This is a genomic window from Methylobacterium sp. Gmos1, assembly GCF_053764715.1.
Window position 1 is genome coordinate 1 of sequence record NZ_JBSNCC010000028.1, and the last position, 54,049, is coordinate 54,049.

Annotated in this window: 51 protein-coding genes and 1 pseudogene; 32 read left to right on the forward strand and 20 right to left on the reverse strand. The window is 72.0% G+C overall.

Features of this window, described 5'->3' with window-relative positions:
- Positions 1 to 375 precede the first annotated feature (375 nt).
- Complete coding sequence (locus ACS5PV_RS29810; RefSeq protein WP_455398953.1) at positions 376 to 1,074, reverse strand: SDR family NAD(P)-dependent oxidoreductase; 699 nt, start codon at positions 1,072 to 1,074, stop codon at positions 376 to 378.
- Positions 1,071 to 1,619, reverse strand: coding sequence for a PaaI family thioesterase (locus tag ACS5PV_RS29815; protein ID WP_455398954.1), 549 nt, complete (start codon positions 1,617 to 1,619; stop codon positions 1,071 to 1,073). The genes ACS5PV_RS29810 and ACS5PV_RS29815 overlap by 4 nt, the downstream gene beginning before the upstream one ends.
- Positions 1,620 to 1,707: 88 nt before the next feature.
- Between ACS5PV_RS29815 and ACS5PV_RS29820 the strand changes: the two genes are divergently transcribed.
- From ACS5PV_RS29820 to ACS5PV_RS29830, 3 genes are all read left to right on the forward strand, one after another.
- Positions 1,708 to 2,277, forward strand: a complete 570-nt coding sequence (locus ACS5PV_RS29820; RefSeq protein WP_455398955.1) for a TetR/AcrR family transcriptional regulator — start codon at positions 1,708 to 1,710, stop codon at positions 2,275 to 2,277.
- Between the two features lie 69 nt (positions 2,278 to 2,346).
- The gene (locus tag ACS5PV_RS29825) at positions 2,347 to 4,062 is read left to right on the forward strand and encodes a L,D-transpeptidase family protein (RefSeq protein WP_455398956.1); all 1,716 of its coding nucleotides are present in this window, start codon (positions 2,347 to 2,349) and stop codon (positions 4,060 to 4,062) included.
- A gap of 823 nt (positions 4,063 to 4,885) precedes the next feature.
- A complete protein-coding gene (locus ACS5PV_RS29830) occupies positions 4,886 to 6,280 on the forward strand; it encodes a TadE/TadG family type IV pilus assembly protein (protein ID WP_455398957.1) in 1,395 nt (464 codons plus the stop codon).
- A 347-nt stretch (positions 6,281 to 6,627) separates the two neighbouring features.
- Here ACS5PV_RS29830 and ACS5PV_RS29835 read toward each other — a convergent pair whose 3' ends face one another.
- Together ACS5PV_RS29835 and ACS5PV_RS29840 are read right to left on the reverse strand one after the other, a co-directional pair.
- On the reverse strand, positions 6,628 to 7,674 hold the full coding sequence (locus ACS5PV_RS29835; RefSeq protein WP_455398958.1) for a YeiH family protein: 1,047 nt from the start codon (positions 7,672 to 7,674) through the stop codon (positions 6,628 to 6,630).
- Positions 7,675 to 7,740: 66 nt separating this feature from the next.
- Positions 7,741 to 8,061, reverse strand: coding sequence for a PetM family of cytochrome b6f complex subunit 7 (locus ACS5PV_RS29840; protein ID WP_455398959.1), 321 nt, complete (start codon positions 8,059 to 8,061; stop codon positions 7,741 to 7,743).
- A 156-nt stretch (positions 8,062 to 8,217) separates the two neighbouring features.
- On the opposite strand from ACS5PV_RS29840, the gene ACS5PV_RS29845 reads away from it, so the two are divergent.
- Together ACS5PV_RS29845 and msuE are read left to right on the forward strand one after the other, a co-directional pair.
- The gene (locus ACS5PV_RS29845) at positions 8,218 to 8,913 is read left to right on the forward strand and encodes an HAD family hydrolase (protein WP_455398960.1); all 696 of its coding nucleotides are present in this window, start codon (positions 8,218 to 8,220) and stop codon (positions 8,911 to 8,913) included.
- A gap of 140 nt (positions 8,914 to 9,053) precedes the next feature.
- The gene (msuE, locus tag ACS5PV_RS29850) at positions 9,054 to 9,629 is read left to right on the forward strand and encodes an FMN reductase (protein ID WP_455398961.1); all 576 of its coding nucleotides are present in this window, start codon (positions 9,054 to 9,056) and stop codon (positions 9,627 to 9,629) included.
- On the opposite strand, the gene ACS5PV_RS29855 is transcribed toward msuE, so the two are convergent.
- Positions 9,626 to 10,651, reverse strand: coding sequence for a gamma carbonic anhydrase family protein (locus ACS5PV_RS29855; protein WP_455398962.1), 1,026 nt, complete (start codon positions 10,649 to 10,651; stop codon positions 9,626 to 9,628). The genes msuE and ACS5PV_RS29855 overlap by 4 nt on opposite strands.
- Before the next feature lie 159 nt (positions 10,652 to 10,810).
- Here ACS5PV_RS29855 and ACS5PV_RS29860 point away from each other — a divergent pair, with 159 nt between their 5' ends.
- From ACS5PV_RS29860 to ACS5PV_RS29870, 3 genes are all read left to right on the forward strand, one after another.
- Positions 10,811 to 11,266 carry a molybdenum cofactor biosynthesis protein MoaE gene (locus ACS5PV_RS29860; protein WP_455399001.1) on the forward strand — a complete coding sequence of 152 codons (456 nt, stop codon included), beginning with the start codon at positions 10,811 to 10,813 and terminating at the stop codon, positions 11,264 to 11,266.
- Positions 11,267 to 11,345: 79 nt separating this feature from the next.
- On the forward strand, positions 11,346 to 11,792 hold the full coding sequence (locus ACS5PV_RS29865; RefSeq protein WP_455398963.1) for a hypothetical protein: 447 nt from the start codon (positions 11,346 to 11,348) through the stop codon (positions 11,790 to 11,792).
- 87 nt (positions 11,793 to 11,879) lie between these two features.
- Complete coding sequence (locus ACS5PV_RS29870) at positions 11,880 to 13,049, forward strand: AI-2E family transporter (RefSeq protein WP_455398964.1); 1,170 nt, start codon at positions 11,880 to 11,882, stop codon at positions 13,047 to 13,049.
- 23 nt (positions 13,050 to 13,072) lie between these two features.
- Here ACS5PV_RS29870 and gshB read toward each other — a convergent pair whose 3' ends face one another.
- On the reverse strand, positions 13,073 to 14,029 hold the full coding sequence (gshB, locus tag ACS5PV_RS29875) for a glutathione synthase (RefSeq protein WP_455398965.1): 957 nt from the start codon (positions 14,027 to 14,029) through the stop codon (positions 13,073 to 13,075).
- A gap of 251 nt (positions 14,030 to 14,280) precedes the next feature.
- The gene (locus tag ACS5PV_RS29880; RefSeq protein ID WP_455398966.1) at positions 14,281 to 14,796 is read right to left on the reverse strand and encodes a YcgN family cysteine cluster protein; all 516 of its coding nucleotides are present in this window, start codon (positions 14,794 to 14,796) and stop codon (positions 14,281 to 14,283) included.
- A 307-nt stretch (positions 14,797 to 15,103) separates the two neighbouring features.
- On the opposite strand from ACS5PV_RS29880, the gene ACS5PV_RS29885 reads away from it, so the two are divergent.
- Positions 15,104 to 17,260: a transglycosylase domain-containing protein gene (locus tag ACS5PV_RS29885; protein ID WP_455399002.1), complete on the forward strand. Its 2,157-nt coding sequence runs from the start codon at positions 15,104 to 15,106 to the stop codon at positions 17,258 to 17,260.
- Between the two features lie 9 nt (positions 17,261 to 17,269).
- On the opposite strand, the gene ACS5PV_RS29890 is transcribed toward ACS5PV_RS29885, so the two are convergent.
- Positions 17,270 to 18,064, reverse strand: coding sequence for a hypothetical protein (locus ACS5PV_RS29890; RefSeq protein ID WP_455398967.1), 795 nt, complete (start codon positions 18,062 to 18,064; stop codon positions 17,270 to 17,272).
- A gap of 293 nt (positions 18,065 to 18,357) precedes the next feature.
- On the opposite strand from ACS5PV_RS29890, the gene ACS5PV_RS29895 reads away from it, so the two are divergent.
- The 4 genes from ACS5PV_RS29895 to ACS5PV_RS29910 all read left to right on the forward strand — a co-directional run bounded on the left by ACS5PV_RS29895 (position 18,358) and on the right by ACS5PV_RS29910 (position 21,995).
- Complete coding sequence (locus ACS5PV_RS29895; RefSeq protein WP_455398968.1) at positions 18,358 to 19,335, forward strand: glycosyltransferase family 2 protein; 978 nt, start codon at positions 18,358 to 18,360, stop codon at positions 19,333 to 19,335.
- Between the two features lie 149 nt (positions 19,336 to 19,484).
- Complete coding sequence (locus tag ACS5PV_RS29900) at positions 19,485 to 20,549, forward strand: glycosyltransferase family 2 protein (RefSeq protein ID WP_455398969.1); 1,065 nt, start codon at positions 19,485 to 19,487, stop codon at positions 20,547 to 20,549.
- Between the two features lie 118 nt (positions 20,550 to 20,667).
- Positions 20,668 to 21,417 carry a DUF1214 domain-containing protein gene (locus ACS5PV_RS29905; protein ID WP_455398970.1) on the forward strand — a complete coding sequence of 250 codons (750 nt, stop codon included), beginning with the start codon at positions 20,668 to 20,670 and terminating at the stop codon, positions 21,415 to 21,417.
- Entirely contained in the window at positions 21,414 to 21,995 is a 582-nt protein-coding gene (locus tag ACS5PV_RS29910; RefSeq protein WP_455398971.1) for a DUF1254 domain-containing protein, read from the forward strand. The genes ACS5PV_RS29905 and ACS5PV_RS29910 overlap by 4 nt, the downstream gene beginning before the upstream one ends.
- 27 nt (positions 21,996 to 22,022) lie before the next feature.
- On the opposite strand, the gene ACS5PV_RS29915 is transcribed toward ACS5PV_RS29910, so the two are convergent.
- Both ACS5PV_RS29915 and ACS5PV_RS29920 read right to left on the reverse strand, forming a co-directional pair.
- Entirely contained in the window at positions 22,023 to 22,826 is an 804-nt protein-coding gene (locus tag ACS5PV_RS29915; protein ID WP_455398972.1) for a hypothetical protein, read from the reverse strand.
- A gap of 16 nt (positions 22,827 to 22,842) precedes the next feature.
- Positions 22,843 to 23,055 (reverse strand): hypothetical protein, encoded by a 213-nt coding sequence (locus ACS5PV_RS29920; protein WP_455398973.1) that lies wholly within the window; start codon positions 23,053 to 23,055, stop codon positions 22,843 to 22,845.
- Positions 23,056 to 23,367: 312 nt separating this feature from the next.
- On the opposite strand from ACS5PV_RS29920, the gene ACS5PV_RS29925 reads away from it, so the two are divergent.
- The 4 genes from ACS5PV_RS29925 to ACS5PV_RS29940 all read left to right on the forward strand — a co-directional run bounded on the left by ACS5PV_RS29925 (position 23,368) and on the right by ACS5PV_RS29940 (position 27,909).
- Positions 23,368 to 24,480, forward strand: coding sequence for a DUF2336 domain-containing protein (locus ACS5PV_RS29925; protein ID WP_455398974.1), 1,113 nt, complete (start codon positions 23,368 to 23,370; stop codon positions 24,478 to 24,480).
- Positions 24,481 to 24,698: 218 nt separating this feature from the next.
- On the forward strand, positions 24,699 to 25,982 hold the full coding sequence (locus ACS5PV_RS29930) for a 2-oxo acid dehydrogenase subunit E2 (RefSeq protein ID WP_455398975.1): 1,284 nt from the start codon (positions 24,699 to 24,701) through the stop codon (positions 25,980 to 25,982).
- Positions 25,983 to 26,035: 53 nt separating this feature from the next.
- Positions 26,036 to 26,461, forward strand: a complete 426-nt coding sequence (locus tag ACS5PV_RS29935; RefSeq protein WP_455399003.1) for an N-acetyltransferase family protein — start codon at positions 26,036 to 26,038, stop codon at positions 26,459 to 26,461.
- A 35-nt stretch (positions 26,462 to 26,496) separates the two neighbouring features.
- On the forward strand, positions 26,497 to 27,909 hold the full coding sequence (locus ACS5PV_RS29940) for a DUF5939 domain-containing protein (RefSeq protein WP_455398976.1): 1,413 nt from the start codon (positions 26,497 to 26,499) through the stop codon (positions 27,907 to 27,909).
- Positions 27,910 to 27,915: 6 nt separating this feature from the next.
- Here the strand turns inward: ACS5PV_RS29940 and ACS5PV_RS29945 are convergent, their stop codons facing one another.
- From ACS5PV_RS29945 to ACS5PV_RS29965, 5 genes are all read right to left on the reverse strand, one after another.
- Complete coding sequence (locus ACS5PV_RS29945) at positions 27,916 to 28,539, reverse strand: LpxA family transferase (protein WP_455398977.1); 624 nt, start codon at positions 28,537 to 28,539, stop codon at positions 27,916 to 27,918.
- 62 nt (positions 28,540 to 28,601) lie between these two features.
- Positions 28,602 to 28,919 carry a hypothetical protein gene (locus ACS5PV_RS29950; RefSeq protein WP_455398978.1) on the reverse strand — a complete coding sequence of 106 codons (318 nt, stop codon included), beginning with the start codon at positions 28,917 to 28,919 and terminating at the stop codon, positions 28,602 to 28,604.
- Positions 28,920 to 29,080: 161 nt separating this feature from the next.
- Positions 29,081 to 30,496, reverse strand: a complete 1,416-nt coding sequence (locus ACS5PV_RS29955; protein WP_455398979.1) for a DHA2 family efflux MFS transporter permease subunit — start codon at positions 30,494 to 30,496, stop codon at positions 29,081 to 29,083.
- Positions 30,497 to 30,592: 96 nt separating this feature from the next.
- Positions 30,593 to 30,763: a BrnA antitoxin family protein gene (locus ACS5PV_RS29960; protein WP_455398980.1), complete on the reverse strand. Its 171-nt coding sequence runs from the start codon at positions 30,761 to 30,763 to the stop codon at positions 30,593 to 30,595.
- Between the two features lie 349 nt (positions 30,764 to 31,112).
- Complete coding sequence (locus ACS5PV_RS29965; RefSeq protein WP_455398981.1) at positions 31,113 to 31,367, reverse strand: hypothetical protein; 255 nt, start codon at positions 31,365 to 31,367, stop codon at positions 31,113 to 31,115.
- Positions 31,368 to 31,754: 387 nt separating this feature from the next.
- Here ACS5PV_RS29965 and ACS5PV_RS29970 point away from each other — a divergent pair, with 387 nt between their 5' ends.
- Together ACS5PV_RS29970 and ACS5PV_RS29975 are read left to right on the forward strand one after the other, a co-directional pair.
- On the forward strand, positions 31,755 to 34,469 hold the full coding sequence (locus ACS5PV_RS29970; RefSeq protein ID WP_455398982.1) for an ATP-binding cassette domain-containing protein: 2,715 nt from the start codon (positions 31,755 to 31,757) through the stop codon (positions 34,467 to 34,469).
- A 156-nt stretch (positions 34,470 to 34,625) separates the two neighbouring features.
- Entirely contained in the window at positions 34,626 to 35,534 is a 909-nt protein-coding gene (locus ACS5PV_RS29975; RefSeq protein ID WP_455398983.1) for an MBL fold metallo-hydrolase, read from the forward strand.
- Here the strand turns inward: ACS5PV_RS29975 and ACS5PV_RS29980 are convergent.
- A complete protein-coding gene (locus ACS5PV_RS29980; RefSeq protein ID WP_455398984.1) occupies positions 35,531 to 36,535 on the reverse strand; it encodes a nickel/cobalt transporter in 1,005 nt (334 codons plus the stop codon). The genes ACS5PV_RS29975 and ACS5PV_RS29980 overlap by 4 nt on opposite strands.
- The gene (locus tag ACS5PV_RS29985) at positions 36,529 to 37,173 is read right to left on the reverse strand and encodes a DUF1007 family protein (RefSeq protein ID WP_455398985.1); all 645 of its coding nucleotides are present in this window, start codon (positions 37,171 to 37,173) and stop codon (positions 36,529 to 36,531) included. Before ACS5PV_RS29985 ends, ACS5PV_RS29980 begins: the two co-directional genes overlap by 7 nt.
- A 183-nt stretch (positions 37,174 to 37,356) precedes the next feature.
- Here ACS5PV_RS29985 and ACS5PV_RS29990 point away from each other — a divergent pair, with 183 nt between their 5' ends.
- Positions 37,357 to 38,208 carry an urea carboxylase-associated family protein gene (locus tag ACS5PV_RS29990; protein WP_455398986.1) on the forward strand — a complete coding sequence of 284 codons (852 nt, stop codon included), beginning with the start codon at positions 37,357 to 37,359 and terminating at the stop codon, positions 38,206 to 38,208.
- Between the two features lie 496 nt (positions 38,209 to 38,704).
- Here the strand turns inward: ACS5PV_RS29990 and ACS5PV_RS29995 are convergent, their stop codons facing one another.
- Positions 38,705 to 39,460 carry a sulfite exporter TauE/SafE family protein gene (locus ACS5PV_RS29995; RefSeq protein WP_455398987.1) on the reverse strand — a complete coding sequence of 252 codons (756 nt, stop codon included), beginning with the start codon at positions 39,458 to 39,460 and terminating at the stop codon, positions 38,705 to 38,707.
- 184 nt (positions 39,461 to 39,644) lie between these two features.
- Here ACS5PV_RS29995 and ruvC point away from each other — a divergent pair, with 184 nt between their 5' ends.
- Positions 39,645 to 40,202, forward strand: a complete 558-nt coding sequence (gene ruvC, locus ACS5PV_RS30000) for a crossover junction endodeoxyribonuclease RuvC (protein ID WP_455398988.1) — start codon at positions 39,645 to 39,647, stop codon at positions 40,200 to 40,202.
- A gap of 12 nt (positions 40,203 to 40,214) precedes the next feature.
- On the opposite strand, the gene ACS5PV_RS30005 is transcribed toward ruvC, so the two are convergent.
- Positions 40,215 to 41,618, reverse strand: coding sequence for a methyl-accepting chemotaxis protein (locus tag ACS5PV_RS30005; protein WP_455398989.1), 1,404 nt, complete (start codon positions 41,616 to 41,618; stop codon positions 40,215 to 40,217).
- A 386-nt stretch (positions 41,619 to 42,004) separates the two neighbouring features.
- Between ACS5PV_RS30005 and ACS5PV_RS30010 the strand changes: the two genes are divergently transcribed.
- From ACS5PV_RS30010 to ACS5PV_RS30060, 11 genes are all read left to right on the forward strand, one after another.
- Entirely contained in the window at positions 42,005 to 43,177 is a 1,173-nt protein-coding gene (locus tag ACS5PV_RS30010) for an isovaleryl-CoA dehydrogenase (RefSeq protein ID WP_455398990.1), read from the forward strand.
- An 11-nt stretch (positions 43,178 to 43,188) separates the two neighbouring features.
- Complete coding sequence (locus ACS5PV_RS30015) at positions 43,189 to 44,796, forward strand: carboxyl transferase domain-containing protein (RefSeq protein WP_455398991.1); 1,608 nt, start codon at positions 43,189 to 43,191, stop codon at positions 44,794 to 44,796.
- Between the two features lie 19 nt (positions 44,797 to 44,815).
- Entirely contained in the window at positions 44,816 to 46,762 is a 1,947-nt protein-coding gene (locus ACS5PV_RS30020; protein WP_455398992.1) for an ATP-binding protein, read from the forward strand.
- Positions 46,759 to 47,253: a MaoC family dehydratase gene (locus tag ACS5PV_RS30025; RefSeq protein ID WP_455398993.1), complete on the forward strand. Its 495-nt coding sequence runs from the start codon at positions 46,759 to 46,761 to the stop codon at positions 47,251 to 47,253. Before ACS5PV_RS30020 ends, ACS5PV_RS30025 begins: the two co-directional genes overlap by 4 nt.
- Positions 47,254 to 47,257: 4 nt before the next feature.
- The gene (locus tag ACS5PV_RS30030) at positions 47,258 to 48,124 is read left to right on the forward strand and encodes an HpcH/HpaI aldolase/citrate lyase family protein (RefSeq protein WP_455398994.1); all 867 of its coding nucleotides are present in this window, start codon (positions 47,258 to 47,260) and stop codon (positions 48,122 to 48,124) included.
- Between the two features lie 84 nt (positions 48,125 to 48,208).
- Positions 48,209 to 48,466 carry a type II toxin-antitoxin system Phd/YefM family antitoxin gene (locus tag ACS5PV_RS30035; RefSeq protein WP_455398995.1) on the forward strand — a complete coding sequence of 86 codons (258 nt, stop codon included), beginning with the start codon at positions 48,209 to 48,211 and terminating at the stop codon, positions 48,464 to 48,466.
- Between the two features lie 6 nt (positions 48,467 to 48,472).
- Positions 48,473 to 48,886 (forward strand): PIN domain-containing protein, encoded by a 414-nt coding sequence (locus ACS5PV_RS30040; RefSeq protein ID WP_455398996.1) that lies wholly within the window; start codon positions 48,473 to 48,475, stop codon positions 48,884 to 48,886.
- A 51-nt stretch (positions 48,887 to 48,937) separates the two neighbouring features.
- Positions 48,938 to 50,140 carry a phenylacetate--CoA ligase family protein gene (locus ACS5PV_RS30045; protein ID WP_455398997.1) on the forward strand — a complete coding sequence of 401 codons (1,203 nt, stop codon included), beginning with the start codon at positions 48,938 to 48,940 and terminating at the stop codon, positions 50,138 to 50,140.
- A 254-nt stretch (positions 50,141 to 50,394) separates the two neighbouring features.
- Positions 50,395 to 51,210, forward strand: coding sequence for a hypothetical protein (locus tag ACS5PV_RS30050; protein ID WP_455398998.1), 816 nt, complete (start codon positions 50,395 to 50,397; stop codon positions 51,208 to 51,210).
- A 25-nt stretch (positions 51,211 to 51,235) separates the two neighbouring features.
- Positions 51,236 to 52,165 (forward strand): hypothetical protein, encoded by a 930-nt coding sequence (locus tag ACS5PV_RS30055; RefSeq protein ID WP_455398999.1) that lies wholly within the window; start codon positions 51,236 to 51,238, stop codon positions 52,163 to 52,165.
- A gap of 69 nt (positions 52,166 to 52,234) precedes the next feature.
- Positions 52,235 to 53,932: a Dyp-type peroxidase gene (locus ACS5PV_RS30060; protein ID WP_455399000.1), complete on the forward strand. Its 1,698-nt coding sequence runs from the start codon at positions 52,235 to 52,237 to the stop codon at positions 53,930 to 53,932.
- 6 nt (positions 53,933 to 53,938) lie between these two features.
- Here the strand turns inward: ACS5PV_RS30060 and ACS5PV_RS30065 are convergent.
- Positions 53,939 to 54,049, reverse strand: a pseudogene (locus ACS5PV_RS30065) (IS5/IS1182 family transposase); the annotation flags it as partial.

Genomic DNA, 54,049 nt, shown 5'->3' on the forward strand with positions numbered 1-54,049 from the left:
CTGCGCGAACGGGCCGGTCGCCTCGACGTCGCGACCGGCCGCATCACCTTCGTCGCCTGTCTGATGGCCCTCACCGCACTCGACAATCCAGCATAAGATCAAGCGCTCAAACAGGCTCTGAGGTGCCGAAGCGAAGCGGAGGCCTCGAAGGAGCCCTCCAGATTGCTCCGAGAGTTCTGGAGGCCTCCTTCGAGGCTCCCTCCGGTCGCACCTCAGGATGAGGTCATGGATGGGAGAGCCCGATGCCGAAGGGCCTCGCCGCAATTATCGCGAACCGTGACACCGCTGGCGGACGTCGCCGCTCCAGCTCGTTGCTCTGGCCGCCCTGCCTGCGACGACCCGGCATCCGCTTCGTCGCCGAACGCTCCGGGCCCTTCAGAACCGCTCCACCCACGGCCGCAGCTCGACCTCGAACGACCAGGCGTCTCGGGGCTGGCGCAGCACGTCGAGATAGGCCCGCGCCACGCCCTCCGGCGTCAGCGTGCTGTCGGGCTTGTCCGCCGGGTCGGGCCGGCGGGCGCTGCGCACCGCGCCGTCGACGACGAAGTGGGCGACGTGGATGCCCTTCGGGCCGAGCTCGCGCGCCGCGCTCTGGGCGAGGCCGCGCAGGGCGAACTTGCCCATCGCGAAGGCGGCCGAGAGCGGGAACCCCTTCACGCCGGCGGTGGCGCCGGTGAACAGGATCGCCCCGTGCCCGTGCGGCTCCATGCGCCGCGCCGCCTCGCGGGCGACCAGGAAGGCGCCGAAGGCCGTGACCTCCACCGCCCGCCGCACCGCTTCCGGATCGAGGGCGGCGAGGGGCCCGGGCGCCCGGGCGCTGGCGTTGTAGATCACCACGTCGGGCGCGCCGAGGCGGGCCTCGACCTCGCCGAACAGCGCGGCCACCGCCTGCGGGTCGGCGGCGTCGGCCGCGAAGGTCGCCGCCCCGGTCTCGGCCGCGAGGTCGGCGAGCTTACCCGCGTCGCGGGCGGCGAGGCCGACGCGCAGGCCCTCGGCGGCGAGGAGGCGAGCCAGCGCCGCGCTGATGCCGGCGCCGGCCCCGACGATGAGGGCGGTGCGATAGGGCAGGCTCATGGGCGCTCCTCCCGGGAGGGGGGCAGGTCGAAGACCAGGCAGGTGGTGCTGGCGGTGGCGCAGAGCCGGCCGGCCTCGTCGGTGAGGCTCGCCTCCGCCACCGCCTGGCGGCGTCCGGCATGGACCACCCGGCCCACAGCCGTGACGCGGCCCGACCCCTCCGTCACGGCCCGCAGGTAGTTCACCTTGATCTCCAGCGTGGTGTAGCCGCGCCCCGCCGGCAGGGTGGTGTGGATGGCGCAGCCCATCACGCTGTCGAGCAGCGTCGCCAGCGCCCCGCCATGGACGCTGCCGATCGGGTTGTAGAGGTACTCGCCCGCCGGCATCCGCATCGTCACCCGGCCCGGCTCGGCCTCGTCGAGCGTGATGCCCATCAGGGCGACGATCGGCGGCGGCGGCACCTCGCCGGCGATCAGCGCGCGCAGGAAATCGAGTCCGGCGAGGCCCTGGCCGGCCCGGGCCAGCGCCCGCGGATCGGCCCAGGTGATGCGGCGCTCCCGCACGGGGGCGTCCTGCGGCGCCCCCGGCACCAACGTGGCGGCCATGCTCCCTCCTTTTCACCTTCTTACATGACGTCAGTCATGATACGATATTGATGATCGTCGTCCTCAATCATGTCAACGGGATCGTCGGATGCGGGTGACGCGCGAGCAGTTCCAGGAGAACCGGCGCCGGATCCTCGAGGCGGCCGGCCGTCTCTTTCGCGAGAAGGGGTTCTCCGCCGTCACGGTGGCCGAGGTGATGGAGGCGGCCGGGCTGACCCATGGCGGCTTCTACGGCCACTTCGCCTCGAAGGAGGACCTCGCCGCCCAGGCGCTGGCGCAGGCGCTGGCGCCGTCGCCGCGGGAGGCCGGGACGGGACCCGACGGACATAGGCCCGATCTGGCCGGCTTCGTCGCCGCCTACCTGTCGGCGGCCCATCGCGACCGGCCGGGCAGCGGCTGCGCGCTCGCGGCGCTGGGGGGCGAGGCGGCGCGCCAGCCGGCGCCCGTGCGGCGCGCCTTCACCGAGGGGCTGGAGGCGCGCCTCGCCCGGATGCAGGAGGCCCTGCCCGACGGCGACCGGGCGGCGGCGCTGGCGGCGGTCTCGCACCTCGTCGGCGCCCTGGTGCTCGCCCGGGCGGTGGACGATCCGGCCCTGTCCGACGAGATCCTGGCGGCGGCACGCGGCGCGCTCGGCGATCCGGGACCCGGCGGCCCTTGAGTCAGGCCGGCAGGTTTTTGGTAACCCTCGCGTGACCATGCTGGGGGGCGTCCTTGCCCGAGGCCGGTGATGGTGTTGCGTGTTGCGTTTCCGTACCTGCCCTCGGCGGCGGCCATCGCCTGGGTGCTCGGCACCGGCCTGGCCGCCGCGGTCGAGCCCGCCGCGCCGCTGCCCCCCGCCCCGGTGCCGGGCGCCCAGGCGCCCCAGACCCCGATGCCCGCCGCACAGGCTGCTCCCGGCGCGCCGGTCGAGCCGGTGCGGCGCGAGGTGACAGCCTCGCCCGAGCCCGTGCCGGGCGGCGCGACGCCGCTGCCGGTCGGGCCGATCAAGCCCGGCGCCGCCCCGAAACCGGGCGAGCCCAAGCCCGCTGAAGCCAAATCCGCCGAAGCCAAATCCGCAGAGAGCAAGCCGGCCCCCAAAAAAGTCTCGCGCGAGATGCCGCCGCTGGTGGTGGCGCGGATGTCGCAGGACACCACCCCGACCCTGACACCCGCGACCTTCCTCGACACCCTGCGGGCGGCCGAGCGCTACCAGGCCCTGGTCGAGGCCGGGGGCTGGCCGGCCCTGCCGGCCGACCTCGCGGTGAAGCCCGGCGAGCGCAACCCGGCGATCCCGCTATTGCGCCGCCACCTCGTGCTGACCGAGGATCTGGCCGCCGGCGGCCCGGAGGGCGACGTCCTCGATCCCGGCCTCGTCGCAGGCCTCAAGCGCTACCAGGCCCGGCACAACCTGCCCGAGACGGGGCTCCTCGGCCGCCAGACCGTGGCCGCCCTCAACGTGCCCGCAGGCGTGCGCCAGCGCCAGCTCGCGGCATCGGCCAACCGGCTGATCGGGTCGAGCTTCCCGTTCGGCGAGCGCTACGTCGTGGTCAACATCCCGTCGGCCGCCGTCGAGGCGGTGGACCACGGCGCCGTGGCGCGCCGCTACGTCGCGGTGGTGGGCAAGCCGGAGCGCGCCTCGCCCTCGGTCGAGACGAAGATCACCAACATCAACTTCAACCCGACCTGGACCGTGCCGGTGTCCCTCATCAAGAAGGACATCATCCCGCACATGCGCAAGGATCCGGGCTACCTCGCCAAGATGCACATCCGCATGCTCGACGGGCAGGGCCAGGAGGTGCAGCCGACCGCCGTCGACTGGTCGACCGAGCGGGCGGTGAACTACACGTTGCGCCAGGACCCGGGCTTCGACAACTCGCTCGGCCAGGTGCGGATCGACATGCCGAACCGGCACGCGGTCTACATGCACGACACGCCCTCGAAGTCGCTGTTCACCCGCGACGTGCGCTTCCACTCCTCGGGCTGCGTGCGCGTCGCCGACGTCAAGGCGCTGGTCGGCTGGCTGCTCGAGGGCACGCCGGGCCCCAACGGCCCCGGCTCGGCCTGGGGGCCGATGGAGATCGAGACCGGCATCGCCACCGGCGAGCGCCGCGACATCAAGCTGGCGAAGCCCATCCCGGTGACCTTCGTCTACCTCACCGGCTACGCCACCCCGGACGGCCGGGTGCATTTTCGCGACGACGTCTACGGCCTCGATACGGGCAAGGATCCGGGCAAGGATCCGACCAAGCCGGCGTCGGACGTCGCGGTGACCGGGGCTCTCGCCAAGCCGGAGAATGCCAAGCCGGGGCCGGCGAAGCCCGCAGCCAGGCCGGCGCCGGCGGGGATAGCGGCCGAGCCCAGGCCGGCCGCCAAGCCGGGTGTCGCCAAACCTGTCGCTGCCAAGCCTGTCGTTGCCAAGCCTGCTGCCGCCAAGGCGCCCCCCGCCGAGAAGCCAGCGCCGTAGAGCATTGTCCGACGAAGCGGATGCCGGTTCGTCGATGGCATACGGCGCAGTCAAAGACCCAGAGCCGCGTCCGACTGCAGCGCCACGGTACACGACACTGCCATAGGCGGTGCCGGTGGGCCGACGATCCCTCGCACGTCACACGCTTTCCCGGACGATTGAAACGACGTGGAAGGAGATCCGGGATCCGGCGCGAGAAGTCGCGAAGCGTCCGATTGTCCGCAACGGCGCACCACAGAGAGCCGCTTCGCGGCATATCTTACGTTTGGATCCCGGATCCCTTTCCCTTGACGCTCGGTCGTGTAGGCCCGTTCCGGGCCCGGAAAGGGGCGGCAGCTTGCGGTGGAACGGTGGCCTGTCGGCGTCGGAGCCTCCGGTGTCGCGTACCGTGATGCTACGATCGGACGCTGCTCCGGCCGAGCCGATATCCGCCGCCAGGGCGACCACCGGCGAGACGCCCGCGCCCGAGCGGCAGACCTCCGTCACGCTGACGCGCTCGCCGCGTCGCTCGCGACGCTGCCGGGCGTCGTCTGGGACTAAAGTCCGGTTGTCGGCGAGGTACGCGCGGCGCAATCGCAGAATGACAACCGCCACTGCCGCAAAGTCAGGGTTCACCGTTACCGTAACCTTAGCCATGGTATCGGCAATACGACGCGACCGCGCGGCCGTGTTCATGGTTCCTTAGAATCTTTCTTCCTCAAACTGGTACCACCAAGTCGGGATATCGCCGTCGGAGCGGGATCCGGGCTTGGTCGACAGTCACCCGGCGGAGCGTGCGCAAGCGCCGCGCCCTTCGCCGAGACCCCATCGCGGTGCGGATTTCGTGCAGAACCCAGTCCTCGCAGATCGCGCGCACCGCGCCGCCCGGCTGCTCCGGCGCTTCGCCCGGGATCGCCGCGGCGCCGTCCTGGTCGCCTTCGCGATCGCCGTGCCGGTCGTGATGGCCGCGGTCAGCGCCGGCGTCGAGTACAGCCGGCTGCTCTACCGCCGCGCCCAGTTGCAGAGCGCCGCCGATGCCGGGGTGCTCGCCGGCGCCAACATGCTCAAGCTCGCCAATGCCGACGACGCCTCGGTGGCGAGCGTCACCCGCCAGACGATCCAGGCGCAGGCGCGCACGCCGGCCGACCGGCGCAGCAGCGTCACCGCCGAGGTCGGCGACAATCGCAGCGCCGTGTCGACGGTGATCGAGGAGACGGTGCCCTCGTTGATGGGCAAGCTGCTCAGCCTGCCCTCCACCACCCTGATCGTCAGCGCGAAGGCCCAGCTCGTCGGCTCGATCCGCCTGTGCCTGCTCGCCCTCGATTCCTCGGTCAAGGGGGCGTTCAACATGGAGAAAAACGCGAAGATCACCGCCGACGGGTGCTCGCTCTACTCGAACTCCACCAGCCCGAGCGGCATCAAGGGCAAGGACAGCGCGACCGCGCGGGCGATGTCGATCTGCTCGGCGGGCGGCTTCGACGGCGCCAAGGCCCTGTTCACCCCGGCGCCGATCACCGACTGCACGCCGATCGGCGACCCGCTCAAGAGCCGCCCGCTGCCGAGCCCGGACCCGAGCTGCATCGTCCTGGGCGCCTGGGTCAATCCGCTCGGGAAGAACCCCGCCGGTCCCAGCAACGTCGTCACGGGGTTCGTCAGCCTCGATCCCGGCACCTATTGCGGCGGCCTGCGCATCACCGAGACCGCCATCGTCACGCTTCGCCCCGGCACCTACGTGATGAAGGACGGTCCGCTGATCGTCGACAAGAAGGCGACGATGTCGGGCGAGGGCGTCGGGTTCTTCTTCACCGGCGACAAGGGCGGGCTCCTGTTCGACAAGGACACGACGATCATCCTCACCGCGCCGACGAGCGGCCTGATGGCCGGCCTGCTGATGGCCGAGCAGCGGACCGTCCTCGACCCCGTGCCGGTCCCGATCGACACCTACGTCACGCCCCCGCCCCCTCCCCCGCCGGGCCCGGCGCCGCCGATGCGCCAGTACCGCATCATCAGCGACAACGCCCGCACGATGCTCGGCACGATCTACCTGCCGGCGGGCCGGCTCATCGTCGACAGCAGCCGCCCGGTCGCCGACCAGTCGGCCTACACGGTGGTCGTCGCCCGGCAGATCAACCTCTACGAGGGGCCGAACCTCACCCTCAACGCGAATTACGGCGCGACCTCGGTGCCGGTCCCGGACGGGGTAGGGCCGAGGGTGGGGACGGCGGCGCTGCGGAACTGACCTTCTCGCGCCGGGTCCCCTGCTTCGATCGAACGCCGCGAGATCCGCCCGTTCGCTTCAGGCGATCCTGCCGGATCGCGTTCGCAATGCGAATTGCAGCTTCGCTCGGAGCCTGCCCGACCGATTGCGTCGGTTGGTTCGGCACATGTACCGCACGACCATCCATGTCGTCCCGAGGCTCGACGAAGTTGAGAACCCGGGATCCATAACCGCCGACGCTCCAGCATGAAGCGGGACGTACTCCGCTTCATTCTCAACCGTCAGCGATTATGGATCCCAGGCTCCGCTACGCGGCCCCAGGATGATCAGGAGGGTGTCAACTCTGCGGGATCCCATCAAACAGCCGCTCAGGAAACCCCCAGTCCCCGCACCAGCGCGATGCTGACGAGGAGCAGCACGGCCAGGGAGGCGATGACCGCGAGCGTCACCCGCCCGCCGACCCGGGCCACCACCCGCACGTCGACGCCGAGGCCCAAAGCCGCCATGGCGATCACCGTCAGGATGCCGGCGGTGCGGGTGAGCGGCGCGAGCGCGGCATCGGGCACGAGACCGAGCGAGCGGGCGGTGGCGAGGACGAGGAAGCCGAGGATGAACCACGGCACCAGCTTGAAGAAGCCGAGCTTCCTGCGCGCCCCGGCCGGAGCGCCGGGCTCCTCGCGCAGGCGCGGAGCGAGCAGCGACAGGCCGAGCACGACGGGGCCGAGCATCAGCACCCGCACGAGCTTGACCAGCGTCCCGACCTGGGTGCTGACGAGGCTCACCGGCACGGTGGCGGCGAGCACCTGCGGCACCGCGTAGACCGTGAGGCCGGCGAGCACCCCGTACTCGGTCGGGTTGGTGCCGAGCAAGGGGATGAGGAGCGGCAGGCCGAGCACCACCAGCACGCCGAGGATCGCCGTGAAGGCGATCGAGGAGGCGACGTCGTCGCCGCTCGCGCCGATCACCGGGGCGACCGCCGCGATGGCCGAGTTGCCGCAGATGGCGTTGCCGCAGGCGATCAGGATCGACATCCGGGCCGGCAGCCCGAGTAGCCGCCCGATGGCGTAGCTGGCCAGAAGCGCGATCACCACCGTGGCGACGATGCCGGCAAGCAGCGCCGGACCCGAGGCGACGAGCGCCGCGAGGCTGATCGAGGCCCCGAGCAGCATCACGGCGACCTCGAGCAGCTGCTTGGCGCTGAAGGCGATGCCGATGCGCCAGCGCGGCCCCGGCTCCCAGACCGAGCGGATCGCGATGCCGGCGAGGATCGCGATCACCAGGGCCTCGACGTAGGGGTGGTGGACGAGGCGCTCCTCCGCCGCCTGGACCAGGCTCGCCGCCGCCGTGACGGCGACGCAGAGGGAGAGGCCGGGCAGGACCGCGAGCGCGGTCCGCCCCATCGCGTCAGGCCGCATCGCCGGGCATGCTCGTGAGGGTGGACTTTTTGGAAGCGAGGCTCTCGCCGCAGGGACGCCCGGCGCTCACGCGCGAAAGCTCGTGCCGATTCCGCCCCGGGCCGGCTGGCCGAGCCAGAGCAGCCCCAGGCCGAGGGCCAGGGCGATCGGGGCCGCCGGCGAGAGGGTGAAGGGGAGGCCGAGGAGCTTCCACAGCGCCGGCTGCCCGCCCTCGGCCATCGCCTGGAGGCTCGCCGCCCGGTCCTTCATCAGCGCCACGGCGACGTCGCTGACCGAGGTGACGAGCACCGCGTTGTTGGCGATCGAGCGGGCGCCGTCATAGACGATCCCGACGAATCCGGCAGCGAGGAGCAGAAGGCCGAGGCAGCGGCACAGGAAACGGATCATCCAGGGCTCCGGACCGCGCGCCTGAAGCGGGGCGCGCGGCACCTTGAGTAGAGAGAGGGCCCTGCGGGCGCAAGCTTGAGCGCGGCACCGTGGCGGGTTGATCCGGGCCGCGCCGGCGTGCCACGGCGCTCTCCGACCGACAGCAAGGGACGCGGCATGAACGGCAGGACGGGCGCACGGCCGCAACTGGTGATCTTCGACTGCGACGGGGTCCTGGTCGACAGCGAGCCGATCAGCCTGGCGCGGCTGACCGAGAATCTGCAGCGCATCGGCGTGCCGATCGACCTCGGCACGGTGGCGCGCCGCTTCACCGGCACCAGCATGACCTCGATCATGGCGCACATCGCCGCCGATTACGGCGTGCCGACCCCGGACGGCTTCGTCGACGCGGTGCGGGCCGACACCCTGCGGGCCTTCGACGCCGAGCTCCAGGCGATCAGGGGTGCCGGCGCGGTGCTGGGGGCGATGCCGGACCGGCGATGCGTCGCCTCGAGCAGCGATCCCCAGCGCCTGCGCCACGCGCTCTCGCTCACCGGCCTCCTGGATCACTTCGACGGCCACGTCTTCAGCGCCACCATGGTGGCCCGCGGCAAGCCGTTCCCGGACCTCTTCCTCTACGCCGCGGGGCAGATGGGGGTGGCGCCCGAGCGTTGCGTGGTGATCGAGGACAGCGTGCCGGGCGTCACCGCGGCGCGGGCCGCCGGCATGCCGGTGCTGGGCTTCTGCGGCGGCGGCCACTGGTCGCACGACCGGGCCGGGGCGGATCTTTTGGCCGCAGGGGCGCTTCGCGTTTTCGACGAATTCACCGACCTGCCCCATCTTCTGGAGACCTGGGACGCCTCGTCCCGTTAACGGACGGGGAGCCCTGGCACCGGATTCGCATTGACCTGCGGCGCGCACCCGCCACATTCGGGAATGGCGCCAAGGCCACGAGACCGGTCCGGCCTCCCCTTCGTCCGATCCCCGCGCCGTCAAGCCAACCGGAGCCCGCCGTGAGACCAGCCCGCATCGTCGCCTTCTCGGGCAACGTCCGCCGCCCCTCCCGGACCCGCGCGCTGGTGGAGGCCGTGGCGGCCGAGATCGGGCGCCGCCGCCCGATCGACCTGAAGGTCTTCGACCTCGCCGAGGTCGGCACCGGGCTCGGCGCCACCACCCGGCAAGCCCTGCCGCTGCCGATCGCCCACATGATCGAGGCGATCGAGGGCGCTGACGCGCTGATCGTCGGCTCGCCGGTGCATAACGGCTCCTATTCGGGCCTGTTCAAGCACGTGATCGACTTCCTCGACCCGGCGGCGCTGGCCGGCAAGCCGGTGGCGCTGACCGCGACCGGCGGCGGTCCGCGCCACGCCCTGATGGTCGAGCACCAGCTGCGCCCGCTCTTCGGCTTCTTCACCGCCCACGTCGCGCCGACCGCGGTCTATGCCGGCGAGGCGGAGATCGAGGACGGGATCGTCACCGACGAGCGCGTCGCCGAGCGGGTCGCGGCGGCGGCGGCCGAGCTCGCCCACCTCCTCGACGTGGCGGAGGCCGCCCGCCGCGGGGCGGGGCGGGCGGTGGCGGGGCTCTAATCGCCGCAGCTGGTCACCTGAAGCTTGCGATACGCCCGCCCATAAGCCGCGTAGCTCGCGACGGTGCGGGCCATCATCGCGCGGCGGTTCGCATCGAGGCGCGACAGGGCCTTGGCCGGGCGCCCGCCCCAGAGCCAGCCCGAGTCCAGCACCTGGCCCGGATCGGTGGCGCTGCCGGCGGCGAGCAGCACGTCGCCCTCCACCACCGTGCCGGGGCCGAGCCGCGCGCCCATGCCGATGAGGCAGCCCGGGCCGATGCGCCCGTCGCCGGCGGTGACGTTGTGGCCGAGCGTGGTGTCGCGCTCGATCACCAGGCCGCCGGCCTGGGTGTGGATCGCGCAATTGTCCTGCACGTTCACGTTCGGTCCGATCACGATCGGGCTCAGCGGCGCGTCGAGGAGGCAGGAGAAGAACACGCTCGCCCCCGGCGCGAGGGCGACCCGGCCGCGCAGCCGGGCGGTGCGGGCGACGAACACCGCCGGATCGGGCGCGAAATCGTCGCCCGCGGCCGGGGCCGGCTCGCTCGCGGCCGCCTCGCGCAGGCGCTCGGCCCGCTCGGCGAGCTCGCCCGGGGCGAGGGCGCGCAGGGGCCGGGCCGGGCTCCCGCCGCAGACGAAGCCCGAGGGCAGGGTGGTGCGCGGAAACACCGTGCTGCCGGCCTCCAGCAGCACGCGATCCTCGATCAGCGACCCGTCGAGGACCACGCAGGCATCCTCGATCACGCAGTCGTCGCCGACCGTGCAGGCATGCACCACCGCGTCGCGCCCGACCGTGACCCGGTCGCCGACGATGCAGGGATACATCTCGGCCGCGATGTGCAGGGTCGAGCGGGCGCCGAGCCAGAACCGGTCGCCGACGATCACGTCGTGCCCGTCGGCGCGGATCACCGATTCGTCGCCGAGCCAGGCTTGCGCCCCGAGGCTCGCCCGCCCGATCACCGCGCTGCCGCGGCCGCACCAGACCGGCCGGGCCTCGAAGGTGGGGGTGGTGTCGTCGAAGGGGAGGAGGAGGTCGGGGGTCACGGGGCTGTCCTCCGTCCGGCCGGCCGCGCGGCCGGTCTTGTTGCCGCTCCACATCTACGCCGTTCCGCGCCCGCCGCCAGCCCCGGGTCCCGTGGCGGCCGGTTCGTGCTAGAGCACCGTCCTGCCCCTCCGCCCGGACCCGCCATGACCCCGCGCCTCATGACCCCGCGCCTCTCGATCCAGCCCGAGCCCTTCGACGTCGCGGCGGAGATCGCCGCCCTCACGGCGGAGCTCGGCGGGCGGGCGGGCGCCATCGTGAGCTTCACCGGCCTGTGCCGCGACGAGGACGGGCGGCTCTCCGCCCTCGAGCTGGAGCATTATCCCGGCATGGCCGAGGCCGAGATCGGCCGCGTGCTCGACGAGGCCGCGTCTCGCTGGCCACTCCAGGGCGCCGTCGCGATCCACCGCCACGGCCTGATCCGCCCGGGCGAGGGCATCGTGCTGGTGCTCGCGGCCTCCGCCCACCGCACCGCCGCCTTCGAGGCCGCGAGCTTCCTGATGGACTACCTCAAGACCCGGGCGCCGTTCTGGAAGCGCGAGCACCGCGCCGACGGCACGTCGGGCGGCTGGGTCGAGGCGACGGAGCACGACGCGGCGGCGGCGGCGCGGTGGTGAGGGTGTGAAACGGGGATTACGGCGAATTCGAGCGATCGAATCGAGGAATCGCTGACCGGCCTGCGGCAGGATAACGGTCATGTTCCACGATCACCAACACCCCGAGCCAAGATACCCCGAGCCAAGATACCCCGACCCGGGGCGACCCGAGTCCCTGGCGTTCGACCCGCTGAGCGCGCGCAGCCTCGCGGTGGCCTGCGCCCTCGTCGGGCTCGTCACCCTCCTCCTCTCCGAGCGGCCGACGCCCGGGGGGGTGCTCCTCGCCTGGGCCGGCCTCGTCGGCTGGGCCCTGCTGCGCGTCTTCGGCCGGCGCCGCGCGGCGCCGGCGCGCCGGAGGATCCGCCCGCGGCCGGAGCCGATCATCGAGGTCGTCGAGGTCAAGGACTGGGCGCCCCGGCGCGAGGCCCCGGTGCTGGCGCTGCCCAAACCCTTCACGGCCGTCCAGCCGGAGGGGGCGGAGGCCTGGAAGACCTCGGCGCATCCCGCCGTGCTCGCCGGCGTCCGGCGCCGGCGCGAGCAGGGGTAGGGGAGCCTTTCGGGTCGCCGAACGACCGCGCGCGGCTATCTGTCCAGCACGGCGGCCCTGAAGCCGCCGGCGGAGAGATCATCGGACATGGCCGTTTTCCCATCCCAGGACGCCGCTCACCAGGAGGCCATCCGCGCGGCATCGGCGAGCCCCCGCTCCGCGGCCTGGGCCAGCACCCGCTCCCTCGTGCTGGCGGGCATCGGGGTTGTGTCGTTCACCGCGATCCTGCTGCTGGCCTGGCACTCGGCCGACACGCTGCTGCTGATCTTCGCCGGCATCCTGTGCGCGGTCTTCCTCGACGGGCTCACCCACTACCTCGGCCGCGTCGTCCCGCTCGGGCACGGGGCGCGGCTCGCGATCGTGAGCGTGCTGCTGGCCCTCCTCGTGCTCGGCATGGTCGGGCTCGGCGGCGCGACCGTGGCGGGGCAGGCGCAGCGCCTGGGGCAAACGCTGCAGCAGCAATCCGGCACGGTGAAGTCCTGGCTCGACGCCCGCGGAATCGACACCCGCTTCCTCGATTTCGGCAAGCTGAAGGAGGCCTCGGCCCAGGCCGGCACCAGCGAGGAATCGCGCCCGAAGGGGCCCAGCGGCCTGCCGAGCCCCGGCACGCTCCTGTCGGGCGCCGGCAGCGTTCTCGGCCAGGCCTCGACGGTGGCGCTGGCGGTGTTCGGCGCCATCGGCAACGTGTTCATCGTCGTGGTGCTCGGGCTGTTCGTCGCGGCCGATCCGCGGACCTACCGCGACGGGCTCCTGCGCTTCGTGCCCTCGCGCCAGCGCACCCACGCCGCCTCCGTCGCCGACGACATCGGCATCACGCTCCGCCACTGGCTGTTCGGCCAGCTCGTCGTCATGGCGGCGATCTTCGTCTGCGTCTGGCTCGGCTTGAGCCTCGTCGGCATCGACGGCGCCCTGGTGCTCGGGCTCCAGGCAGGGCTCCTCTGCTTCATCCCGACCATCGGGGCGCTGGTCGCCGGCATCATCATCGTGCTGGCCTCCCTCGCCTCGGGGTTGCAGGGGGTGATCGCGGGCCTGTGCGTCTACCTCCTGGTCCAGACGCTGGAGAGCTACGTGCTGACGCCGTTCGTGCAGAAGCGGGCGCTCGACATCCCGCCCGCCACCCTGTTCGCCGGCCAGATCCTGCTCGGCGTGCTGTTCGGCCTGTGGGGCGTCGCCCTGGCGCTGCCGCTGATGGCGGTCGCCAAGGTGCTGCTCGACCGGCTCTACATCGAGGACACGCTGGGGGAGAGCGCGGGCTGAACCCCCTCCCCCATCGATGCGCGTCAGGCGCTCTGCGGCTTCGTCACCTTGGCCTCGATCGCGTCCCAGACCGCGACCGCGAGATCGGGGCCGCCGAGGCGCTTGATCGCCCGGATGCCGGTCGGCGAGGTGACGTTGATCTCGGTCAGGTTGCCGTCGATCACGTCGATGCCGACGAGGATCAGGCCGCGGCGGCGCAGCTCCGGGCCGATCGCCGCGCAGATCTCCCGCTCGCGCGGGGTCAGCGCCGTCGCGCCGCCGGTGCCGCCGCGCACCATGTTGGAGCGGATGTCGTTGGCCGCCGGCACCCGGTTGACGGCGCCTAACGGCTCGCCGTCGACCAGGATGATGCGCTTGTCGCCCTCCGTGATCCGCGGCAGGAAGCGCTGCACCACCCAGGGCTCGCGGAAGGTGACCGAGAACAGGTCGAACATCGAGCCGAAATTCGGGTCGTCGGGCAGCACCCGCAGCACCGCCGCGCCGCCGTGGCCGTGCAGCGGCTTCATCACCACGGCGCCGTGCTCGGCCCGGAACGCCTCGATCTCGCGCTTGTCGCGGGTGATGAGGGTCGGGGGCATCAGCTCCGGATAGGCGGTGACGAACAGCTTCTCGGGGGCGTTGCGCACCTCGAACGGGTTGTTGACCACCAGCGTGTGCGGGTGGATCCGCTCCAGCATGTGCGTCGCCGTGATGTAGGCGAGGTCGAAGGGCGGGTCCTGGCGCATCAGCACCACGTCGACCTCCGCCAGATCGACCCGCTCCTGCGCGCCGAGGGCCGCGTGATCGCCCTCGACGTCCTGCACCCGCAGGGGCTCGGCCCAGGCGGTGACGCGCCCGTCGCGCATCGACAGCCGGTCGGGGGTGTAGTGCAGGAGCGTGTGGCCGCGAGCCTGCGCTTCCAGCAGCAGCGAGAAGGTGGTGTCGCCGGCGATGCGGATCGCCTGGATCGGGTCCATCTGGACCGCGACGGTGAGGGCCATGTCGGGGGTATCTCCGGTCGCCCGGGTTATCGGGCGGCCCGCGCCCGATGGCAACGGCCGTGACGGAAAGGAGGCCCCGCGCGAGGATCGCGGCGGGGCCTCAAGTCAGGGAGGAAACGCCCATGAGCGTCTGCCGAAACATTTAGCAAGCCTCGTGCCAGCGCCGGGGCGCGCGGCTCCGGCGCCCTGGCGGGCGAGGTCGGCGTCGCGTCGATCGATGTCCCGTATGTCTCGACGCCTCGAGGCGATCCTTACCCGGCCCCTGCCTCCGGATCCTGCCCCGGCCAGTCGACGATGCGGTCCGGCAGTTCCTCGGTCTCGAACTCCTCCTCGGTGCCGCTGACCCGGCCGCGGACCGAGATGCCGGCCTCGTGCACGGTGCGGCGGGTGCCGGAGACCAGGGGGTGCCACCAGGGCAGGTCGCGCCCGTCGCGCACCAGGCGGTAGCCGCAGGTCGGCGGCAGCCACGGCAGGGTGCGCACCGCCTCGGGCGTCAGCCGGACGCAGTCCGGCACCTTGCGCTGGCGCCGGGCGTAGTCGCGGCAGCGGCAGGTGTCGGCATCGAGCAGCGTGCAACCGACATCGGTGTAGTGGATCTCGCCCGAATCCTCGTCCTCGAGCTTGAGCAGGCAGCAGCGGCCGCAGCCGTCGCACAGGCTCTCCCACTCCTCCGGGCTCATCGCCTCCAGGCTCTTCTCGCGCCAGAACGGCGTCGCGGCCTTCAGCGAGGCGGGCGGGCGCGGGGGCTTGCTGCGGGCTTCGGCCACTCTGTTCACGGCTTTCGAGGCGCCCGACGGCGCGGATGCGGGGGTGGCGGGGACGGGAGGCCCCTCCTCTGCCGCGCCCGGGGCCCGCGGGCAAGCACGGCCGGACCGGGTTACGCAATCCTGCGACGTCGTGTCGGCGAGGAAGCGCCCCATATAGGCCTTGGAAGCCTGCGAACGGCTTACCGTCTCGCGCTAGGATGCGAGGCTTGCTAGACCGTCGAATTGCGCCATCCCGAGGACCGCTGCCGTGCCCGAGAACCAGCCCACCGACCGGCTGACCAAGCTCCGGACCCGCCTGTCGCACGGGATGCTCGGCTTCGACGCCTGGCTCAACGACGGCCTCTACAATGGCGGCCGCTCGTTCGGCGAGGCCTACGGGCGCTATGCCGAGCGGATCCAGCGCCGCTTCCGGGTGCGGGGCGTCAAGCGCGTGGTGCTCGACCTCGCGAGCGAGGGCGTGACGCTCGGTCTCGGCGGCGCCCTGGTGATGCTGACGCTGGCCCAGTCGGCCTTCAACCAGACCAGCGAGAACTGGCTGAAGGCCCCCGACCTCGCCGTGACCTTCCTCGACCGCTACGGCACCGAGGTCGGGCGGCGCGGCATCAAGCACGACGACTCGCTGCGCATCGACGAGTTTCCCGACATCCTGGTCAAGGCGCTGATCTCGACCGAGGACCGGCGCTTCTACGAGCACTGGGGCATCGACCCGATCGGGACGTTGCGCGCCGTGACGGTGAACGCGCGCGGCGGCGGCCACGTCCAGGGCGGCTCGTCGCTCACCCAGCAGCTCGCCAAGAACCTCTTCCTGTCGAACGAGCGCTCGCTCGAGCGCAAGATCAACGAGGCGTTCCTGGCGCTGTGGCTCGAGTGCCACCTGACCAAGAACGAGATCCTGAAGCTCTACCTCGACCGGGCCTACATGGGCGGCGGCACCTTCGGGGCGGCGGCCGCGGCGGACTACTACTTCGGCAAGAACCTCAAGGACATCACCCTGCCGGAAGCGGCCATGCTGGCCGGCCTGTTCAAGGCGCCGACGAAGTACGCGCCCCACGTCAACCTGCCGGCGGCGCGCGCCCGCGCGGCGGACGTGCTGCACAACATGGTCGAGGCCGGATACCTGACGGAGGGCCAGATCCAGTCGGCCCTGCGCAACCCGGCGACCCCCGTGACCCGCTCGCGCGACATCAGCGCCGACTACTACCTCGACTGGGCGTTCAACGAGATCAAGAAGCTCGTCGACGAGGGCAAGCTGAAGAAGGAGCGGGTGCTGGTCGTGAAGACCCCGCTCGACCTCGCGATCCAGAAGCGGGCCGATCAGGCGGTGGAGAACGTGCTGCGCCAGTTCGGCGACGCCTTCGACGTCGAGCAGGCGGCCCTCGTCACCATGGACCCCGACGGCGCCGTCCGGGCGATGGTCGGCGGGGCCGATTACGGCCAGAGCCAGTTCAACCGCGCCACCGACGCGCTACGCCAGCCCGGCTCGTCCTTCAAGCCCTACGTCTACGCCGCGGCCCTCGCCACCGGGCAGTGGCGGCCCGAGAGCAAGGTCGTGGACCGTCCGGTCTGCATCGGCAACTGGTGCCCGGCGAATTACGGCCGCTCCTTCGCCGGCACGGTGCCGCTCTGGGTCGCGGTGGCGAAATCGATCAACACCATCCCGGTGCAGTTCTCGATCGCCATGGGCAAGCAGCTCGGCGAGACCCACGATGCCCGCGCGGCCAAGCTCGGCCGGGCGAAGATCATCGAGCTCGCCCACAAGATGGGCATCACCTCGAACCTGGTCGACTCGGTCTCGCTGCCGATCGGCTCGGCCGAGGTCACGGTGCTCGACCAGGCCGCCGGCTACTCGGTCTTCGCCAACGGGGGCCGGCGGGCCAAGCCCTACGCGGCGACCGAGATCCGCACCGGCGCCGGAGAGGTGATCTACCGCCACGACACCAGCGAGGCGCCCCCCGAGCAGGTCCTGTCGACCCGGGTCGTCGCCGACATGAACTTCATGCTCAACAAGGTCGTCGACGAGGGCACCGGCCGCAAGGCGGCGGTCGAGGGCGTGCGCACCGCCGGCAAGTCCGGCACCACCAACGCCTACCGCGACGCCTGGTTCGTCGGCTTCACCGGCAACCTCGTGACCGCGGTCTGGTACGGCAACGACGACCATTCCTCGACCAAGAACCTGACCGGCGGCTCGCTGCCGGCGATCACCTTCCACGAGGTGATGGCGCCGGCCCACCAGGGCATCGAGATCAAGCCGATGCCGGGCTTCGAGACCGACAAGGCCGGCGCCCGCACGGCGCAAGGGCCGGCCCCGACCGCCCCGCCCCCCGGGGCCCCGGCCGGCGCCCTGTCGCGGCGCTCCTTCGAGGTGCTGGGGGGCCTGGGCACGCTGTTCCGCTCGGTCGAGAGCCCGACCCCGGGGCGAGCGGCGTTCAACATGGTGGGCGAGGACCGGCCGATCCCGCGGTGACCCGCGGGGTCACCGCCGCCGGAGGTCCCGGACGTCGACCGGGTGCCACTGCCCCTTCATCCGGGCATGGGCCTCCAGGAGCTCGTGCAGCGGCACCGCCGGCTGCGCCGGCAGGCGGTGGAAGCGGTAGCGCGCGTCGCCGAGCGGCAGCAGGTCGTGGGCCGGGTAGAGATCGGGATCGAACATGCCGTAGACCGGCAGCACGATGGTGCGCGCCTCGGACAGCCAGGCGGCGAGCCAGGCGAAGGTGCTGACCGACAGGATCACCTGCGCCGCCGAGCGGATGATCGAGAAATCCTCCAGGATCCCGCGATGCGGCACGATCTCGGCGCGGGGAAACCGATCCTTCAGCGCGCGCATGTAGAGCGTGTCGTCGGTCTGGCCGGTGAAGACCGGGCGCCACCCCATCTCCTCGATCACGTCGGCGTAGAAGTCGACCGGCACGATCGTGTAGCCCGGATGGCGCGCATCGAGGATCTCGCCGCCCCGCACCGGGCAGACCACCGCGTCGCCGTCGTAGACCGGGGCCACGACGTCCGGACGCTGGAAGAGCTGGCGGGCCTCCGCCAGCGGGGGGAAATACTCGAGCCTCTGGCCGTATCCGCGCCAGTGGAACCGATCGAAGATGCGGTTGCCGGCGAGGTACGACACACGGCTGACGTCGACGTGCTGCTCGTCGTCGAGCACGCAGACGGCGTCGGACGTGGCCGCGTCGATGAGCGGATGCGCGATGTTCCAGTACGGCATCATGAAATTCGACAACCGCAAGTGCGGCACGAGAGCCTTCAACCTCACGGCCACCATGTATTGCATCATCAGGTTGGCATAATGCGTAGGTATATCTTTATGGAGAACGGGATCCGCACTCATCCAGGCTCGACCTCTCGTGCGCCCGGGCGATGGACGCGACGGCCCCGTCCCGATGGCCGGGCACGCCGGACAATACAGGTGCCGAGCTGGCGATCGTCTTTCGCGCGGGCTGCGGTGACATGCTTTGCGCAGTGCGGGGCGGCGGCCTCCGGGGCAGATCTTCCATCGGCCAACGGAACCTGATATGACGCCGTGCCGCGCACGAGCCGCACGGTCGAGGACGGTATATGAGAATTGTCGCCGCAACAAGAGTCCTCGACGAAGCTGATATCATCGAAGCCTTCGTCAGGCATACGGCGTCCTTCGTCTCGCATCACGTCTTCATGGACAACGGCAGCAACGACGGCACCGTCGAGATCTTGCGCAAGCTTGCCGAGGAAGGATTCGGGATTACCGTATTCCAGAACAGGTCGGTGCACTACAACGAGATCTCGTTCAATACCTTCCTGTACGAACAAGCGGTCAGGGTCCACGGGGCAGACTGGGTCCTGTTCGTCGATGCCGACGAGTTCCTCGACGACCGCAAGATCCCCGCGGGCCTGCAGGCCTATCTCGGCAGCCTCCAGCGGGACCCGCACTGCGTTAAGATCCCGATGGTCAATTACGAGTATACGCGGCAGGACGACTACAACGAGATCGTCGTGCCGCGGCGCACCACGCACCGCAACGCGCCGACGCAGAACTACAAGGTGATTGCCAACGGGCGGATCCCGGGCAAGACAGTCGCCATCGCGAACGGCTCGCACGATGTGCTGATCGACGGCGCGGTGACCACCTCCTGCGTGGTGGAGAACGATCTCTGGCTGGCGCATTTCTCCGAGCGCCACGCGCTGCAGACCGCCGCGAAGTTCCTCAAGGGCTGGTCGAAGGTCCTGGCCGCCGGCTCGGAGGTGATCGCGTCCGGATCCAGCTACCACTACAAGGCGCCGTACTACGTTATCAAGGATCGCCCCGAGGACCTGCTGCGCAGCGAATGGTTCATGACGCGTAAGAACGAGAGCCCCGATCTCGTCCACGATCCGATGCGGTACATGGGCGGCGACCTGCGCTACACCCCGCCGATCGACCGGGAGATGCAGGTCGTCCGGAGCCTGATGGGGTATCTCAACGATCTCGCCGTCCAGCACGGCCGCCTGCTCGACCACGACCCGGTCGCTCGGAAACTCGTCGCCGAGTGGTCGGCGGCGCACGAGAAGATCATATGAGCCGCGCCCGCCTATCCCGGCTCCGGCGCGGCGTCCGATCGCGTGAGGCGCGCATCCTGCTCTAGATCGTTGATTCCGATGCATCCTTCGTGACGAGGCAGTCCCCAGTTCGCTGGAGGATGCTTGGGGACCGACACCCTTCACGAGGCTTGCCCGGACCGCCGCAGGTCGCCGCGATCGATATCCGGCGTGCCTCCCTCCTTCCTGGTGCAGTGGCTTTGGAACCGACGAAACAGCGCGAGCGTGAACGGTGGCTGGGCCGCCTCCTCGGCACGCGCCTGGCACGCACGATCCAGGACACCCCCCTCGCCCGGGCTCTGGCCACGGCCTCGCCGCGTGCGGTGCGCGAGCAACTCGCAGCGGTCCTGAACTCGGCCAATCCGAACCCCGGCAAGCAGCCACCGGACATGTCGACGGTCGCGGCGATCGCCAAGGACGAGGGCCGCTACGTCGCGGAGTGGATCGCCCACAACCTCGCGGTCGGGTTCGACCGCATCCTGGTCTTCTCGAACGACAGCACCGACGACACCGACCGCATCGTCGCGGGGATCGCCCGGCGGGAGCCCCGGGTGTCGCTGATCCCGTGGCCCTCCGTGCCGGATTCCTCACCGCAGATCACCGCCTACCGGCACGCCCTCGGCGTCGTGAGGACGCCCTGGATCATCTTCCTCGACATCGACGAGTTCCTGCTGCCCTTCGGCGACGGCAGCGTCCGGAATTTCCTCGGCCGCGTCCCGGACGACGTCGCGAGCGTCCACGTCAACTGGCGTAACTTCGGCTCCGGCGGGCGCACCTCGGCGGATTACCGGTTCGTGACCAAGACCTTCTTCCAGGGCGCCGAGCTGCCCTGGAGCAACCATTACCATTTCAAGACATTTGCCAGAACGCATCTGGCCGTCGACCCGCAGATTCACGACATCGGCACCTTGGAAGGCCGCAAGGTGCTGTCCGATTTCGAAGACTTCGAGATGTACGGTCGCGGGCACGGCAACCGGGTCGTCCACGACACGATCCAGATTAACCACTATCAATGCAAGACTTACGAGGAATTCATCCAGCGGATGAGGCGGGGCGATGCCAATTTCGCCGGCAGCGGGCCACGCGACCACTCGCGGGAGCGGTTCGACATCCTCGACCGCAACGAGGTCGAGGATCTGAAGATCCGCATGTTCGAAGCCGCCTTCGACGCCGAGTACCGGCGCCTGACGCGGTGACCGCCGCGACGGGACCCGGCCCGGGGGCATCCCTCCCGCCGCGGCCGGCGCGAAAAAACCCGTTGCGGCGAGAATACCGTTCGGGCCCGGCCCGACCTGGGCTAGATACGGGCCCACGATGCTGATCGAGAAAGCCGTCCCTCCGGCCTCCGGGCGCGCCGCGTCCCCGAGGCCCCGATCCCCGTCCCGGCTGCTGCCGCGGGCGTTGCGCCGGCGCGGGTTCGGCACCGTCGGGCTGGTGCTCTACGCCCTCGCGCTCGGCGTGATCCTGGGCCTCGCCTCCGCCAACTGGGCGACGCGGGGGCGCTACCCGTTCGGCGGCGTCGCGCTCAACGCCTGGACCGCCTGGCCGAAGATCGGCTCGCGCGACGCCGACCCCTACGTGCGGGCGATCCATGCCCGCACCGGCGAGGTGCCGCTGGCGCTGGGTGAAGGCCTGCTCCTCACCGCGCTCACCGACGATGCCGGGCGCAGGCTCGATCCGTCCTGCCGCTACCGCATCGCCGGCGCCACGCCGCCGGCCCGGGCCTGGACCCTGACGGTGGAGCGGCGCGGGCACGCCCCGGATGCGACGGCCAAGGAGGCGCCCATGGAGGCGCCCAAGGACGCGGCCGCCCGCCCGGCGCAAGGAGGCGGCGTGCCGCTCCCGCGCACCGGCTTCACCTCGACGGAGGTCCTGCGTGACCGCGACGGGCGCTTCGCCGTCGTCGTGAGCCCGGCCGTGCAGCCAGGTAACTGGCTGCCGATGCCCGAGGGCGAGGGCTCGATCCGGCTGGTGCTGCGCCTCTACGACACGCCGGTGGCGGCGAGCACCGGCGTGCTCGAACGCGAGGGCGTGCCCTCGATCACCCGGGAGGATTGCCCGTGACGCCCGTCGGCCGCTTCGTCCTCGCCACCCTGTGCGGCCTCGTGCTCGCCGGGCTCGTGCACGTCGCGACGGTGCTGGCGATCCCCTACCTCGCCGACGGCGACGCCCTGGCGCGCTCGCGCGCGACGCTGGCCAACGACACCTCGGTGCTGGTCCACGCCGCCGAGACCGGGGGACCGGCGGAGGCGGCGGAGGGCTGGCTGCCGCAGCAGGACCCGGCGGTGGCGGTGGGCGTCTGCGCCTACGACCTCGACGACGGCCCGGTGCGGATCACCGCCGAGACCGGCCCGCTCATCGAGACGATCGCGCTGCACGGGCGCGGCGGCGCCTACTACGCCATCACCGACCAGGCGGCGGTCCGCGGCACGGTCGAGCTCGTCATCATGACCCGGCGCCAGTTCGACGAGGCGCTCGCCACCGCCGACGAGGACGAACGCAACCGCGACGTGCGCATCGTGGCGCCGAGCCGGCAGGGCTTCGTCAGCGTGCGGGTGCTCGCCGCCCTGCCGAGCCAGCAGGCCCAGGCCAACGAGGCCGCCCGCTCGGTCTCCTGCACCATCGACGGGCCGGACGAGTAGGGCACCCCGCGGATCGCGTCCCGTTCGCTATCCCTTGCGCACCAGCACCGCCTCGCCGGGCTCCGGCGGCACGAGGCCGCAGCGCGCCTCGGCGTCGGCCGGCAGCAGCGGGTCGAGCAGGGTCCGGCGCGCATCCAGGAAGGCCAGTGCCCGCTCGGCCGCCACCGCCTCGTCCTCGGGAGCGGCAATCAGCAGGTATTCGAGGGTGTAGCGGTAGGAGGCGGAGCGCGCCGCCGTCTCGCGCCGCACCCAGGCGATGAGGCAGCGGTTCTCGGCCACCCGCATCGCGGCGCTGCGCACGTCGCGGTCGTCGAGGGTGGTGATGAAGGGCAGGCTCTGGAGCCGCGTCAGGTCGGCCCGCACCACCCGGGAGGCCGTCTCGGCGAAGGCCGGGACGAGGCGGCCATCCGCCACCAGATCGTCGGAGAGGCGCCGGTAGCGCGAGACGACCGAGCGGAACGGCCCGCCGGTGATCGCCTCGAGATAGGCCGCCGGGTCGGCCGGGCGCCAGCCCACCGGCAGCACCCGGGCGCGAGTCAGGTTGTTGAGGGCGGCGTCGAAGAGGCTGCGCTCGCGCGCCGGCATCAGGAAGCGCCAGGCGCGGTCGCGCAACGCGCGCTCGTCCTCGGTGAAGGGAAACGGCGAGGCCGGCTCGCCGCGCTCGTGCGCCGCAAGCGTGCCGGCGGCGTCGATCAGGCTGTTCCAGGCGGTGGGCGCCGGGCGGCCGAAATCGCCCTGCTGCACGCAGGCCGCCAGCAGCGGCACGGCGAGGAGCGCGAGAGGCACGGCACGGCGCGGCGCCGGGCAGCGCGAGGGGGAGCGGCGCGGCATCGCGCGGCGCGGGGCCTCAGCGCCGGCAGCGCCGCTCGGAGGCGGGCAGGCCGGGCTCGGCGGGATCGGGCAGCCTCTCATAGCGCACTCCCGTGAACAGCAGAATCGTGCCGCGGACCGCGTCCGCCGGATGGGAATCGGCCGAGCCGCCGGCGACCGCGCCCGGGCGCGCCGCGGGGCGCGGGAACGGGATGATGTCCGCCGAGGGACGCCGCTGTGGGCCGATCATGTGTGCTCTCCCGCCTCTCGTGTCCCTCCGGGACCGCCGCTCATCGCGACCTCACGCGGCAGACGAAAGCACCACATGGTTAACGGAGCGTTGCCGAACGTGTCCGGCCGCGCGGGGCCTCGAGACGTGTCCGGGCGCAAGGCGCCTCGAGGGGCTGGCCGCTCCGCGACGTAAACCGTCGGTGACCGGGCGGACGCACGATCCCCGCTGTCCCCAGGCCCGGGCCCGGCCCCTCTCGGCAGCCTTAAGCGTCGCTTTACGCAAGCCCCGGCATTCTGCGGGTCGTTTCCAGTCCTGCGTACCCGATCGCCCATGGCCCGCTCCGCCGCCGACGCTCCGCCGGACCTCTCCGGCCTCCTCGACCTCGCGCGAGACCGGCGTCTCGACATGAAACCGGTCCTGCTGCGGGTGCAGACGGACCTGTTCCGCGCCGCGCCCGTGCGGGACGTGGCGACGATCCGGGCCTTCGAGTCGCTCGCCTGCGGGCTGATCCCGACCGTCGATTCCGCCACCGCCGAGATCGTCGCCCAGAAGCTGGCGCCGCTTCCCGACACGCCCCAGAGCGTGCTGACGCTGCTCGCCGCCCATGGCGGCGGCGCCCGCGACGCGGTGCTGGCCTTGAGCCCCGTCCTGTCGACGGCGCTGCTCGACGCCGCCGGCAACGGGCCGGAACTCGACGCGGTCATCGCCCTGCGGCAGGATCTCGGCCGGGCTCTCGTCGACGACCTCAGCCAGCGCGACGAGCCGGACGTCGACCTGGCGCTCGCCCGCAACGCGACGGCGCCGCTCGCCGGCCCGGCCCTGGAGCGGCTGGTGGAGCGGGCGCGGCGGCGGCCGGAGCTCGCAGCCCTGCTCGTCGCCCGCGACGACCTGCCGGCGGTCGACCTCGCGCCGCTCTACCTCAAGGCCGACGCCGCGCGCCGGGCGGCGATCCGCGACGGGGTGGCCGCCCGCGCGGCCCTGCGGCCGCAGGGGCGGGCCGGCACGCGCGCCGCCGTCGCGGCGCTCACCGCCTTCGCCGCCCGCGGCGAGCCGGAGCGGTTCGAGGTGGCGCTCGGCGAGGCGCTCGGCATGCCGGGGGCGGGCTTGCGCGCCTCCGAGCCGGAACGGCGCGACCTCCTGGCGCTGGCGCTGCGCGCCGCCGACCTCGCCGAGGAGGAGGCGGTGGTCATGTTCCGGCACCTCGATCCCGCCATCGCCCGCTCGGCCGAGGCGGCGTCCGGCCTGACCGACCTGTTCCGCACCATGGACGCCGCCACCGCCCGCGACCTCGTCGCCTCGATCCTCGGCAGCGACGGGACCCTGCGCGGCGCGGCGCCGGAGCAGCACCGCCCGGCCCACGGCCCGGCCTCGCCGCGCCTGCGCCCGGCCGCCGCCCCCTCTCTGCGTCCGGCCCTGCCGGAACGGACCCGCAAGGTCCGCTAAGCAGATTTCGCCGAAGTGGTTGCCGGTTCGGCGCCAAAAATATGCGGCAAGACAAGAACCTGAGCGGACGAAGCGTTGGCCTGCCAACGCAAGTCCGCTTAGGAGGCCCCCGCAGGACGGTTTCCCCCCGGTCGCGAAATGGTCTAGGCGTGGCGCTCCGGACGCCGCGCCGGGATGGCGCGCGACGGGACAACGAGAAACGTCTCGGGGAGAGCCTCGTGAGTGCCAGCCTGCCGGTCGCCCTGCCCGATATCGGCGACTTCAAGGACGTTCCGGTGGTCGAGATCCTGGTCAAGCCCGGGGACCGGATCGCTGTCGACGATCTCCTGATCAGCATCGAATCCGACAAGGCCACCATGGAGGTGCCCTCGCCGGTGGCGGGAGTGGTGGCGGAGATCCTGGTGGCGCCGGGCACCCGGGTGTCGCAGGGCACTCCGATCCTGATGGTCGACACCTCCGGCGAGGCCGCCGCGCCGCCGCCCGCTGCCACTCCCGAGCCGGCACCGGCGCCGGGCCTGGCCGCAGCGGATCCGGTCCCGGCGGCCCCCGCGACCCCCGACTCGTCCGACGCCCACGCCACGCCCTCGGTGCGCGCCTACGCGCGCGAGCTCGGCGTCGACCTCGCGGGCATTCCCGGCACCGGCCCGCAGGGGCGCATCCTGCGCGAGGACGTGCTGGCCTTCGTGCGCGGCCAGATGGCGGCCCCCTCCCCCGCTCCCGCCGCCCCGCCGGCCGCGAGTGCGCCGCCCGCTCCGGCCTCGGGGATCGGCGCCGGCCTGCCGGCCTGGCCGCAGGTCGACCACGCCAAGTTCGGCCCGGTGCGGCGGGAATCCCTGTCGCGCATCCAGCAGATCTCCGGTCAGGCCCTCACCCGCAACTGGCTCACCATCCCGCACGTCACCAATTTCGACCACGCCGACGTCACCGAGACCGAGGCGCTGCGGCGCGAGCTGAACGGCGCCGGCCGGCCGGGCGCCCACAAGGTCACGATGGTGGCGATCCTGATGAAGGCCGCCGCCGCCGCGCTCCGGGCCTATCCGCGCTTCAACGCGGCCCTCGACGGCGACGCCTTGATCCTGAAGGACTACGTCCATGTCGGCTTCGCGGTCGACACGCCGCGGGGCCTGCTGGTGCCGGTGGTGCGCGACTGCGACCGCAAGGGCCTCGTCGAGATCGCCCAGGAGATGGGGGAACTCGCCGAGCAGGCCCGCTCCGGCACGCTTCCCCCCTCGGCCATGCAGGGCGGCGGCTTCTCGGTCTCCTCGCTCGGCGGTATCGGCGGCGACGGCTTCACGCCGATCATCAACGCGCCCGAGGTGGCGATCCTGGGGGCGGCACGCTCGCGCATCGAGCCGGTCTGGGACGGCGCTGCCTTCCAGCCGCGGCTGATCCTGCCGCTCAGCCTGTCCTGGGACCACCGGGCGGTGGACGGTGCCTTGGCGGCGCGCTTCCTCTCCCACCTCGCCGCGGTGCTCGCCGACCTGCGCCGGGGCGCCCTGTGATCCGGGCGGCCGCCGCGGCCGACCACCCGGCCCTGGCGCGGCTGTTTGCCGAGATGCAGGCCTACTACGCCGTGCCGTGCCCGCCTCGCGAAGACATCGAGGCGGCGCTCGCCGGGCGCCCGGCCGGCACCGAGATCCTGGTGGCGGAGCCTGACGGAACGCTCGCGGGCTTTGCGGCCTTCTCGGCGATCTATCCCGGTCCGGGCCTCGCCGGCGGCCTGTTCCTCAAGGAGCTGTTCGTCACCGCCGCCCATCGCGGCGCCGGCCACGGGCGCGCCCTGGTGCGGGCGGTGGCGGGAGTGGCCGTGGCGCGCGGGCTGAGGCGCGTCGACTGGACCGCGGATGCCGGCAAGCCCGAACTCCTCGCGTTCTACGAAGGGCTCGGCGCGGCGAAGAAGCCCGAGAAGGTGTTCTTCCGGCTCGACGGGGAGGCGCTGGCGGCGCTCGGCCGGCCCGAGCGAGGCGCGGACATTCCATAGGTGCGCCCGTCCTCGCCCGGGTCTATGATCGGCCCATGGACGAGAGCGATGCCCTCCTCGCCGCACTCCACCGGACGGCCGAGCCCGCGGCCGCGAGGGCCGTGGAGCACCTGCTCCGGCACGGATCCGATGCGGAACTGGCGCGGATCAACGCCGTGCACCTCGCGGCGGAAGCGGGCCTCGACGACGAGCCGGTGATCGCCGCGCTCCTCCACGGGGCGCGGCTCGGCCTCGTCGAGATGGCCTGGAACGTGCTGTGCCCGAGCTGCGGCGGCGTGATCGAGGCGCCGGCGAGCCTGCGCGGCGTCAGGTCGTCGGGCTATCACTGCGCCTTCTGCGCCCTCGACAGCGAGCCGGTCCTCGACGACACGGTCGAGGTGACGTTCACAGTGAGCCCCCGGATCCGGCGCATCGCCGCGCACCAGCCCGACGAGCTCCCCTTCTGGGATTACCAGCGCCAGGTCTTCTTCGGCTCCGGCGTCGCCTTTCCGGAACCGTCGGACTTCGCCGCGCTGGCGCAGCGGGCAACCGTCGAGTCGGTCGAGTTGCGCGCCGGCGAGCGGATGATCCTGGCGCTCCAGCTCGGGCCCGAGCCGCTGATCGTGCTCGATCCGGTCACCCACGCCGCCCACAGCCTCCTGGTGGAAGGCGAGCCGACGCAGGAGCGCCAGGATCTCGCCCTGGTCTTCGACACGGCCCGGACGACGGCCGGTCGCGGCACGTTCCGGCCCGGTCCCCTGCGCCTCTCCCTCGACAACCGCAGCAGCGGGCGGGTGCTGCCCACGATCTTCCGCGTCGGGCCGGAACTCGACGCGCTGCTGGGCGGCCGGCGGTCGTTCCTCACCGCCAAGCGCCTCCTCAGCAACCAGACCTTTCGCGATCTCTACCGCACCGACACGCTCGACATCGACCAGCGGCTCAAGATCCTGAGCCTGACCTTCCTGTTCACCGACCTGAAGGGCTCGACCGAGCTCTACGCCCGGGTCGGCGACCTCGTCGCCTACGACCTGGTGCGGGCGCATTTCCGGATCCTGCACGAGATCGTCGCCGCCGAGGGCGGAGCGGTGGTCAAGACGATCGGCGATGCGGTGATGGCGACCTTTCCGGCGCCGCACCGGGCGGTGGCGGCGGCGCTGCGCATGCGGGCGGCGATGCAAGCCCTGAACCTCGAGCGCGGGGCGGACGACCTCGTGCTCAAGATCGGGCTGCACGAGGGGCCGTGCCTCGCGGTGAGCCTCAACGACCGCCAGGATTATTTCGGGCAGACCGTGAACGTGGCGGCGCGGGTGCAGCAACTCGCGAGCGCCGGCGGCATCTTCGCCACCGACGCGGTCCTGCGCCACGCGGAGGCGGCGCGCTGCCTGACCGAGAACGGGATCACCGCCCGGGCCGAGCTGCGGTCGTTGCGCGGCATCGGCGAGCCGGTGCCGGTGCAGGAACTGATCTGAGGCGACTCACCGGAGGCCCGGCGGGACGCCGTGATCGACGAGGCCGAGGCGCGGCACCACCGTGCCGGGGGCGAGGATCGCGCCGGGCGCCACGACGGCATTCGCCCCGAGCCGTGCCCCGTCGCCGACGAGGGCGCCGAATTTGCGCAGACCGGTCTCGATCACGGCGCCGTCGTGCCGGAACGCCACCGTGGCGCCGGGCCACTCGTTGCGGTGGTTGGCGATGACGGCGCCGGCCTCGAGGTTGACGTCGCGGCCGACCACGCTCTCGCCGACGAAGTTGAGATGGGCGAGCGCCGTCCCGGCGAACAGGAACGAGGCCTTGAGTTCGGCGCCCGGCCCGATCGTGCAGGATTCCTCCAGCCAGGCGCCGCCCCGCAGGGTCGCGCCGTGGCCGACGAAGCAGCGCGGCCCGACGACGAGCGGGCCCTTGAGCACCGCGCCGGGCTCGATGCGGGCGCTGCGATGCACGGCGACCTCGTCGGCGACCGTGAAATCCGCGCCGAGCCGGTCGAGGAGCCGGCGGACGATCGCCGGCGCCGCCGCGGTGAGCGCCCAGGGCGTCTCGTCGGCGAGATCGGCGAGGACGGAGGCGGGAAAGGCCGGGATGTGGCGAACGAGCAGGCTCATGACGATCCCGGCCAAGTCAGATCACGTCGAGTCAGATCACGTCGAGTCAGGTCAAATATGGTTCAGTCGCAGACGCGGACCCGGCGGATGTAGACGTCGCCGAACTCGTCGACCATCCGGCGGCGGACTATGGTGCAATCCGGGCCGTAGGCCGGGGCGTAGCCGCCATAGACCGGTGTATAGCCGTAGGCCGGGGCGGGCGCGTAGCCGTAGGCCGGGCGCGCCCCGGCGGCGAGCGCGCTGCCGAGGGCGAGGCCGCCGACCGCCCCGAGGGCGAAGGCCGGCCCAGCCCGCCAGCCGGCCTCTGCCGGCGCGGCGCCGGCCAGGGTCACGCTCGCCAGGGCCGCAGCGGCCACGCAGACGGATGCGATGCGCTTCATGGCAGATCCCCATGAGATATGAGAGTGAAGCAAGACGTCGCGAGCACCCGGCGCCGAGATCGTGCGCCGTCCGTGCTCGATGTCTTCAGGTTCGCACCGTCACGCTGAATGGTCGCTGAAGCGTGAGCGTGGGATTCCTTCAGGGTGGCTCGCGGTCAGGCTCAGGTCGCGTCGGCGGCGGGCTTTGCCTGGACGATGCGGTGGCCCGACACCTCGGCGCCGGCCTCCGGGGCGAGGCGGCGGAACGAGAAGGTCGAGAGACCCGAGAGGACCGCCACCGCCAGGAAGGCCGGCCAGAAATCCTCCGCCCGGATCTCGGTGCGGCCGTGCCACTCGGCGGCCGACTGGAGCGCGAAAGCCCCGAAGGCGACCCCGATGCTCAAGGAGAGCTGCTGGGCGACGCTGGCGAGGCTCGTCGCCGCGCTCATGTCGCGCGGATCGACGTCGGCATAGGCGATGGCGTTGACGGCGGTGAATTGCAGCGAGCGGAAGCAGCCGCCGATCAGCAGCACCGCGATGATGATGGCGTGCGGCGTGCCCGCGGTGAACAGGCCGTTGACCGCGAGCAGGCCCGCGGCCACCACCGCGTTGAGGGTCAGCACCGCCCGGAAGCCGAAGGCGCGCAGGATGCGGGCGGCGATGGTCTTCATGAACAGCGCGCCGGCGGCGGCCGCGAAGGTGATGAGGCCCGAATGCAGCGGGTCGAGCCCGAAGCCGAGCTGCAGCATCAGCGGCAGCAGGAAGGGAATCGCCCCGGTGCCGATGCGAAACAGGCTGCCGCCGAGCACCGCCGCCCGGAAGGTCGGATACGCTAAGAGATCGAGCCGGATCACCGGATGCGCAACCCGGCGGCTGTGGGCGAGGTAGAGCCCGCACAGCACGACGCCCGCGCCGGTGCAGGCCCAGGACACGGCCTCCGGCAGGAGGTGGCGCCCGCTGGACGCGAGGCCCAGCATCAGGCTCGCGAGCCCGGTGCCGGAGAGGACGAAGCCGACGAGGTCGAGGGGCGGGCGCGCCTCCTCCTTAATGTCCTGGAAGTAGCGGGTGGCGAGCAGGATGCCGGCGAGCCCGATCGGCAGGTTGATGAAGAAGATCCAGCGCCAGTGCAGCGTCGTGGTGATGAGGCCGCCGAGCGGCGGGCCGATCACCGGGCCGACCAGCGCCGGGATGGTCAGCGTCGCCAGCGCCTGGACCAGCTCGCCCTTCGGCACGCTGCGCAAGAGCACGAGGCGCCCGACCGGCACCATCATCGCCCCGCCCATGCCCTGGAGGAAGCGGGCGGCGACGAACCAGCCGAGCGAGTTCGAGGCCGCGCAGGCGATCGAGCCGGCCATGAACACCGCCAGCGCCCAGCGGAACACCGTGCGGGCGCCGTAGCGGTCGGCGGCCCAGCCGCTGATCGGGATGAAGATCGCCAGGCTGACGAGGTAGGAGGTGAGCGCCAGCTTCAGGGCGATCGGGTCCTCGCCCATATCCGCGGCGATCGCCGGCAGCGAGGTCGCGAGCACGGTCGAGTCCGTGTTCTCCATGAACAGGGCCGTGGCGACGACGAGGGGGACGATCCGGGCGGTGCGCATGGCGCCGTATCTCACGCTCGGGCAGCATACCGGAAGCGCGAATCGTCGGGGGCTCGCCCGCGCGGCGCGCGGGGATGAGCGACAGTCCGGAAACGGTCACCTGGGTAAGGTCGGTAGTGAGCGTGCTCGGTTTGGGAGCCTCACGTCGAGCATTCCGATCCGCCAGGGCGCGTCCCACCCCGCCGGCAGGGTCTCGGCGACCTGTCGCAACGCCTCGTTGATGCGGGTTTGCCAGCCGGGATCGGTGGCCCTGGACCGTTCGATCACGTCCTAATCGAGCCGCAGGCTCACCATCTGCTTCTTCGGCGCCTTCTGAGGCCCACGCGACCGGCGGACAGGCGCCCCGGCTCGGGGAACGCCTCGGCGAAGGGCCGCGCCTGCGCAAACCGCTCCTGCGTGGTCTTCGGGTTGTCCGGATCGGCAGCGATCCCACCCCGACGTCTCGTCGAATCGCGCCAGCCCGCCTCTCCCCGGACAGCCCTGCGCCGACCGGGGAGAGAAGAGTTGGCGCCTAGAGAGCTTCACGATCGCGCTGCAATCGCGAAGCTCTCTAGGCCTTTATTCTCGCGACGCGATTTTCTGCAACGAACCGGCATCCACTTCATCGGAAGATGCTCTAGCGGCCGATGGCCCAGCGGCCCCCGCGCGTGACGCCGTCGCCCCGCTCCGCCACCATCGGCTGGCCCTGGATCTGGCCGGTGCCCGCCCGCTGCGACACCCGCGAGCGTGGGTCGTGGTAGGGATCGGCGACGTAGCTGCTCATGAACCCGCCGCCGGCGGCCTGGCGGCTGCCCTCCCCGCCTCCGGCCTGCGCGGCAGCCGGCAGCGCCAGGGCGGCGGCCAGGCCGGCCATGGTCACGATCACCTTCATCAGATTACCCTCGCTCGAATTTCTGTATTGATAGACCGATACGACCCGGTCCGTCGATGAAAACGACGATGGCGAAAGAAGCAAACCCGCGATGTGCGGCTACGCACCCGAAGGTAAAGCAAATATTAATCCCTCACGCGCTGCGGCCGCGTGCGATTCCGCACCTCTATGCTGGGTAAAGGCGCCTGGCGACGGATGATCCGTGGCGCCCCGATCCGCCCGCCCGGCTTGACCGCTCCGGCCCGCGCGGCCCATACCTCGCGCAACATCAAGGAGGCCCATGGTCACCATCGCGAGACGGCCCCCGGGCCCGCGCACCGGACCGGCGCGGACCACCGGCGCCCCTCCCTCCGGCGCCCCCTCCCCCCGGTCCCGTCGCCCGCGCTGATGGACCGCGATCCGATCGTCTTCGCCTGGCGCGCCGCCAAGCGCCGGCACGCCGCGGCCATCGCGGTCGCCCTCGGGCTCGGCGGCCCGCTGGTCGGGCTCGGGCTGCTCGCCCTGCGCGACCTCGTCGACGAGCTGCTGGCGCTCGCCGAGCCCGGGCGCGGCCCGATCCACTTCCTCCACCTCGTGGTGCCGCTCCCGGAGCGGTTCGGCGGCCACGGCCTGGTGCTGGTACGCGGCTGGCCGCTGCCGGAGAGCGCGCTCACCCTGTGGGCCCTGGGCGCCCTGATCGGGGTCGCGCTGGCGCTCGCGCTCCTCGGCTGGGGCGTGGCGCGGCTCTGCGTGAGCGCGCAAGGAGAGGCGGTGCGCCGCCTGCGCGAACTCGCCGAGGACGCGATCCTGCGCTCGGGACCGGCCGCCCGCGACGACGCCCGGGCGCTCGCGGGCCAGGTCGGGGCGGCGATCCGCGCCGCGGACGGATTGCTCGCCGTCGGCATCCTGGTCCCGGCGCTGGCGGCCGGCGCCGTGCTGGTGGCGCTCGCGGTCGCGGCGGCGGTGGCGCCGCGCCTCGTCGCGGTGGCGGGCATCAGCCTGGTGGCGGCGGCACTCGCGCGCCAGCTCATCATCGCCCGCACCGAGCGGCGAGACGACCAGCGCCGCCTGGAGGGCGCGGCGCTGGAGCGCGGCCTCACCGACCTGGTGCGGCGCCTGCCGGCGGTGCGCGCCCACGGCACCACCGCCTTCGAGCATGCCCGCCTCGGCCACGTCGCCGAGCGCGCCCGCCGGGCGCTGACGGCGACCGAGGACGAGCTCTCCCGCGCCCGCGCACCCGCACTCGCCCTCACCGTGCTGGTGCCGACGCTCGTGCTCGCCGCCGCCCTCTGGCAAGGGCCGAATCCGGCAGCCCCCGTGAGCGCCGGCGGCCTGTCGGCGGTGCTCGGCGCGCTCGCGGTGGCGTCGAGCGCGGTCGCCGCCTTCCTGCGCCAGAACAGGCGGCGGCGCGCCGCCCTGCCGGCCTTCCGCGAGATCGCCCGCGCCACCGCCTCGCTCGAGGCCCGCGCCCGGGCGCCGCGCCGGCTGCGCAGCCAGACCGAGACGCTGCCCGATGCCGGGCCGATCGTGCTCGCCAACGTCGCCGCCTACGATCCGGCCTCGGGCGAGCGGCTGATCGGCCTCGACCTCACCGTGCCGATGCCGGGCCACGTCGCGATCCTGGGCGACCGCGGTAGCGGCGGGCGCGTGCTGGCGGCGCTGATCGCCGGCCAGCTCGAACCCACCGCCGGCGCGGTCACCTACGCGGGCATCGACCTGCGCTCGGTCGAGCCGGCGGAGCGGGCCCGGCGCATCGCCTATGCGGGCGCCGAGCCGGTGCTGATGAGCGGCACGCTGCTGCAGAACCTGCTCTACGGCGATCCCGCCTTCGCCGACGGATCGAGCCCGGACGCCAGCACGCCGAACGCCCGCGAACTGGAGGAGCGGCTGGTCGAGGCGCTGTCGGTCACCGGGCTCGACCGGCTGGTCTACGGCCGGGGCCTGGCCAGCGTGCTGCCGCGCCGGCTCGACGCGAGGACCGCGACGGCGATCGTCGAGACGCGGGAGGCCTTGCGCGCCGCCCTGGCGGCGGACCACGCCGCCCACCTCATCGAGCCGTTCGACCCCGCCCGCTACAACCGCCAGGCGACGGTGGGCGAGAACATCCTGTTCGGGGCACCGGTCGGCTCGGCCTTCTCGGAGGCCCGGCTCGCCGGCCATCCCTTCACCCGGGCGGTGCTGGAGGCCGAAGGCCTGACCCGGCCGATGATCGAGATGGGGCTCGCCATCGCGCGCGCCACCGTCGAGATCTTCTCCGACCTGCCGGACGACCACCCGCTCTTCGACGCCTTCTCGCTGTTTCCGGCCCGGGAGCGCGGCTTCTTCGAGGACCTGGTGGCGCGCCAGCCAGAGGCCTCCGGCTGGCGCCGCGGCCCCGCCGGCCAGCGTGACCGCGCCCGCCTGATCGGCCTGTGCCTGCGCTACAGCGAGACGAGGCACCGCTTCGGCCTGATCGACGAGGCGATGGAGGCGCGTCTCGTCGCGGCCCGGCGCACCTTCGCGGCGCTCCTGCCGGCCTCGCTCCAGGGCTCGGTGGAGTTCTACGACCCCGGCAAGGTCACCGCCGCGGCGAGCCTGGAGGAGAACCTGCTGTTCGGCCGCATCGCCGGCGCCGAGGCGGGGGCGGGCGCGCGGGTGCGCAGCCTGATGCAGGCGGTCCTGCGCGAGCGCGGCCTGGAGCGGAGCGTCTACCGCTTCGGGCTCGCGAGCCAGGTCGATCCGCGGGCGGCCGACAGCGGCCTAGGGGGGCGCGACGGCTTCACGCCCTCCGAGCGCATGGCGATCGACCTCGCCCGCTGCCTGGTGCGCCGGCCCGACATCCTGGTGGTCGGGCTCGCCCTCGACGACCGCGGCGCGCCCGAGATCATGGCGGGAATCGCGCGGCTGCGGGCGGCCCGGGCCGGGCGCGGCCTCGTGGTCTGCCTGCCGGACGAGTGCCGGCCGGACCCGGCCGCCCCCTTCGACCTGATGCTCAGGGCCGAGCGCAACACGGTGGTGCCGACCGGCGGCGATCCCGCGGCGAGTGCCCCCGAAGTGGGACTTCCCGCGACCGCCGCGCTCGGGCAGGATGCTGCGCCATCCACAGGGCCGGTGCGCGAGCACACCCGCTTAACGGCAGATTAGGCCGTCCGAGGGAACCTTCGTCTTGCGCTCATCGTTCGTGAGGCACATCTCTCGTGCACAGCCCACCATAGTGTCTTGCCGGACCGTCCGGCCGGAGCATCCGCCATGTGCGTCATCGCACATCCAACCCCCACAACCCCCATCACGGTTGCCGGCATGACAACGAGGGGTCCTCTCATGGAAGCCGGCCTGACGCTCCGGTTCTGGGGCGTCAGGGGGTCGACCTGTGCCTCCGGTCCGGAATTCGTGGAATTCGGCGGGCACACCCCCTGCGTCGAGGTCCGCTGCGGCGAGCGGTTGTTCGTGATCGATGCCGGCACCGGCATCAACGCGTTCGGCGCCCATCACCGCGACCGGCTGCCCCAGCGCGTCGACCTGCTCCTGAGCCACCTCCACCTCGACCATGTCGGCGGCCTGCCGTTCATGAAGCCGGCGGTGCTCGACCCCGCGCGCGAGATCCATACCTGGTGCGGCAACCTCGACGGCGCGAGCGCCGCCGAGCCGCTTAACCGGCTGTTTTCGCCGCCGCTCTTCCCGATCACCCTCGACGTCTTTCCCGCCCGCTTCGTCCATCATGGCTTCAAGGCCGGCGAGAGCCTGACCTTCCCGGACGGCGCCGTCGTCGACACCATCCCGCTCGAGCATCCCCAGGGCGCCACCGGCTACCGCTTCCGCCACGGCGGCCGCACCGCCTGCTACATCAGCGACCTGGAGCATTCCGAGCCCTGGCCCGACCCGGCGCTGCTGGACTTCGTGCGCGGCGCGGACCTGGTGATCTACGACGGCATGTTCACGCAGGGCGAGTACCCGGCCTGCCGCGGCTGGGGCCACTCGACCTGGCAGAAGGGCGTCGAGCTGTGCCGCGCCGGCGATGTCGGGCGGCTCGCCATCGTGCACCTCTATCCCCAGCACACCGACGCGCTGCTGCGCGAGCTGGAGGTCCAGATGCAGGCCGACATGCCCGGCGCCTTCGTCGCCCGCGAGCGCCAGGAGATCACCTTCGCGGCGGTAGCAGTGGAGAGCCCGCGGCGCCGGCGCGTCGCGCGGGTCGCGGCGGTGGCCTAGAAGGCCGCGGCGGCCCAGCCCGAGAGCAGCCCGGCACCCAGCACCAGCACGAAGGCCGCCGCCCACAATTCGAGCACGCCGACCGCGATCGCCCCGCCCTGGCCGCGGCCGCCGGCGAGCCTGAGCGCCAGGGCCTTGGCGAAGACCGCCAGCGCCGCCAGCGCCCCGGTGGTGAGCGCGGTGCCGAGCGCCATCGCGAGCGTCGCGGCCACGCCCGCCCACAGGATGCCCTGCGACAGGGCGAAGACCAGCACCAGTACCGCCCCGGCGCAGGGCCGGGTACCGGCGGCCAGCACCACGCCGGCCTGCTCGCGCCAGCCCGTCAGGCGCTCCACCCGGCTCCCGTCGGCAAGGCCCGCATGGCCGCATTCGGGCCCGCAGGCCGGGCCGGCCTCGCGATTGAGGAGCCGGGCGAGCTGCCCGGCCTTGCGCCAGGTCACCGCCGCCCCGAGCAGCGCCACGCAGGCAAAGCCCGCCGTCTCGATCACCGTGCCGGCCTGGTTCAGCCCGGCGGCGGTCAGGCGCAGCACCACCGCGCCGCCCCCGACCAGCGCCAGGGCGACGACGGCCTGGAGGAGTGCGGCGAGCAGGCTCAAGGCGAAGCCGCGACGCAGGGCGCGCTCGCCCGCCATCAGGTAGCCGGCGATCACCGCCTTGCCGTGGCCGGGTCCGGCGGCGTGCAGCACGCCGTACGTGAAGCCGAGGCCTATCAGCGTCAGGGTGCCGTCCCGCCCGGCCTTGACCGCCGACACCGCCGCCTGGAGCGCCCGGGAGAAGCCGGCCTGCATCGCGAGGAGCCAGGCGCCGAGGCTGGTGGCGCCGGTGGGCGCCGCCTCGCGAAAGCCGATGCCGAAGGGCGAGCGCGGCGGCGCCCTGAAGCCCGGCGCCAGGAGCCCGAGCAGCGCCGCCAGGACGGCGCCGGCGGCGAGCACCGCGAGCGCCGCGAGCGCGAGGCGCTGCACCCCGCGGGAGGGGGGATTGAGGCTGAGCGCGCTCAGCATGCGACGACGATCCGGTTGGCGAACTGCACCCCGTAGGTCGAGGCGGCGGTCATCGCCTCGAAGAACGCCTCCGACATGCCAGTGGCGGCGGGCGCGGGCGCGGCGCCCTTCGGCCGGTGGGCGGTGGCGCGGCAGGCGGCCGGCGCGCCCTTGAGCGTCGCGACGCCGTCGCCCTCGGCGAGGCTGAAGGCGACGAAGTAGGTCGGGTCGAAGACCTCGAGCGAGGCGGTGCCGGCGGCCGGCGCCTTGAGCGGCAGGGTGAAGCGCAAGGTGAGCTGACCGTCGGTGAAGGTCATCGCCGGATCGGCCGCGGTGCCGAGATCCTGCTTGCGGCCGTTGACCTTCAGGAGCGTGAAGTAGCCCTGCTCGGCGAGGTTGTCGGCGTTGTCGCGGGCGAGCGCTGCCAGCGCCGCCGGGTTCACCGGCCCGGTCGGCGACTGGCCGAGGCCCTGGACCGCGAAGGCGGAGTAGGTCGGGTCGAAGGTCCAGGCGTGGCGCACCGCCCGCAACGCCCCGTCCGGCCCGTAATCGAGCTCGGCCGTCGTGGTGATCCAGACATGCGGATGCGCAAGCGCCGGCGTCGCCCCGGCGAGCGCGGCGCCGGCGAGGAGGAGCGGAAGGCGGTACGGGCGCGGCATGACGCTGGTCCTTCGGCGGTGCTCGCCCCACGTGGTGAACCGACGGTGACGTAAACGGCGCCGTCCGGGGCGCACTGGTCCCGCCGCATTGCGGCGGGAGCGGGGCGGGTTTGCCCCTCGCCCGCATCTCTGCCACTCCAAGTATCTTCACACGGCGACGCCACGCACGCGGGAGCACCCGGCATGAAGGATTTTCCGGCCGCCTACCAGGTCAGCGAGGGCTCGGCCCTGTCGGTCGACCGGCCGTTCTACGAGCGGATCGCCGCCGAGACCGGCGGGCGCGAACTGGTCGACAGCTTCACCATCCCGATCCGTACGGGCCGAGCCTGGAGCGTGCCGGCCGGCCACGTCTTCCGCGTCGTGGCGCCCGAGGGGCCGCAGGTCGGCGACCTCAACATCTGGAACCGGCACGACCCGCGCGAGCGGCTGTGGGCGGCGCGCACCCGCCAGCTCCAGGGCGCCCACGTCACGACCTTCGACCGGCTGTGGTCGACCCTGCCGTTCCTGCGCCCGCTCGTCACCATCACGGCGGATTCCCTCGCCCATTACGGCATCGACGAGTATGGCGGGCGGGTCCACGACCTGCTCGGCACCCGCTGCGACCCCTACGTCAACAAGCTGCTCACCGGGCAGGACTTCCACTTCCACTGCCACTCGAACCTCGTCCGCGCGGTGATGCCGTTCGGCCTGACCGAGTTCGACGTGCACGACGTGCTCAACGTGTTCCAGGTCACCGGGCTGAACCACGACGACATGTACTTCATGCGCGACTGCCCGGCGAAGGCCGGCGACTACCTCGAGTTCTTCGCCGAGATCGACCTGCTCTGCGCCCTCTCGACCTGCCCGGGCGGCGACCTCTCGGTGCCGCTCTGGGGCCCCGACGCCCGCGACCCGATCGACGTCTGCCGCCCCTTGGGCGTCGAGGTCTACCGGCTGGCCCCTGAGCTGACGGACGGATGGCAGAGCCCCGAAGTCGCGCCCTATCGCGGCCAGCACGGGCTCCGGCCCGAGAAGGGGTGGTGGGACAAGGCCTGAGCAACGCGGCAGGGCCGGACCTGGAGCATTTTCCGATGACGAGGAAACCAGCTCGTCGCAGGAATTGCCGCTCGCCGCGTGACCGGGGTTGACACCGCGGCACCAGAGGGCATCTTGAAAGGTGAGAGGCCGCGGGAGGCACCCCGCGACCCCTCTTCTTAGACGGCGTTTACCCGAGCGCCCGGACTACCAAAGCCCGACCGTGATGGTCACAGACCATCCGGTCGGGTTTTTCGTAACCGAGACGGTCACGAAGGGTATCCCATTCATCTCCGTATCCTTTCCAGTGCTGCCTACTCGAGGAGGCGGTCGGCTATGCCGCCTCAAGCCCGGTGCCCCGGGCCTTCGCGACTGGAAAGGTGCCGTCCGAGCCCAATCTACGCGCCCGGGCAGGGGGTCGCAATAACGAGTCGTGACGGACTTCGTTCGTGCGAGCCGGCTGAGGCGCATCCGCGGCGGGCAGGGTGATGCAGCACGCCCCCGCTCAGAAATGCCCTCAGCGCAGCGGCAGAGCCAGGCAGACCGCCACCAGGATCACCGCGTAGGCGATCACGCGAAATGCCCGGTCGGAGGCGCGGCGAAAGCCGTGCGATCCGACCCAGAGGCCGAGCCCGTAGGGCAGGAGCAGCGGCACGGCTTCCGCGAAGCGGGGGCCCGACAGCACCCCGGTCGCCGTGAACACCACCCCCGAGACCAGGGTCGAGAGGCCGAAATACGCCATCAGGTTGTCACGGACCTGGGCCCCCGAGGCGCGCTGGCTGGCGAGCCAGAACACGGCCAGCGGCATGCCGCCAAGCGCCGCAAAGCCGCTCGCCAGCCCCGAGGCGCCGCCGGTGGCGAGCGAGAGCGGCAGCGAGGGCACGCCGCGGTAGCGCCAGCCCGAGACCAGGGCGGCGAGCGCCAGCAGGATCGCCCCGGCAGTGATCCAGCGGGTCAGGCCCGGGTCGAGCCTCGTGAGCAGCCAGACGCCGACCGGCAGCAGGAGGGTGGAGCCGATGAGCAGCGGCACTACCTCGCGCCAGGTCGCCCGCGGGGCGGAGCGCACCCCGAACCACAGCGAGAACGGCGCGTCGACGACCCAGATCAGCCCGACCGCCGCCGCCGGACCGACCGCCGCCGCCGCGACCGGCACGAACACCATCGCGAACCCGAAGCCGGTGAAGCCGCGCACCAGCCCGCCGACCAGCGCGGCGAGGAACAGGGTGGCGGCCCGGGAGTCGAGCGGCAGGAGGGTGGCGAGGTCGAGGGACATCGCGTCACCACGCCCGGCACGGCCACGATTCGTCAAGGGTGTTGGCCGCATGAGTGTTCACGGAACGTCCTGCGATGGCGCCGTGCCGGTTTCCCGGCTACAGAGGCGGCCCCTTCGCGCCGGGACGGTTTTTCGGCATGATGCGGGCGCCGCCTGCACCCACGGCAAGGACACACGAGCGGCGATGAGCGAACCGATCCGCATCCTCGGCATCGATCCGGGCCTGCGCCGCACCGGCTGGGGCCTGATCACCGTCACGGGCACCCGCCTCGCCTTCGTGGCGAGCGGCACCCTGACCTCGGACGGCGACGACGACCTCGCCACCCGCCTGCGCACCCTGCACGAGGGCCTGACCAAGGTCGTCGCCGCGCTCTCGCCCGACGAGGCGGCGGTGGAGGAGACCTTCGTCAACAAGGACGCGCAGGCGACCCTCAAGCTCGGCCACGCCCGCGCCGTCGCCCTGCTGGTGCCGGCGCTCGCCGGCCTGCCGGTGGCGGAATACGCCGCCAACCTGGTCAAGAAGACCGTGGTCGGCGCCGGCCACGCCGAGAAGGACCAGGTCGGCGCCATGGTCCGCTTTCTCCTGCCGAAGGCCACCGCCGACACGGCGGACGCGGCCGACGCGCTGGCGGTGGCGATCACCCATGCCAGCCATCGCGCGGCGCGGGCCCGGGCAGCGACGCAGGCCGCGGCAGCGGGGCCGGGCGCGGCGCGGATCGCCCGGGCGGCGGCGCGGGGCTGACGCGGCCGCGCCTCAGCGCCGGTCGCCGACGAAGGCGGCGATGCTGCCGCCGAGCCGCCCGGACGAAGCCGCGAGGGTGCCGGCGAGGCCCCGCACCGTGTCGGCGAGGTGCCCGGTCTTCGTCGCGGCATCGGACACGCCGGTGATGGTGCCGGACATCGCGGCGGTGGAGGCGGCCTGCTCCTCCACCGCTGCGGAGATGGAATGGGTCAGGACGGACAATTCCCCGACCGCCTCGGTGATGCCCTGGATCGCCACGACGGCGTCGCCGGTGGCGGCCTGGATCGTGGCGACCTGCCGGGTGATCTCGTCGGTGGCCCTGGCGGTCTGGCCGGCGAGCTGCTTGACCTCCGCCGCCACGACCGCGAAGCCGCGCCCCGCCTCCCCGGCCCGCGCGGCCTCGATCGTCGCGTTCAGGGCGAGCAGGTTGGTCTGGCTGGCGATCGACTTGATCATGCCCACCACCGCGTCGACCTGGCGGGTGTTCTCGGTGAGACGCCGCACCGTCGCGTCGGTGGCCTCGGCCTGCACGGCGATCTGGCGGCTGCGCTCCGAGACGCGGCCGACCTGGTCGGCGACGTCCCGCACGCTGCCGGACATCTGGCGGGAGGTGTCCGCCACCGCCACGGCGCGGGTGCGGGCATCCGTCGCCGCCCCGGTCAGGCCCTCGGCGGATTGCGCCATCTCGCCGGCCGCCGCCGTCACCGCGTCCACCACCTCGCGCACCTGCGCGGCGATGCGGGTCCGGGCGGTCACGATCGACCAGGTCATCATCGGCCCGAGATAGGCGCCGTCCGGCCCGTTGATCGCCGAGACCTGGAGGTCGAGCACTTCCGGCCCGAGGCGGATCTCGGTCCGGTGCGGCAGGCGGCTCGCATCGGCGAGCATTCGGCGGTGCTGCGCGGGGTGCTCGTGAAACACGTCGACCGAGGAGCCGACGAGGTCGGCCACCGTCACCGGAAGGTGCTGCTTGATCGAGCCGAACGTCGAGCGCGAGCTCTCGTTGACGTAGCTGATGCGGAAATCGTCGTGCGGGTCCGCCATCATCACCGCCATCGGCATCCCCTCGACCATCCGGGCGAGGCGTACGGTCTCCTTCTTGGTGGCGGTGACGTCGAAGGCGAACTTCATCACGCTCTTCGGCTGCCCGTCGGGCCCGAGCACCGGCAGGTAGGTGGCGCAGAGCCAGATCTGCCGGCCGCCCTTGCCGATCCGCTCGAACTCGCCGACCTGATGGATGCCGGCGCGGAGCTGATGCCAGAACGTCCGATAGGCCTCGGAGGTCAGCACCGCGGGCGGTACCAGAAGCGAGTGGGGCTTGCCGACGATCTCCTGCGGGGCATAGCCGGTCAGCGCCTGGAAGTTCGCGTTCACCGAGACGATGGTTCCGTCGAGCGCGAACTCGATCGTGGCCATGGCCCGATCGAGCGCGGTGAGCCTCGCATCCTTGATCGGTTTTTGACTACCCCAAGCCATCCTTCGCTCCCGACGATGTTCGTCTCCTTCTGCGTGAGGCTGGATAAAAATTCATTACCATGATCGCACAACCATTAATTGACCTAGGGTAGTGCGATCATAGACGCCCGGAGAGATGCCCATCGACTGTGCAGCCGGTTCCCGCACGACGACCTATGGGGCCTTGTTCCTGCGCGACCTGCCTATCTTCGCAGCGGGACGCCGGACCGCGCACGATCGGCCGGTACCGACCTCGTCCGGCTCGCGCACGCGCCGATGGTGGAGCGGACAGGCTTGTCTTAAAAAACGATCGTTCGTATGAATGGAGAAAATCAGGGAGGGCGCCGATGATCCCGAACGCCGCGCGTGAGTTCAACTTCGGCCTTGGCGAGACAGCCGAGGCGATCCGCGACAGCGTGCGCAGCTTCGCGCAGGACAGGATCGCGCCGCGGGCCGAGGAGATCGACCGCACCAACACCTTCCCGCGCGACCTCTGGCCCGAGATGGGGGCGCTGGGTCTCCACGGCATCACGGTCGAGGAGGAGTACGGGGGATTGGGCCTCGGCTACCTCGCCCATTGCGTGGCGATGGAGGAGGTGTCGCGGGCTTCCGCCTCGGTCGGCCTGTCCTACGGCGCGCACTCGAACCTCTGCATCAACCAGATCCGCCGCAACGGCTCGGAGGCGCAGAAGCGCAAGTACCTGCCGAAGCTCATCTCCGGCGAGAACGTCGGCGCGCTCGCGATGTCGGAGCCCGGGGCCGGCTCGGACGTGGTGTCGATGCGCACCCGCGCCGAGAAGAGGGGCGACCGCTACGTGCTCACCGGCTCGAAGATGTGGATCACCAACGGTCCCGTCGCCGAGACCCTGGTGGTCTACGCCAAGACCGATCCGCAGGCGGGACCGCGCGGCATCACCGCCTTCCTGGTCGAGAAGGGCATGAAGGGGTTCTCCACCGCCCAGAAGCTCGACAAGCTCGGCATGCGCGGCTCGGATACCTGCGAGTTGGTCTTCGAGGAATGCGAGATCCCGGAGGAGAACGTGCTCGGCACGGTCGGCCGCGGCGTCAACGTGCTGATGTCGGGCCTCGACTACGAGCGCGCGGTGCTGGCCGCCGGACCGCTCGGCATCATGCAGGCCTGCCTCGACGTGGTGATTCCTTACGTCCACGAGCGCAAGCAGTTCGGCCAGGCGATCGGCGAGTTCCAGCTCGTCCAGGGCAAGCTCGCCGACATGTACGTCTCGACCAACGCCGCCAAGGCCTACGTCTACGCGGTGGCCCAGGCCTGCGACCGCGGCGAGACCACCCGCGAGGACGCGGCCGGCGCGATCCTCTACGCCGCCGAGCGGGCGACGCAATGCGCCCTCGACGCGATCCAGCTTCTCGGCGGCAACGGCTACATCAACGACTACCCGACCGGGCGCCTGCTTCGCGACGCCAAGCTCTACGAGATCGGCGCCGGCACCAGCGAGATCCGCCGGATGCTGATCGGCCGCGAGCTCTTCGCCAAATCCGCCTGAGGCGCACAACGATGCCGGTCATCCCCACCAGCGCCGACCTCGCCTCCGGGGCGGCGGAGCAGAACCGCGCCGCCTGGGGCGAGTTGCGCCAGGCCCTCAAGGCCCACCGCGCCAGGGCCGCCGCCGGCGGGCCGGAGCGGGCCCGCGAGCGCCACGTCGCCCGCGGCAAGCTGCTGCCCCGCGACCGGGTCCTGCGCCTGCTCGATCCGGGCTCGCCCTTCCTCGAGGTCGGGGCTCTGGCCGCGAACGGGATGTACGGCGAGGACATCCACGCCGCCGGCATCATCACCGGCATCGGCCGGGTGGCGGGCCGCGAGGTGATGGTGGTCTGCAACGACGCCACCATCAAGGGCGGCACCTACTACCCCCTGACGGTGAAGAAGCACCTGCGGGCGCAGGAGATCGCGCTCCAGAACCGGCTTCCGTGCCTCTACCTCGTCGATTCCGGCGGCGCCAACCTGCCGCAGCAGACGGAAGTGTTTCCCGACCGCGAGCATTTCGGGCGCATCTTCTACAACCAGGCGCAGATGTCGGCCGCCGGCATCCCGCAGATCGCCTGCGTGATGGGCTCGTGCACCGCCGGCGGCGCCTACGTGCCGGCGATGTCGGACGAGAGCGTGATCGTGCGCCGCCAGGGCACGATCTTCCTCGGCGGCCCCCCTCTCGTGAAGGCTGCGACCGGCGAGGTGGTGAGCGCGGAGGATCTCGGCGGCGCCGACGTGCACGCCCGCCTGTCGGGCGTCGCCGACCACTACGCCACCGACGACGCCCACGCGCTCGCCATCCTGCGCCGCATCGTCGGGGGCCTCAACACGCTCAAGCGGCCGGACCTCGACATCGCGGCTCCCGTCGATCCGGCCTACGCCGTCGACGACCTCGACGCCCTGGTGCCGACGGACCTGCGCAAGCAGTACGACGCGCGCGAGCTGATCGCCCGCCTCGTCGACGGCTCGGAATTCGACGAGTTCAAGCGGCTCTACGGCACCACGCTGGTCACGGGGTTCGCCCGCCTGCACGGCATGCCGGTCGGGATCCTGGCCAATAACGGCATCCTGTACTCGGAGAGCGCGCTGAAAGGCGCGCACTTCATCGAGCTGTGCTGCCAGCGGCGGATTCCGCTCGTCTTCCTCCAGAACATCTCCGGCTTCATGGTCGGGCGCGAGGTCGAGGCCGGCGGCATCGCCAAGAACGGGGCCAAGCTCGTCACCGCGGTGGCGACGGCCGCGGTGCCGAAGCTCACGCTGATCGTCGGCGGCTCCTACGGGGCGGGCAATTACGGCATGTGCGGCCGGGCCTACTCCCCGCGCTTCCTGTTCGCCTGGCCGAACTCGCGCATCTCGGTGATGGGCGCCGAGCAGGCGGCGAGCGTGCTGGCCACCGTGCGGCGCGACAACATCGAGGCCGGTGGCGGCGCCTGGAGCCCGGAAGACGAAGAGGCGTTCAAGGCGCCGATCCGCGCCGGCTTCGAGGAGGAGGGCTCGCCCTACTACGCCACCGCGCGGCTGTGGGACGACGGCATCATCCTGCCGGAGGAGACGCGCCGGGTGCTCGGCCTCGCGCTCTCGGCCTGCCTCAACGCGCCGGTGCCGGAGACCCGGTTCGGCCTGTTCCGGATGTGAGGACAGCCAAGGTACAGCCATGACCATACGCCGCCTCGCCTCCGTCCTCGTCGCCAATCGCGGCGAGATCGCCTGCCGGGTGATCCGCACCGCGAAACGTCTCGGGATGCGCACCATCGCGGTCTACTCCGAGGCCGACCGCGACGCGCTGCACGTCGCGCTCGCCGACGAGGCCTTCTTGCTTGGCCCGGCGCCCGCCGCCGACTCGTATCTCCGCATCGACCGCATCCTGGACGCCGCCCGGGCGAGCGGGGCGGCGTGCATCCATCCGGGCTACGGCTTCCTGTCCGAGCGGCCGGACTTCGCCGAGGCCTGCGAGGAAGCCGGCATCGTCTTCGTCGGCCCGCCGGCCTCGGCGATCCGCGCCATGGGCCTCAAGGACGCCGCGAAGGCGCTGGTGGCAGAAGCCGGTGTGCCGGTGGTGCCGGGCTATCACGGCGCCCGCCAGGACCCCGACTTCCTCGCGGCCGAGGCCGCCGCGATCGGGTTCCCGGTGCTCATCAAGGCGGTGGCCGGCGGCGGCGGCAAGGGCATGCGCCGGGTCGAGGGGCCGGAAGGGTTTGCCGATGCCCTCGCTTCCGCGCAGCGCGAGGCCCAGAACGCCTTCGGCGACCCGCGGGTGCTGGTCGAGAAGTATATTTTGTCGCCCCGCCACGTCGAGATCCAGGTCTTCTGCGATGCCCACGGCAACGCCGTGCACCTGTTCGAGCGCGACTGCTCGCTCCAGCGCCGCCACCAGAAGGTGATCGAGGAGGCGCCCGCCCCCGGCATGCCCGAGGCGGTCCGAACCGCGATGGGCCGCGCCGCGGTCGAGGCGGCGAAGGCGGTAGGCTATGTCGGCGCCGGCACGGTCGAGTTCATCGCCGACGGGCGCGAGGGGCTACGCCCCGACGGCTTCTGGTTCATGGAGATGAACACGAGGCTTCAGGTCGAGCATCCGGTGACCGAGGCGATCACCGGGCACGACCTCGTGGAATGGCAGTTCCGGGTCGCCTCCGGCGAGGCGCTGCCGGTCGATCAGGCGGGTCTCGCGATCCACGGCCACGCCGTCGAGGCGCGGCTCTACGCCGAGGATCCGGACCACGGCTTCCTGCCCTCGACCGGCCCCTTGTGGGCCCTCGACCTGCCCGCGGGTGAGGGCATCCGGGTCGATACCGGCGTGCGCGCCGGCGACCGGGTGACGCCGTTCTACGACCCGATGATCGCCAAGGTGATCGCCCACGGGGCGACCCGGACGCAAGCGCTCGACCGCCTGGCGGACGCGCTCGGCCGCACCCGGGTGGCGGGCCCGAAGACCAACGTCGCCTTCCTCAAGGCGCTCGCCGAGGCGCAGGATTTTCGCGAGGGCCGCTTCGATACCGGCTTCATCGACCGCGACCTCGCCACCCTGACTGCGCCGAGCCCGCACCGCGACGCCGGCGTACGCGCCGGCATCCGGGCGCTGGTGGCGCGGGAGACGCGCGCCGGCACAGGCTCGCCCTGGGACGCGGCGGACGGGTTCCAGCTCGGCGAGGCCCGCCGCCAGGTGTTCCCGTTCGTGCTGGAGGGCGAGCCGGCCGAGGCGGTGCTGCGCTGGGGCGCCTCCGGCGTGAGAGTGGAGTACGGCGAGGCGGGCCCCGATCCCGCCGCCCTCGCGGTGATCGAGGCGCCGAACGGCGTGCTGGTGCTCTGCGAGGGCCGCCAGATCGCGCTCTCCCCGCCCGATCCGTTCGCGGTCGATCTCGACCACATCGACCAGGGCGGCACCATCAAGGCGCCGATGCACGGCCGCCTCGTCGCCGTGCTCGTCGCTCCCGGCGACAGGGTCGTGCGCGGCCAGCGCCTCGCGGTGGTCGAGGCGATGAAGATGGAGCACGCCCTGACCGCGCCCTCGGACGGCATCGTCGCCGACGTGGCGGGGCAAGCCGGCCAGCAGGTCGCCGAGGGCGCCCGCCTGATCACCCTGACGAAGGAGGACGCCGCGTGAGCACGATTCCCGCTTCGACCCATCCGCGCGGCGGGCTGTACTTCGAGGATTTCGAGGTCGGCGCCAGCTTGCGCCATCGACTCACCCGCACGGTGACGCAGATGGACAACATGCTGTTCTCCAACCTGACGCTCAACCCGCAGCCGCTCCATATCGACGCGCATTTCTGCGCCACCGAGACCGAGTGGGGCAAGCCGCTGATGAACTCGCTGTTCACCCTCGGGCTGATGATCGGCATCTCGGTCAACGACACCACGGTCGGCACCACCATCGGCAATCTCGGCATGACCGAGACGCGGTTTCCCGCGCCGCTGTTCGAGGGCGACACGGTGAGCGTCACGACGGAGGTCGTCGCCAAGCGCGAATCGCGCTCGCGGCCGGAGGCCGGCATCGTCGAGTTCGTCCACCGCGCCTACAAGCAGGACGGCACCCTGGTGGCCGAGTGCCGGCGCCAGGCGATGATGCGCAAGCGTCCCACCCAGGAGGCCTGACGCGATGCGCTCGTTGCTGTTCGTCCCCGGCGACTCCCCCCGCAAGCAGGAGAAGGGCCTGGAGATCGGGGCCGATGCCCTGATCCTCGACCTCGAGGATTCCGTCGCGCTGCCGGAGAAGCCGAAAGCCCGCGAGGTCGCCGCCGGCTTCCTCGCGCGGATGCGCGGGCAGGCTGGCCGGCCGAAGCTCTACGTGCGCGTCAACGCCCTCGATACCGGCCTGACCGAGGACGACCTCGCGGCGGTGATGCCGCACGCCCCCGACGGGATCATGCTGCCCAAGGCCGAGGGCGGTCCCTCGGTGGCGCATCTCGGCGCGCGCCTCGCGGTGCACGAGGCGCAAACCGGCCTCCCCGACGGCGCCACCCGCATCCTGCCGATCGCCACCGAGACGGCCCGGGCGATCTTCGCGCTCCAGACCCTGCCGGGAGCGAGCCCGCGGCTGTCGGGCGTCACCTGGGGGGCGGAGGACCTGTCGGCCGATCTCGGCGCCGAGACCAACCGGGGAGAGGACGGCGCCTGGAGCGCGCCGTTCGCCCTCGCCCGCAACCTAACCCTGATGGCGGCAGCCGCGGCGGAGGTCGACGCGATCGACACCATCAACGCCCATTTCCGCGATCTCGAAGGACTGGCGCGCGAGTGCCGCGCGGCGCGCCGCGACGGCTTCGTCGGCAAGATGGCGATCCATCCCGCGCAGGTGGCGGTGATCAACGAGGCCTTCACGCCGACCGACGCGGCGGTGGCGCAGGCACGGAAGGTCGTGGCCGCCTTCGCGCAGGCGCCGGGGGTCGGCGTCGTCGGGATCGACGGCGAGATGTTCGACCGGCCGCACCTGCGCCGGGCGGAGCGGCTGCTGGCGCGGGTGGGGTGAGGCGAAGGAGACAGTTGCCGGGTGAGCATCCACCCTGCGGCTTCCGTGGTATTCTGCAACGTCCGGAGACGCGGGATCCTATCCATGAAGAGCTGGCCCATCCAGGATGCGGAAGTCCGCTTCGGCGAGGTTCTCGACACCTGCTTGAGGGAAGGTCCTCAGCTCGTCACGACTGAAGGACAGGATGCGGCAGTCCTGGTGCCGATTCGTGAGTGGGAGCGCCTTCAGCGGGACGCTCGGCCGACCCTGAAGGATCTGCTGCTCGCGCCCGAACCTCGGGCAGATCTGATGCTGCCCGAGCGCGGCAGCGAGGAGCGGCGCCCGCCCATCCTGCTCGACTGAGCAGGCATGTACCTGTTGGATACCAACGTTGTCTCAGAGCTTCGCAGGCGGAAGCCGCATGGCGGTGTGCTCGCCTGGTTTCGTGGCGTAGCCGATGCCGATCTTCATCTGTCCGCCGTGACGATCGGAGAGATCCAATCCGGCATCGAACGTACGAGGTCGACGGATCCGGCGAAAGCCGACGAACTCGACGCGTGGCTGGAGCAGGTAGCAGCCGCCTACAACGTCCTGGCCATGGACGCCCGGACGTTTCGACAGGCCGCGCGCCTGATGCACCGACAGGGCCGGCATCTCAGCGAGGATGCCATGATCGCCGCGACAGCCCACGTTCACGGCCTCGCAGTCGTGACCCGCAACGTGCGTGATTTCGCACCGTTCGGCGTCCGGATCGTGGACCCTTTCACCCTGCTCCAACCTTGACGCACCGCGCGGCCAACGCGCGGGCCATCCCCCGGGAGAACGCCCCCCACCATGTCCCACGACGCAGCCCAGACCCAGGCCGCCCTCTTCGCCCGCCTGCCCGATGCCCTGGCGGCCGCCCTCAAGGCCCCCGCCTACGCCGCCCACCTCGCCGGGGTCGACCCCGCCGCCGTGACCGACCGGGCGGCGCTCGCCCGACTGCCGGTCCTGCGCAAGGGCGAGATGCCGGCGCGCCAGCGCGAGGCCCTGCCCTTCGGCGGCTTCGTGCCGGGGCCGGCCGGGGGGTTCGCCCGCCTGTTCACCTCGCCGGGGCCGATCTTCGAGCCGCAGCGGGCCGGCGAGGATCCGTGGGGCGGCGCGCCGGCGCTCAAGGCCGCGGGCTTCCGGGCCGGCGAGGTGGTGCTCAACACCTTTGGCTACCACCTGACGCCGGGCGGCTTCATCTTCGACACCGCCGCGCGCGCCCTCGGCTGCGCGGTGATCCCGGCCGGGCCCGGCAACACCGAGCAGCAGCTCGACCTGATCGAGGCCTACCGCCCCGCCGGCTACGTCGGCACGCCGGACTTCCTCAAGGTGCTGCTCGATGCAGGCCGGAAGGCCGGGCGGGACGTGTCCTCGCTGACGAAGGCCCTGGTCTCGGGCGCCGCCTTCCCGCCCTCGCTCCAAGCCGAGTTCCGCGAGCGCGGCATCGCCGCAGCTCAGGCCTACGCCACGGCCGATGTCGGCTTCATCGCCTACGAGACGCGGGGCGCGGAAAACTCTGGCGAGCCGGGCCTCCTCGTCAGCGACGGTCTGATCCTCGAGATCGTGCGGCCGGGTACCGGCGATCCGGTGCCGGAGGGCGAGGTCGGCGAGATCGTCGTCACGGTGCTCGACCTCGACCGGCCGCTGATCCGCTACGCGCTCGGCGACCTCACGGCGGCGCTGCCCGGGGGCACGCGCATCCGCGGCTGGATGGGCCGGGCCGACCAGGCCGCCAAGGTGAAGGGCATGTTCGTGCGCCCCGAGCAGGTCGCCGAGATCGCCCGCCGCCACCCGGAGCTCGGCCGCCTTCGCCTGGTGGTGACCCGGGCGGACGAGGCCGACGTGATGACCCTGCGGGCGGAGGCCGGCGCGCGCGACACCGCCCTCGCCGGAGCGGTGGCCGAGACCCTGCGGGCGGTGACGAAGCTGCGCGGCACGGTCGAGATCGTCGCCCCAGGCAGCCTGCCGAACGACGGCAAGGTCATCGCCGACGAGCGGCAGGTGGGCTGACGGTCGCGGGCGGCGGCGCGCCTCCGTGCCGCCGCCCGGTGCGCAGTCTATTCCTGCTTTCTGGACACCATCCTCCAGTTCATGCCGTCGGCGCCCGGCACCTCGCCCCGAAGACGCGGCGCATCCGCCAATTTCCGTGAGACCATCTCCCGCCGGCCCTGCGCCGGTCGATTTTTCTATCGCCCCGGGTTTCGCTCCGCGTTGATGTTCCTCTAGGTTGTGATAGTGTCTCCGCACGAATCGGGGACGGTCGCATGTCGAACGTGGCGGGGAAAGCCTATGGCATGAACGTCGTGACGCCGGTCCGGCCGCGATGGACTTGGCTCAACCGCCTCATCTTCATGGTGTCGCGGGTCTTTCCCGGGACCCTGTCGGGTCTTCTCGGCCTGTCGCTGATCCATTTCGCCCGCTGGGTGATCATCCGGCGCGGCCAGTGGCCCCGCCGCGGCCAGCCGGAGCAGGTGCTCGCCAACGATTACATGCTGTTCTGCAGCAACTTCAACGGCACCTGGGACCAGTACATCGACGCCTTCGCGGACGGCATCCCCAACGGGCTCGACCTGTTCTGGTATTGCAGCACCAAGTACCCGAACTCGATCCCGATCACCCCGTTCAAGTCCTACATCCGGGTAAACCAGATCGATACCGGCTACTACTACAACGCGACGCCGGGCAGCGGCCAGCGCGACATCAAGCTGGCGCTGCAGCTCGCCGCCGCCCTGCGGGCGGTGAGGCCGGACGGCGACGACGACGCCCTTTCAGCGGCCTTCGACCGGGTGCTCACCGAGAACCAGGGCTGCCTCGGCACGCCGGGCTACGGGCCGGTGGCGAGCCGCGACACCGCGATCGCCGACCTGCACCGCTGCGCCATGGTGCGCGCCCGCTGGGGCCGGGACGGCAGCGGCCCGCCGCCGGTGGAGGTCGTCCAGGCGGCGCCCGCCCTGGAGACCATGGACGCCGCCCCCCGCGCCGACGCGTCGGCCTCGCAGGCCGGCGCGGTCCGGGCCACCGTCGAGGCCCTGGTCAAGGGCCGCACCCGCCGCAGCGCCGCGCGCCGCCACGACCGCTGAGCGCACGCCGACAGGAGAGCCCGAGATGCCGAACCTCGACGGCGGCCACTACTTCTTCACCGCGATCGTGCCGATCAAGAACGACGTCATCGTCGAGCACGAGGGCCTGCGCAGCTCCCCCGTCCACATGGTGCGCGAGGCGCTGGAGACACTGCCGACCGCCCTGCAATCGCCGGAGGCGGTGAAGGTCGGGATCCAGAGCCCCTTCGCCCGCTCGCTGCGCACGCATTTCGCCCGGTTCGTCGTGCTCGACCAGCCGTTCTTCAACGGACGCGACCACAGCGACGCGGTGGCGGACGCCGTGCATGCGACCGACCTCCTGCTCCCGCAGGCCAACGACGTCCTCGCCTGCCCCTACCTCCTCGTGATGATCGACTTCGACCCGGAAGAGGCCGACCCGGCGCGGCACTACTGCGAGGAGCTCTGGAGCCTGGTGCCGCGCGAGCTCGAGGCGGTATTCCGCTACTGCTACGGCTTTCGCGAGGTCCGCGACGGGAAGACCTTCGCCGACTTCCTGCTGCCGTGCCAGGTCGAGACGACGATGCCGTTCAACGATTACTGGATCGGCAAGCCGCCGCTGACGTCGCCCTCGCGCTGGCTGGTGATCACGCCGCCGGCGCTCGGGGTCGTGCTGCCGCTCCTCGCGGCGCTCATCCACGTCGTGCGCTGGCCCACCGGCCTCGTCCTGGCACTGGTGCTCGGGCTCGCGGGCGTCGCGGTCGATTACTGGATCGTGATGCGCCGCGGCGCCCAGCCGCTGCCGGCGGCGCCGGACGCGACCCTGCGGCACGTGCTGAAGGCGCTCTACCTCCAGCAGGCCTTCACGCGCTTCGCCATCGCCCAGCAGGGGGCCGCGCCGCCGGGGCGCGGGGCGGCGTTCCGCCAGTTCCTCGCCACCCACCGCCCGTCGGACGTCGCCGGCCCGACGCAGGCTCCCGGGGTGATCGGCAGCTGACGCCGCCGGCCCGCGACCCCCGCCCGACTATCCCGGCCCGCGCGCCGCCTCCCGCCCGGAACCCACGGCATGACGACCCTCCTCGACCTCGCCGACATCCAGGGCGGCATCCTGCGCGCCTACGGCCGGCAGGGCTTCCCCAAAGCCCGCGCCTTCTTCCTGACCGTGCGCGGCGACGGTGCGGAGGGCCGCACCTTCGTGGAGGGCTTGCGGCCGCAGGTCACCACCGCCGCGCGCTGGCGCGACCCGAATCGCGGCGAGGGGCTGCTGCGCCGCCGCGCCCCGCGCCTCAAGGACGTCGTCCGCGCCGCGGACGAGGACAACTACCCGGGCGAGGTGACGCTGGAAAAGCCGAAGGTGACGCTCAACCTCGCCTTCACGTTCTACGGCCTCCTCGCCCTTGGCGTACCGGTGCGCACCCTGCGGGGCATGCCCGACGAGTTCATCGACGGCATGGCCCAGCGGGCCGAGATCCTCGGCGACGGCCCCTTCCTTGAGACCCGCGACCCCGTGTGGCGCGACTCGGCCGGCGAGAACCGCGTCCACATCGTGGTGATGCTGAACGCGCAGATGAACCCCGACGGCACGCCGGTCGCCGAGCTCGAAACGGAGACGCAACGCCTGCGCGACCTGTGCGCGGAGTCCGGCGGCAAGGTCGTGCTCCTGTCCGGCACCGGGCCGGACGGAGCCGACTTCCAGGAGATGTCGGCGGTTCTCGCCCCGGGCGAGCACGGCCTCTCGGCGACCAACAAGGAGCATTTCGGGCTCTCGGACGGCTTCGGCGACCCGGTCTTCGAGGGCCAGTTCCCGCCGGGGCTGGAGGCGCTGCGGGTGATCGGCGGCGGCAAGCTGATGCCCGACCAGACCTGGGCGCCGCTCGCCACCGGCGAGTTCCTGCTCGGCTACCCGGACGAGGGGCAGGAGATCCCCGGCGCGGCGATGCCGATCAAGTTCAGCCGCAACGGCACCTTCATGGCCTACCGCAAGCTGCACGAGAACGTCGAGAGCTTCGCGACCTACATCCGCCAGCAGGGCGAGCGTTACGCCGCCCTCCACGGCGTCCCGCAGGCGCAGGCCGAGGCGACCCTGCGCGCCAAGCTCGTCGGGCGCTGGGAGGACGGGATCCCGCTCCAGGCCGCGCCGACCCACGACGACTGGCTGGCGTTCCAGGCGGAGCTCGCCCAGGCCAAGGCCGCCGGGGACAAGCCGAAGCTCGCCGCCCTCGCCCTGCGCTACACCGACTTCACCTATCGCGGGGACCTCGACGGCGCCACCTGCCCGGTCGCCGCCCACATGCGCCGGGCGAACCCCCGCGACATGCTCGACCCGCACGTCGCCGACCCGGACCCGACGAGCGGCGACGGCTCGGCGCTGGTCAACCGCCGCCGCATCCTGCGCCGCGGCCTGCCCTATGGCGGTCCCTCGCAGGGCGGCAGCGGGAAGGATTCCGGCGAGCAGGGCATCATCTTCCTGGCGATCTGCGCCAACCTGTTTCGCCAGTTCGAGTTCGTGCAGCAGCAATGGATGCAGTACGGCCTCGACTTCAACGCCGGCAGCGACACCTGCCCGGTGATCGGCAACCACCCGAAGGGCGGCTCCCACCACGATCCGAAGCTCGTGATCGCGGTCGAGCCGGGCCGCGGGCAGCGGCCCTTCATCTGCAACGACCTGCCCCAGCTCGTGGAGCCCCGCGGCGGCGATTACTTCTTCGTGCCGAGCATGACGGCGCTACGCCTGATCGGCACGGGCATCACCGACCCGACCTAGAGCGTGTTATGAACTGATTATTGTACGTTCGATTTTGCTGAGCATATCGCAGACGAAGGCAACCATGTGGAGGCCCGCCAATGTGCTGGCGTAGCGCTCGTAATCCTTGACCAGCCG

Excerpts from the sequence above, each read along its gene's own strand:
- ACS5PV_RS29835 (WP_455398958.1), bottom strand. The coding sequence starts at position 7,674 with ATGCGGCCTGACGCGATGGGGCGGACCGCGCTCGCGGTCCTGCCCGGC.
- ACS5PV_RS29895 (WP_455398968.1), top strand. The coding sequence starts at position 18,358 with ATGAGAATTGTCGCCGCAACAAGAGTCCTCGACGAAGCTGATATCATC.
- ACS5PV_RS29840 (WP_455398959.1), bottom strand. The coding sequence starts at position 8,061 with ATGATCCGTTTCCTGTGCCGCTGCCTCGGCCTTCTGCTCCTCGCTGCC.
- ACS5PV_RS30020 (WP_455398992.1), top strand. The coding sequence starts at position 44,816 with ATGACCATACGCCGCCTCGCCTCCGTCCTCGTCGCCAATCGCGGCGAG.
- ACS5PV_RS30055 (WP_455398999.1), top strand. The coding sequence starts at position 51,236 with ATGCCGAACCTCGACGGCGGCCACTACTTCTTCACCGCGATCGTGCCG.
- ACS5PV_RS29815 (WP_455398954.1), bottom strand. The coding sequence starts at position 1,619 with ATGGCCGCCACGTTGGTGCCGGGGGCGCCGCAGGACGCCCCCGTGCGG.
- ACS5PV_RS30045 (WP_455398997.1), top strand. The coding sequence starts at position 48,938 with ATGTCCCACGACGCAGCCCAGACCCAGGCCGCCCTCTTCGCCCGCCTG.
- ACS5PV_RS29820 (WP_455398955.1), top strand. The coding sequence starts at position 1,708 with ATGCGGGTGACGCGCGAGCAGTTCCAGGAGAACCGGCGCCGGATCCTC.
- ACS5PV_RS29825 (WP_455398956.1), top strand. The coding sequence starts at position 2,347 with ATGGTGTTGCGTGTTGCGTTTCCGTACCTGCCCTCGGCGGCGGCCATC.
- ACS5PV_RS30015 (WP_455398991.1), top strand. The coding sequence starts at position 43,189 with ATGCCGGTCATCCCCACCAGCGCCGACCTCGCCTCCGGGGCGGCGGAG.
- ACS5PV_RS29980 (WP_455398984.1), bottom strand. The coding sequence starts at position 36,535 with ATGCTGAGCGCGCTCAGCCTCAATCCCCCCTCCCGCGGGGTGCAGCGC.
- ACS5PV_RS29920 (WP_455398973.1), bottom strand. The coding sequence starts at position 23,055 with ATGATCGGCCCACAGCGGCGTCCCTCGGCGGACATCATCCCGTTCCCG.
- ACS5PV_RS29935 (WP_455399003.1), top strand. The coding sequence starts at position 26,036 with ATGCAGGCCTACTACGCCGTGCCGTGCCCGCCTCGCGAAGACATCGAG.
- ACS5PV_RS29810 (WP_455398953.1), bottom strand. The coding sequence starts at position 1,074 with ATGAGCCTGCCCTATCGCACCGCCCTCATCGTCGGGGCCGGCGCCGGC.
- ACS5PV_RS29950 (WP_455398978.1), bottom strand. The coding sequence starts at position 28,919 with ATGAAGCGCATCGCATCCGTCTGCGTGGCCGCTGCGGCCCTGGCGAGC.
- ACS5PV_RS29845 (WP_455398960.1), top strand. The coding sequence starts at position 8,218 with ATGAACGGCAGGACGGGCGCACGGCCGCAACTGGTGATCTTCGACTGC.
- ACS5PV_RS29885 (WP_455399002.1), top strand. The coding sequence starts at position 15,104 with ATGCTCGGCTTCGACGCCTGGCTCAACGACGGCCTCTACAATGGCGGC.
- ACS5PV_RS29870 (WP_455398964.1), top strand. The coding sequence starts at position 11,880 with ATGGCCGTTTTCCCATCCCAGGACGCCGCTCACCAGGAGGCCATCCGC.
- ACS5PV_RS29970 (WP_455398982.1), top strand. The coding sequence starts at position 31,755 with ATGGACCGCGATCCGATCGTCTTCGCCTGGCGCGCCGCCAAGCGCCGG.
- ACS5PV_RS30010 (WP_455398990.1), top strand. The coding sequence starts at position 42,005 with ATGATCCCGAACGCCGCGCGTGAGTTCAACTTCGGCCTTGGCGAGACA.
- ACS5PV_RS29905 (WP_455398970.1), top strand. The coding sequence starts at position 20,668 with ATGCTGATCGAGAAAGCCGTCCCTCCGGCCTCCGGGCGCGCCGCGTCC.
- ACS5PV_RS29865 (WP_455398963.1), top strand. The coding sequence starts at position 11,346 with ATGTTCCACGATCACCAACACCCCGAGCCAAGATACCCCGAGCCAAGA.
- ACS5PV_RS29990 (WP_455398986.1), top strand. The coding sequence starts at position 37,357 with ATGAAGGATTTTCCGGCCGCCTACCAGGTCAGCGAGGGCTCGGCCCTG.
- ACS5PV_RS29975 (WP_455398983.1), top strand. The coding sequence starts at position 34,626 with ATGACAACGAGGGGTCCTCTCATGGAAGCCGGCCTGACGCTCCGGTTC.
- ACS5PV_RS29940 (WP_455398976.1), top strand. The coding sequence starts at position 26,497 with ATGGACGAGAGCGATGCCCTCCTCGCCGCACTCCACCGGACGGCCGAG.
- ACS5PV_RS30040 (WP_455398996.1), top strand. The coding sequence starts at position 48,473 with ATGTACCTGTTGGATACCAACGTTGTCTCAGAGCTTCGCAGGCGGAAG.
- ACS5PV_RS30060 (WP_455399000.1), top strand. The coding sequence starts at position 52,235 with ATGACGACCCTCCTCGACCTCGCCGACATCCAGGGCGGCATCCTGCGC.
- ruvC (WP_455398988.1), top strand. The coding sequence starts at position 39,645 with ATGAGCGAACCGATCCGCATCCTCGGCATCGATCCGGGCCTGCGCCGC.
- ACS5PV_RS29945 (WP_455398977.1), bottom strand. The coding sequence starts at position 28,539 with ATGAGCCTGCTCGTTCGCCACATCCCGGCCTTTCCCGCCTCCGTCCTC.
- ACS5PV_RS29955 (WP_455398979.1), bottom strand. The coding sequence starts at position 30,496 with ATGCGCACCGCCCGGATCGTCCCCCTCGTCGTCGCCACGGCCCTGTTC.
- ACS5PV_RS29925 (WP_455398974.1), top strand. The coding sequence starts at position 23,368 with ATGGCCCGCTCCGCCGCCGACGCTCCGCCGGACCTCTCCGGCCTCCTC.
- ACS5PV_RS29985 (WP_455398985.1), bottom strand. The coding sequence starts at position 37,173 with ATGCCGCGCCCGTACCGCCTTCCGCTCCTCCTCGCCGGCGCCGCGCTC.
- ACS5PV_RS29915 (WP_455398972.1), bottom strand. The coding sequence starts at position 22,826 with ATGCCGCGCCGCTCCCCCTCGCGCTGCCCGGCGCCGCGCCGTGCCGTG.
- ACS5PV_RS30050 (WP_455398998.1), top strand. The coding sequence starts at position 50,395 with ATGTCGAACGTGGCGGGGAAAGCCTATGGCATGAACGTCGTGACGCCG.
- ACS5PV_RS30005 (WP_455398989.1), bottom strand. The coding sequence starts at position 41,618 with ATGGCCACGATCGAGTTCGCGCTCGACGGAACCATCGTCTCGGTGAAC.
- gshB (WP_455398965.1), bottom strand. The coding sequence starts at position 14,029 with ATGGCCCTCACCGTCGCGGTCCAGATGGACCCGATCCAGGCGATCCGC.
- ACS5PV_RS29860 (WP_455399001.1), top strand. The coding sequence starts at position 10,811 with ATGACCCCGCGCCTCTCGATCCAGCCCGAGCCCTTCGACGTCGCGGCG.
- ACS5PV_RS30035 (WP_455398995.1), top strand. The coding sequence starts at position 48,209 with ATGAAGAGCTGGCCCATCCAGGATGCGGAAGTCCGCTTCGGCGAGGTT.
- ACS5PV_RS29890 (WP_455398967.1), bottom strand. The coding sequence starts at position 18,064 with ATGGTGGCCGTGAGGTTGAAGGCTCTCGTGCCGCACTTGCGGTTGTCG.
- ACS5PV_RS30030 (WP_455398994.1), top strand. The coding sequence starts at position 47,258 with ATGCGCTCGTTGCTGTTCGTCCCCGGCGACTCCCCCCGCAAGCAGGAG.
- ACS5PV_RS29965 (WP_455398981.1), bottom strand. The coding sequence starts at position 31,367 with ATGAAGGTGATCGTGACCATGGCCGGCCTGGCCGCCGCCCTGGCGCTG.
- ACS5PV_RS29995 (WP_455398987.1), bottom strand. The coding sequence starts at position 39,460 with ATGTCCCTCGACCTCGCCACCCTCCTGCCGCTCGACTCCCGGGCCGCC.